Annotated in this window: 58 protein-coding genes and 1 pseudogene (2 of these 59 cut by a window edge); 16 read left to right on the top strand and 43 right to left on the bottom strand. The window is 49.3% G+C overall.

The annotated features are described in order from the left end of the window. The 4 genes from IZU26_RS03790 to IZU26_RS03805 all read right to left on the bottom strand — a co-directional run. A protein-coding gene (locus tag IZU26_RS03790) for an InlB B-repeat-containing protein (protein ID WP_433276896.1) crosses the window boundary here: on the bottom strand, window positions 1–2,088 show its 5' portion. The gene continues 105 nt to the left of window position 1, outside the view; the window shows 2,088 of its 2,193 coding nt (coding positions 1–2,088); the start codon lies at window positions 2,086–2,088; the stop codon falls past the left edge of the window. 415 nt (window positions 2,089–2,503) lie between these two features. After that, a complete protein-coding gene (locus IZU26_RS03795) occupies window positions 2,504–2,737 on the bottom strand; it encodes a hypothetical protein (protein ID WP_433276898.1) in 234 nt (77 codons plus the stop codon). A 6-nt stretch (window positions 2,738–2,743) separates the two neighbouring features. After that, window positions 2,744–2,995, bottom strand: a complete 252-nt coding sequence (locus IZU26_RS03800) for a hypothetical protein (RefSeq protein ID WP_433276900.1) — start codon at window positions 2,993–2,995, stop codon at window positions 2,744–2,746. 6 nt (window positions 2,996–3,001) lie between these two features. Next, complete coding sequence (locus tag IZU26_RS03805; protein ID WP_433276902.1) at window positions 3,002–3,898, bottom strand: Rpn family recombination-promoting nuclease/putative transposase; 897 nt, start codon at window positions 3,896–3,898, stop codon at window positions 3,002–3,004. 200 nt (window positions 3,899–4,098) lie between these two features. On the opposite strand from IZU26_RS03805, the gene IZU26_RS03810 reads away from it, so the two are divergent. Further along, window positions 4,099–4,941 carry an Rpn family recombination-promoting nuclease/putative transposase gene (locus IZU26_RS03810; protein WP_433276904.1) on the top strand — a complete coding sequence of 281 codons (843 nt, stop codon included), beginning with the start codon at window positions 4,099–4,101 and terminating at the stop codon, window positions 4,939–4,941. A gap of 433 nt (window positions 4,942–5,374) precedes the next feature. Here the strand turns inward: IZU26_RS03810 and IZU26_RS03815 are convergent, their stop codons facing one another. The 20 genes from IZU26_RS03815 to IZU26_RS03910 form a co-directional block, all read right to left on the bottom strand. After that, window positions 5,375–6,031 carry a GntR family transcriptional regulator gene (locus IZU26_RS03815; RefSeq protein ID WP_310824910.1) on the bottom strand — a complete coding sequence of 219 codons (657 nt, stop codon included), beginning with the start codon at window positions 6,029–6,031 and terminating at the stop codon, window positions 5,375–5,377. Between the two features lie 11 nt (window positions 6,032–6,042). Further along, window positions 6,043–7,326 (bottom strand): serine dehydratase subunit alpha family protein, encoded by a 1,284-nt coding sequence (locus IZU26_RS03820; protein ID WP_433276906.1) that lies wholly within the window; start codon window positions 7,324–7,326, stop codon window positions 6,043–6,045. 4 nt (window positions 7,327–7,330) lie between these two features. Continuing rightward, the gene (locus IZU26_RS03825; protein WP_433276908.1) at window positions 7,331–7,954 is read right to left on the bottom strand and encodes a dihydroxyacetone kinase subunit L; all 624 of its coding nucleotides are present in this window, start codon (window positions 7,952–7,954) and stop codon (window positions 7,331–7,333) included. A gap of 86 nt (window positions 7,955–8,040) precedes the next feature. Continuing rightward, the gene (locus tag IZU26_RS03830) at window positions 8,041–9,048 is read right to left on the bottom strand and encodes a dihydroxyacetone kinase subunit DhaK (RefSeq protein ID WP_021330181.1); all 1,008 of its coding nucleotides are present in this window, start codon (window positions 9,046–9,048) and stop codon (window positions 8,041–8,043) included. 313 nt (window positions 9,049–9,361) lie between these two features. Then, window positions 9,362–9,673 carry a PG0541 family transporter-associated protein gene (locus IZU26_RS03835; protein WP_021330189.1) on the bottom strand — a complete coding sequence of 104 codons (312 nt, stop codon included), beginning with the start codon at window positions 9,671–9,673 and terminating at the stop codon, window positions 9,362–9,364. Between the two features lie 10 nt (window positions 9,674–9,683). After that, entirely contained in the window at window positions 9,684–12,839 is a 3,156-nt protein-coding gene (locus IZU26_RS03840; RefSeq protein ID WP_433276911.1) for an efflux RND transporter permease subunit, read from the bottom strand. 97 nt (window positions 12,840–12,936) lie between these two features. Beyond that, window positions 12,937–13,866, bottom strand: a complete 930-nt coding sequence (locus IZU26_RS03845) for an efflux RND transporter periplasmic adaptor subunit (protein WP_021330192.1) — start codon at window positions 13,864–13,866, stop codon at window positions 12,937–12,939. After that, complete coding sequence (locus IZU26_RS03850; protein ID WP_433276913.1) at window positions 13,863–15,287, bottom strand: TolC family protein; 1,425 nt, start codon at window positions 15,285–15,287, stop codon at window positions 13,863–13,865. Before IZU26_RS03850 ends, IZU26_RS03845 begins: the two co-directional genes overlap by 4 nt. A 66-nt stretch (window positions 15,288–15,353) precedes the next feature. Continuing rightward, window positions 15,354–16,583 (bottom strand): TetR/AcrR family transcriptional regulator, encoded by a 1,230-nt coding sequence (locus IZU26_RS03855; protein WP_433276915.1) that lies wholly within the window; start codon window positions 16,581–16,583, stop codon window positions 15,354–15,356. Between the two features lie 239 nt (window positions 16,584–16,822). Continuing rightward, window positions 16,823–17,080, bottom strand: coding sequence for a type II toxin-antitoxin system RelE family toxin (locus tag IZU26_RS03860; RefSeq protein WP_021330188.1), 258 nt, complete (start codon window positions 17,078–17,080; stop codon window positions 16,823–16,825). Further along, window positions 17,077–17,307, bottom strand: coding sequence for a hypothetical protein (locus IZU26_RS03865; protein WP_310824891.1), 231 nt, complete (start codon window positions 17,305–17,307; stop codon window positions 17,077–17,079). The genes IZU26_RS03860 and IZU26_RS03865 overlap by 4 nt, the downstream gene beginning before the upstream one ends. Before the next feature lie 418 nt (window positions 17,308–17,725). Further along, window positions 17,726–18,562 carry an Rpn family recombination-promoting nuclease/putative transposase gene (locus IZU26_RS03870; RefSeq protein ID WP_433276918.1) on the bottom strand — a complete coding sequence of 279 codons (837 nt, stop codon included), beginning with the start codon at window positions 18,560–18,562 and terminating at the stop codon, window positions 17,726–17,728. Window positions 18,563–18,760: 198 nt separating this feature from the next. Continuing rightward, a complete protein-coding gene (locus IZU26_RS03875; RefSeq protein WP_433276920.1) occupies window positions 18,761–20,740 on the bottom strand; it encodes an InlB B-repeat-containing protein in 1,980 nt (659 codons plus the stop codon). Between the two features lie 509 nt (window positions 20,741–21,249). Then, window positions 21,250–21,624, bottom strand: a complete 375-nt coding sequence (locus tag IZU26_RS03880) for a heavy-metal-associated domain-containing protein (protein ID WP_433276922.1) — start codon at window positions 21,622–21,624, stop codon at window positions 21,250–21,252. Window positions 21,625–21,904: 280 nt separating this feature from the next. Further along, window positions 21,905–22,321 (bottom strand): flavodoxin, encoded by a 417-nt coding sequence (locus IZU26_RS03885; protein ID WP_021331133.1) that lies wholly within the window; start codon window positions 22,319–22,321, stop codon window positions 21,905–21,907. A 30-nt stretch (window positions 22,322–22,351) separates the two neighbouring features. After that, entirely contained in the window at window positions 22,352–22,924 is a 573-nt protein-coding gene (locus IZU26_RS03890) for a DUF3793 family protein (RefSeq protein WP_433276926.1), read from the bottom strand. A gap of 4 nt (window positions 22,925–22,928) precedes the next feature. Then, window positions 22,929–23,129, bottom strand: coding sequence for a hypothetical protein (locus IZU26_RS03895; RefSeq protein ID WP_021331095.1), 201 nt, complete (start codon window positions 23,127–23,129; stop codon window positions 22,929–22,931). A gap of 176 nt (window positions 23,130–23,305) precedes the next feature. After that, window positions 23,306–25,489 carry a ferrous iron transport protein B gene (gene feoB, locus IZU26_RS03900; RefSeq protein ID WP_433276928.1) on the bottom strand — a complete coding sequence of 728 codons (2,184 nt, stop codon included), beginning with the start codon at window positions 25,487–25,489 and terminating at the stop codon, window positions 23,306–23,308. Between the two features lie 81 nt (window positions 25,490–25,570). Further along, window positions 25,571–25,792, bottom strand: coding sequence for a FeoA family protein (locus tag IZU26_RS03905; protein WP_021331113.1), 222 nt, complete (start codon window positions 25,790–25,792; stop codon window positions 25,571–25,573). Window positions 25,793–25,850: 58 nt separating this feature from the next. Next, a complete protein-coding gene (locus IZU26_RS03910) occupies window positions 25,851–26,063 on the bottom strand; it encodes a FeoA family protein (protein ID WP_021331111.1) in 213 nt (70 codons plus the stop codon). A 155-nt stretch (window positions 26,064–26,218) separates the two neighbouring features. On the opposite strand from IZU26_RS03910, the gene purD reads away from it, so the two are divergent. Continuing rightward, window positions 26,219–27,556 carry a phosphoribosylamine--glycine ligase gene (gene purD / locus IZU26_RS03915; RefSeq protein WP_310824877.1) on the top strand — a complete coding sequence of 446 codons (1,338 nt, stop codon included), beginning with the start codon at window positions 26,219–26,221 and terminating at the stop codon, window positions 27,554–27,556. Between the two features lie 36 nt (window positions 27,557–27,592). Here the strand turns inward: purD and IZU26_RS03920 are convergent, their stop codons facing one another. Both IZU26_RS03920 and IZU26_RS03925 read right to left on the bottom strand, forming a co-directional pair. Continuing rightward, window positions 27,593–28,180 (bottom strand): DeoR/GlpR family DNA-binding transcription regulator, encoded by a 588-nt coding sequence (locus IZU26_RS03920; RefSeq protein WP_433277004.1) that lies wholly within the window; start codon window positions 28,178–28,180, stop codon window positions 27,593–27,595. A 30-nt stretch (window positions 28,181–28,210) separates the two neighbouring features. Beyond that, window positions 28,211–28,396 (bottom strand): annotated as a pseudogene (locus tag IZU26_RS03925) (DeoR family transcriptional regulator); the annotation flags it as partial. Window positions 28,397–28,561: 165 nt separating this feature from the next. On the opposite strand from IZU26_RS03925, the gene IZU26_RS03930 reads away from it, so the two are divergent. The 6 genes from IZU26_RS03930 to IZU26_RS03955 all read left to right on the top strand — a co-directional run bounded on the left by IZU26_RS03930 (window position 28,562) and on the right by IZU26_RS03955 (window position 34,224). Next, window positions 28,562–30,064 carry a sugar ABC transporter ATP-binding protein gene (locus tag IZU26_RS03930; protein WP_433276931.1) on the top strand — a complete coding sequence of 501 codons (1,503 nt, stop codon included), beginning with the start codon at window positions 28,562–28,564 and terminating at the stop codon, window positions 30,062–30,064. Between the two features lies 1 nt (window position 30,065). Further along, window positions 30,066–31,007: an ABC transporter permease gene (locus IZU26_RS03935; protein WP_433276933.1), complete on the top strand. Its 942-nt coding sequence runs from the start codon at window positions 30,066–30,068 to the stop codon at window positions 31,005–31,007. Between the two features lie 49 nt (window positions 31,008–31,056). Continuing rightward, the gene (locus IZU26_RS03940; protein ID WP_433276935.1) at window positions 31,057–32,025 is read left to right on the top strand and encodes a substrate-binding domain-containing protein; all 969 of its coding nucleotides are present in this window, start codon (window positions 31,057–31,059) and stop codon (window positions 32,023–32,025) included. 74 nt (window positions 32,026–32,099) lie between these two features. Then, window positions 32,100–32,789 (top strand): ribulose-phosphate 3-epimerase, encoded by a 690-nt coding sequence (locus IZU26_RS03945; RefSeq protein WP_433276937.1) that lies wholly within the window; start codon window positions 32,100–32,102, stop codon window positions 32,787–32,789. A gap of 9 nt (window positions 32,790–32,798) precedes the next feature. Beyond that, window positions 32,799–33,323 (top strand): AAA family ATPase, encoded by a 525-nt coding sequence (locus tag IZU26_RS03950; protein WP_433276939.1) that lies wholly within the window; start codon window positions 32,799–32,801, stop codon window positions 33,321–33,323. Continuing rightward, complete coding sequence (locus tag IZU26_RS03955; protein ID WP_433276941.1) at window positions 33,307–34,224, top strand: ROK family protein; 918 nt, start codon at window positions 33,307–33,309, stop codon at window positions 34,222–34,224. Before IZU26_RS03950 ends, IZU26_RS03955 begins: the two co-directional genes overlap by 17 nt. Before the next feature lie 99 nt (window positions 34,225–34,323). Here the strand turns inward: IZU26_RS03955 and IZU26_RS03960 are convergent, their stop codons facing one another. From IZU26_RS03960 to IZU26_RS03985, 6 genes are all read right to left on the bottom strand, one after another. Further along, on the bottom strand, window positions 34,324–36,414 hold the full coding sequence (locus tag IZU26_RS03960; protein ID WP_433276943.1) for a glutamine synthetase III: 2,091 nt from the start codon (window positions 36,412–36,414) through the stop codon (window positions 34,324–34,326). Between the two features lie 171 nt (window positions 36,415–36,585). Next, window positions 36,586–37,326 carry a metallophosphoesterase family protein gene (locus IZU26_RS03965; RefSeq protein ID WP_021331117.1) on the bottom strand — a complete coding sequence of 247 codons (741 nt, stop codon included), beginning with the start codon at window positions 37,324–37,326 and terminating at the stop codon, window positions 36,586–36,588. A 65-nt stretch (window positions 37,327–37,391) separates the two neighbouring features. Further along, window positions 37,392–38,027 (bottom strand): CDP-alcohol phosphatidyltransferase family protein, encoded by a 636-nt coding sequence (locus IZU26_RS03970; protein WP_433276945.1) that lies wholly within the window; start codon window positions 38,025–38,027, stop codon window positions 37,392–37,394. A gap of 48 nt (window positions 38,028–38,075) precedes the next feature. Continuing rightward, window positions 38,076–38,900 carry an AAA family ATPase gene (locus tag IZU26_RS03975; RefSeq protein WP_021495446.1) on the bottom strand — a complete coding sequence of 275 codons (825 nt, stop codon included), beginning with the start codon at window positions 38,898–38,900 and terminating at the stop codon, window positions 38,076–38,078. 32 nt (window positions 38,901–38,932) lie between these two features. Then, the gene (locus IZU26_RS03980; RefSeq protein WP_244870184.1) at window positions 38,933–39,196 is read right to left on the bottom strand and encodes a helix-turn-helix transcriptional regulator; all 264 of its coding nucleotides are present in this window, start codon (window positions 39,194–39,196) and stop codon (window positions 38,933–38,935) included. Window positions 39,197–39,251: 55 nt separating this feature from the next. Further along, the gene (locus IZU26_RS03985) at window positions 39,252–39,491 is read right to left on the bottom strand and encodes a hypothetical protein (protein WP_433276948.1); all 240 of its coding nucleotides are present in this window, start codon (window positions 39,489–39,491) and stop codon (window positions 39,252–39,254) included. Between the two features lie 266 nt (window positions 39,492–39,757). Between IZU26_RS03985 and IZU26_RS03990 the strand changes: the two genes are divergently transcribed. Beyond that, window positions 39,758–40,318 (top strand): NUDIX hydrolase, encoded by a 561-nt coding sequence (locus tag IZU26_RS03990; RefSeq protein ID WP_310824861.1) that lies wholly within the window; start codon window positions 39,758–39,760, stop codon window positions 40,316–40,318. A 173-nt stretch (window positions 40,319–40,491) separates the two neighbouring features. On the opposite strand, the gene IZU26_RS03995 is transcribed toward IZU26_RS03990, so the two are convergent. Together IZU26_RS03995 and IZU26_RS04000 are read right to left on the bottom strand one after the other, a co-directional pair. Then, the gene (locus tag IZU26_RS03995) at window positions 40,492–41,190 is read right to left on the bottom strand and encodes a LysM peptidoglycan-binding domain-containing protein (protein WP_433276950.1); all 699 of its coding nucleotides are present in this window, start codon (window positions 41,188–41,190) and stop codon (window positions 40,492–40,494) included. After that, window positions 41,187–42,158, bottom strand: a complete 972-nt coding sequence (locus IZU26_RS04000; RefSeq protein WP_310824857.1) for a hypothetical protein — start codon at window positions 42,156–42,158, stop codon at window positions 41,187–41,189. Before IZU26_RS04000 ends, IZU26_RS03995 begins: the two co-directional genes overlap by 4 nt. 257 nt (window positions 42,159–42,415) lie before the next feature. Here IZU26_RS04000 and IZU26_RS04005 point away from each other — a divergent pair, with 257 nt between their 5' ends. The 4 genes from IZU26_RS04005 (at window position 42,416) to IZU26_RS04020 (ending at window position 45,756) form a co-directional block, all read left to right on the top strand. After that, on the top strand, window positions 42,416–42,643 hold the full coding sequence (locus IZU26_RS04005) for a YdbC family protein (protein WP_433276952.1): 228 nt from the start codon (window positions 42,416–42,418) through the stop codon (window positions 42,641–42,643). A gap of 138 nt (window positions 42,644–42,781) precedes the next feature. Next, complete coding sequence (locus IZU26_RS04010; RefSeq protein ID WP_432898225.1) at window positions 42,782–43,768, top strand: TRAP transporter substrate-binding protein; 987 nt, start codon at window positions 42,782–42,784, stop codon at window positions 43,766–43,768. A 158-nt stretch (window positions 43,769–43,926) separates the two neighbouring features. Beyond that, window positions 43,927–44,424 (top strand): TRAP transporter small permease, encoded by a 498-nt coding sequence (locus IZU26_RS04015; protein WP_021331118.1) that lies wholly within the window; start codon window positions 43,927–43,929, stop codon window positions 44,422–44,424. Then, entirely contained in the window at window positions 44,425–45,756 is a 1,332-nt protein-coding gene (locus IZU26_RS04020) for a TRAP transporter large permease (RefSeq protein ID WP_021331107.1), read from the top strand. A gap of 220 nt (window positions 45,757–45,976) precedes the next feature. Here the strand turns inward: IZU26_RS04020 and radA are convergent, their stop codons facing one another. Both radA and IZU26_RS04030 read right to left on the bottom strand, forming a co-directional pair. Then, window positions 45,977–47,338, bottom strand: a complete 1,362-nt coding sequence (gene radA / locus IZU26_RS04025; protein WP_433276955.1) for a DNA repair protein RadA — start codon at window positions 47,336–47,338, stop codon at window positions 45,977–45,979. A gap of 110 nt (window positions 47,339–47,448) precedes the next feature. Beyond that, a complete protein-coding gene (locus IZU26_RS04030) occupies window positions 47,449–48,765 on the bottom strand; it encodes a DUF1015 domain-containing protein (protein ID WP_433276957.1) in 1,317 nt (438 codons plus the stop codon). A 45-nt stretch (window positions 48,766–48,810) separates the two neighbouring features. Here IZU26_RS04030 and rpoN point away from each other — a divergent pair, with 45 nt between their 5' ends. Beyond that, on the top strand, window positions 48,811–50,277 hold the full coding sequence (rpoN, locus tag IZU26_RS04035; protein WP_433276959.1) for an RNA polymerase factor sigma-54: 1,467 nt from the start codon (window positions 48,811–48,813) through the stop codon (window positions 50,275–50,277). Between the two features lie 338 nt (window positions 50,278–50,615). After that, window positions 50,616–50,909: an HPF/RaiA family ribosome-associated protein gene (locus tag IZU26_RS04040; RefSeq protein WP_021331096.1), complete on the top strand. Its 294-nt coding sequence runs from the start codon at window positions 50,616–50,618 to the stop codon at window positions 50,907–50,909. A gap of 265 nt (window positions 50,910–51,174) precedes the next feature. Here the strand turns inward: IZU26_RS04040 and IZU26_RS04045 are convergent, their stop codons facing one another. The 7 genes from IZU26_RS04045 to IZU26_RS04075 form a co-directional block, all read right to left on the bottom strand. After that, window positions 51,175–52,437: a beta-ketoacyl-ACP synthase gene (locus IZU26_RS04045; RefSeq protein WP_021331093.1), complete on the bottom strand. Its 1,263-nt coding sequence runs from the start codon at window positions 52,435–52,437 to the stop codon at window positions 51,175–51,177. Between the two features lie 62 nt (window positions 52,438–52,499). After that, the gene (gene fabG / locus IZU26_RS04050; protein WP_310824846.1) at window positions 52,500–53,240 is read right to left on the bottom strand and encodes a 3-oxoacyl-ACP reductase FabG; all 741 of its coding nucleotides are present in this window, start codon (window positions 53,238–53,240) and stop codon (window positions 52,500–52,502) included. Between the two features lie 51 nt (window positions 53,241–53,291). Further along, window positions 53,292–53,795 (bottom strand): 3-hydroxylacyl-ACP dehydratase, encoded by a 504-nt coding sequence (locus IZU26_RS04055; protein WP_431725228.1) that lies wholly within the window; start codon window positions 53,793–53,795, stop codon window positions 53,292–53,294. Between the two features lie 61 nt (window positions 53,796–53,856). Next, entirely contained in the window at window positions 53,857–55,065 is a 1,209-nt protein-coding gene (locus IZU26_RS04060) for a beta-ketoacyl synthase N-terminal-like domain-containing protein (protein ID WP_433276962.1), read from the bottom strand. Next, a complete protein-coding gene (locus tag IZU26_RS04065; protein ID WP_433276964.1) occupies window positions 55,062–55,688 on the bottom strand; it encodes a DUF3261 domain-containing protein in 627 nt (208 codons plus the stop codon). Before IZU26_RS04065 ends, IZU26_RS04060 begins: the two co-directional genes overlap by 4 nt. 149 nt (window positions 55,689–55,837) lie before the next feature. Further along, entirely contained in the window at window positions 55,838–56,677 is an 840-nt protein-coding gene (murI, locus tag IZU26_RS04070; protein WP_433276966.1) for a glutamate racemase, read from the bottom strand. Next, the gene (locus tag IZU26_RS04075) at window positions 56,674–56,958 is read right to left on the bottom strand and encodes a hypothetical protein (protein ID WP_433276968.1); all 285 of its coding nucleotides are present in this window, start codon (window positions 56,956–56,958) and stop codon (window positions 56,674–56,676) included. Before IZU26_RS04075 ends, murI begins: the two co-directional genes overlap by 4 nt. Window positions 56,959–57,011: 53 nt before the next feature. Between IZU26_RS04075 and IZU26_RS04080 the strand changes: the two genes are divergently transcribed. After that, on the top strand, window positions 57,012–57,154 hold the 5' end (the start) of the coding sequence (locus IZU26_RS04080) for a pentapeptide repeat-containing protein (protein WP_433276971.1). Its footprint extends 523 nt past the window's final position; 143 of the gene's 666 nt are visible here — the first part of the coding sequence; it begins with the start codon at window positions 57,012–57,014; its stop codon lies beyond the right edge, outside the window.

Below are 57,154 nucleotides of genomic sequence, written 5' to 3' on the forward strand. Positions count from 1 at the left end.
ATCAAATACGTGCTTGCCAGATGTAATGACCGGCGGAGTTGCCGCTTTGCACGTTACCGTCTTCAGTTTAGGATCGTCCGCAAAGGCATACGGCGGTATTTGGGTAAGCGTTGAGGGGAGCTCGACCGACGTCAATTCGGGACATCTGGCAAGAAAGTAGCCATTAAGAACCGTTATGTTTTCCGGCACAACCATCGAACTCACTTTTATGCTGCACAGCGAAGAGAAACCGATAGATTCCAGCGAAGACGGCAGGTTAAGCGTTGTAAGGTTGGGACAGCCGTCAAACACATAACTATCGATAGTCTTTAAGCCGTTTGGCAGCGTAACGGAAGTCAGTGCGGCAACTTCTCTAAAAGAATTCCATTCCAATTTTGTTACGCTTGCAGGAACGGTGTAAGAAGCGCCCTGTTTGCCTTTCGGATACCAGAGGAGTACGGTTTTATCTTTGGTAAAGATAACGCCGTTTTGGGAAGAAAGGAATGCGTTATCGGATGCGACCGTTACGCTTTGCAGCGTATCGCCCCAAAGGTCTGGGCGCTCTATGTCCGTTACCGTGTAGGTTACGCCGGCATGGGTAACTTCTTTGGGTATGGTAAGCGATGTTCCCGTATACGGCACGTAAGGTCCATGACTTGTACTTGCGGTTACGCTGACATGTCGGGCATCTTTGTCCGTTACATGGTAGCGTACGCCGCCTTCTTCAAAGTAGTCTTCGTTTACTTTAACGGTGATGAGCCCCGAAAAAGCTGTTTGTCCGCTTAGCGTGTCGGTTATCTTTATGCGCGTTGACCCGACTTGTTCGCACCGTATCTCAATTTTACCCTGATTGTTCAGGTTAGCTGTATCCAGCCAGATGATGTTCAGCGTTTCAGCTTCCGCCGTGTAGCTGCCGGAACCCGCCGTTACAAACCGGTGTGTAAAGAAATCTCCTGCCGTTTTGGTAAATGCCGTTGTATCCACCGTGAGCGCAGGACCGGCATATTTAAACTTTACCTTGATGTTTGCCGCTGCCGTTACGGTGTGGTTGTAGGTTATGTTTGCTCCTCCCGAGATGACCGTTCCGTTGTTTGTCCATTGTTCGACCATATAACTCGAATATGCCGGCGTTGCCTTAAAGACGACGGTTTTGCCGTGTTCCACCATATCGCCCGAACTGATTTCGCTGCCGTCAACTTTTGCTGTAAGCGTGCCGTTTCCGCCGTCCACGCCGAAATCGATTTTGAACTGTACCTGCTTAAAGGTTACGGTTACGGTAACGTCATTGCTTACTCTCAGCGTTGCCGTGCTGCTGCCGGCATTACCTCCTGCTGCCAGATCGCCTTCGGGTGTAACCGACCATGTGTCCACCGCATAGCCTTCATCCGGCACTGCCGTAAGGATAATTGTGCTGCCTTCGGGCACTTGGTTATCGGACGGAATTTCGGGCATGGACCTTACCCTGCCGTGCTGCGGCGGTGTGATTGTTACTGAGCGCATACTGAGCGGCTCGCTATTCCGTTTAAAGGATACCTTAACCTGTGCGTTTGCCGTAACTCTGAGCGTGTAGGTAGGCTTCGTGCCGTTTACCGCCGTGCCGTTAAGCTCCCACTTTTCAAGATCGTAGCCTTGAAGCGGTTCTGCCGTAAAGGTAAGCTCGGTGTTTTCGGCTACCATGCCGTTTTCGCTCAGTGCAGGCGTTACCGCAACATTGCCGCCTATAGTGTGGTCAAGCTCTACCTTGTACGTTTGCACGGGCGGTACGGTTTTAAGTTTGAACTTTACCGTTACGGTTACCGGCTGCACTACCTTTATCTTTGCGATCGTGCTCTCACTTGCTCCCGTTCCCGCTTCAAAGGTACCTGTGTCTACCGACCAAAAGTCCACGTTGTACTGTGCGGGATTGTCCGGCATTGCGGTAAACTCGACGATTTTGCCCTGTTCGACCGTATCGCCCGAATTGATTTCGGTACCGCCGACCGTCGCTTTGATCGTACCGTTGCCGCCGTCTACGCCGAAGGTTACGGCGAACGACGTGGGCGGAGTGCCGCCTCCCGAATCGCTGCCGTTGGAGCAGCTTGTAAAAACGAGCGCTGCGGCAAAAAGCAAAATGCCCGCTGTAATCGGTACTTTTTTTAAAAGGGTTTTACCGAGCTCCCCCCCCCCTATACAGATGTACAGGGTTCATCTTGTTTACAGTCATCATAAACCTCCTCTGAAAACTTTTGCAGGATGTTGCAACATCCGCTATTGCCGAATGCTTCCGCTATCCTATGATTATTATAACATATTCCGCTGCTTTTCACAATATTTATTAATTATTTATCGAGGACACGTGATATTTTCGTTTTATTAATTATTGGAACCTCTAAAAACTGCAGTTTTTAGAGGTAACTTTGAAAATGCGATGTTTTCAGGGCAGGCGCGCCGGAAATGTATACACGGAAAAGCTTATAAATGAAAAAAGGCAAAACGTGAGGCAGTCGAAGATGTGACGAATTGCTGCCGCGCGAGACGGCTCTGTTTACAACTGTTCGATTTCCCTTTCGGTGAGACCGGTCGCTCTCGCTATGTTTTCGATCGAAAGACCCAACTCAAGTAAATTCTTTGCTGTTTCAAGTTTCGCTTGATATGAACCTTCGGAAATGCCCTCCTGTTTTCCCTGTGCGATGCCTTCTTTGAGCGCAATTTCTCTTTCTTCTTCCCGCTGCACGGCTATGTCCACATCGTAATCGTATTCGGCTATGAGCATGTTCATTCCTACTCACTCTGAAAGATTTTCAATTTCTTCAGCAGAAAGGCCGGTCATCGTACAGATTTCGGCAATCGGATAGTTGTGCGTTCGCATGAGCTTCGCCGTTTCAAGCGCTTTTTGATATGAGCCTTCGGAAAAACCCTTCGCTTCGCCTTGTGCGATGCCCAGCGAAAAACCTTTCGCTTCGCCTTCTTGTAACGCTTCCTCCCGCTGCACGGCTATGTCGACATCATAATCATATTCGGCAATTAACATATTCATTCCTACTCATTCTGAAAGATTTTCAACTTCTTCAGCAGAAAGACCTGTCATTTGCGTAATAAAATCAAGTTTGCAATGTACCTGCTTCATCAACTTTGCCGTTTCCAGTGCTTTTTGATGTAAGCCTTCGGAAAGACCTTTCGCTTCGCCTTGTGCGATGCCTTCTTTGAGCGCAATTTCTCTTTCTTCTTCCCGCTGCACGGCTATGTCCACATCGTAATCGTATTCGGCAATCAACATATTCATCACCTCCTTTGACTTCCGCTGTAAGTATTCCCGTAAGATGTCGTTTTGTATGCACTCTTTGATCGCGTTCCGAAAGCCGTTTTCACTATCGAGCTTCGTGTGTTTCCGTACGGTTTCAACGAACAGCGTGTACTCTTTCAGCGTTTTGCACGTATGTAAGATTTCACTTCCCTTATTATAATTGATATTCGTCACGCTGACAACGACTTCGAGAGAGGGTTTTTCAGGCATCGTCATAAAGGCATCGGAGAGGCGGAGTGTCGTATTTTCAGGGTAATCTTCTTCGCCGTTGTAGAACACGTAGAACTCCGGCGTCGGAATCTTTTTCAACCTGCGGAGATAGCGGTCACGCGGGTTTTCGATGCGCTCGTAGAGACGGGCTGCGTATTGCAAAAAGCGCAACGGCATGTTCGCGTTGACAGTCGATTGGTGTTCGACCAATACGATGATCTTTCCGTCGACGAGGCAGGCGACATCATTGCGGAATGCCATATACATCACCTGTTCGAGCCGCAGCGGTTCGAGTTCCGTCGATGCGTCAAGCTCTGTCCCATGCAATGCGTTGTAGAGAGCGAGAAAGTTCGCCTTTGCGTTTTTGTCTTCGCCGAAAAAATCGACAAAGACCGAATCCTTATACCGCCGATTATGCTTTGCCATAAAATACCTCCGTTATATATATCGCAGAGATGTTGCGATTTCGGAGTTTTTTGAGGCAATTTTGGAAAAGGAGCTACGGAACCGCCGTTTGGAATATTTCCGTATATTTTTCATAAAAACCGCGTAATTTGTTAATTTACGGGCGATATATAGGTCAGCGGCTTCCTTGCCGCATTATCTCAACAACTGAGGATATCCCTATGGAATATACCCATAAACCCGTCGACGAACTCTCCTTTACCGACGACTTTATGTTCGGCACGATTATGAAAAACAAAGCGATTTGTAAGGGCGTCATCGAACGGCTTTTGCATATCAAAGTCGGCAAAATCGAATATCCCTCCCTGCAAAAAACGATAGCACCGTTTTACGAAAGCAAAGGTATACGTCTCGACGTCTATGTCTTCGATTCCGACCGCGTATTTGATATCGAAATTCAAACGTCGATTCCGCCCTCTCTTCCCAAACGTACGCGCTATTACCAAAGCCTCATGGATGTCGATAACCTCTTGAGAGGACAAAGCTACGCCGACCTGAAAGAGAACTATGTCATCTTTATCTGTACGCAGGATTCCTTCGGCAAAGGCTTACCCGTGTATACATTCCGCAGTGTGTGCAGTGAGAATGGCAGTATTCTTCTTGATGACAAATCGTATAAAGTATTTTATAATGTAGGTGCCTACGATAAAGAGAGAGAACCTGAATTGAGCGCCTTGTTGGAGTATCTTTGCGAGAGGCGGGCGACGAGCGGTTTTACGCAGCGGATTGATGCGCTTGTCGAAAAAGCGAAACGGAACGAAAAGTTCAGGAGCTGGTATATGTCGTTGAATATTTGGAAAGATGATTTACTAAGAGAGGGTTCACAGCTGGGCGAAAAGATCGGCTTTGAGCGAGGAATACGCAAAGGCCGCCGCGACGGCATTGCTGCGGGAGCTTATCAAGCAAAGCGAGAGACGGCGAAAATTTTATCGGGTATGCAGATGAGTCTTGAAGCGATAGCAAAAGCGACCGGCCTCTCGGAAGCGGAAATCAAAAAACTGTAAGAGCACGCGATTGCGAGCAGTGCACAGCAATCACGTGCGTCTCCTATCACACAGCGCGCCGTAAACGTCGTACTGTGTGTCCTCATAAGGAATTGCAGTCGGCTTTTATACCTTTTATTACATCCGAAAGGATGAGGTATAAAAGCCTCCGCACGGATGAGAGAAAAACGCTGTAGGCGTTTTTCGCCTCTCGACCTAAAAGAGCAAATCCGAGCAGTGCGCGACTTGCAACGAGCACGAAGTGCGAAGTTCCCCGCGCGACTTGCAACGAGCACGGAGTGCGAAGTTCCCCGCACAGGATTTGTGAGCGTCTCCTATCACACGGTGCGACGCACAACGTCACTCCGTGTGTCCTCACAAGGAATCGCAGTCGGCTTTCATACCTTTTATTCCGAAAGGATGAAGTTTCCACTGCGGCAGCCTTAACGCCGTTTTAATTTCCGGGCGTGAAAAATTCTACGATGTCTTTTCGTAAACATTCGACGGCAGCCTGCTTATTTCCGTCCGTCAAATAATTAATAAGCTGTTTGTGATAATTTGCGCCGCTCTGTACCCGCGTAAGGTGCAAGGTTTTCCAATACGAACGCACATAGGCAATGCCGAGCGCACGCATAACTGCGGCAAGCTGTTCGTATGAAAAAGCGCTGTTCGAAAACGAAAAAAGCGTCAGGTGAAACGTGCAATTTTTTTCCCAGTGTTCGAGCGCCTCCCGCTGCTCCGGCTTACTGTAATCCTTATACACCAATTCTTGCAGCTGCACTATCCGCTCATCCGTTATCGCATCCCAATTCCGATCGAGATATCCGCATTCCAATACGACACGGTAATCGAGCATCTCCGAAACCGTCCTATCGGAAATCGATGATACTTCATATCCGAAGCGCGGTATACTTTTTAATAATTTTTCATTGCACAGCGAAATAAGCGCTTCACGAATCGGCGATTTGCTTACGTCGAATTCGTCGACAAGAGATTTTTCCGTGATGATGTCACCGGATTTATATTCATCGCGGATAATACGCTGAAGGATAATATCGTAATACACATCTTTCAGCGTATTGTTCGAATATTTTTCTCTCGTCGCTGCCATGCTCGGAAACCTTATTTTTCCAACATGATATGCAGTATTTCGGTATCGGTGGAACGCATGCCTTCGCGACCCATGCGTCCGAAGCTTCGTATCGTATCTTCCGCCGATTCTTTTACGAGACCTTCACCGCTTTTAAATGCGACGCCTTCGTGCGAGCCGAGTTCAAATCCCAATATGGCGGCATCTACAGCCGATGCGATTTTTGCCGCGCACGACGGTTTTGCTCCGTCACACACGATACCGCCTACATCGGCAAGCGTATTCGTAATCGTACGCGCAACGGCATCTTCATCACCTCCGTGCAAATACGTGATGCCGCATCCCGCTCCGGTCGCAGCGCACACCGCCCCGCAAAACGCACTCAAACTGCCGATATACCGCTTTTGCAAAAGCGCAATCAAATTTGCCAAAACGAGGGCGCGGATCAATTTGTCGTGCGGGACATTCCATTCTTTCGCATATTCGATCACCGGCAGCGATACCGTCATCCCCTGATTGCCGCTGCCGCTGTTTATGACGACGGGCAGCGGACATCCGCTCATACGCGCATCGCTTCCCGCCGCGGCGGCAGCCCGCGCGCGCACACGTACGTCGTTTTTATCGTACAGCTTTTCGAGCGTGCGTCCGATCTTCGCTCCGTATTCGCGTGCAAGCCCTTCTTTCGATATGGCGGTATTGTATTCGATCTGCCGTTCGATAACGGCGCGCACATCGTCGATGTTCACTTCATCCGCAAAGCGGATGATATCCCGTACCGAAAGCAGCGATTTGTTCGCTTCGTTTCCCGCATCGTTTTTTACACCGGACGCTTTTTTATCGACTATGATTTCACCGTTCTTTTCGATATAGGTAATATTCGTATGCTTTTCCGAAACGACGACAACAGCCGTATCTTCTCCGCTCTTTGCCGTCACGCGGATATACAGGTTGTCTTTGCCGTCGACAAGGCTGCACGTACAAAAACCGGAATCCACAAGTTGTTTCGCTTTTTTAATTTGCTCTTCGGTGATTTTGGAAAGCGCTTCCAAACCGATTTCAGCATCGCCGCCGACCGCACCGAGCGTCGCTGCGACATCGATCCCTTTTAGACCGCCGGAGTTCGGAACGGTTACGCCCTGTACGTTTTTGACGATATTGCCGCTCGCTTCGACCCGTATCGTTTCGGGAAAACTCCCGAGCACGTCGCGCGCTTTCGCCGCCGCAAACGCGATGGCAATCGGCTCGGTACACCCCAGCGCAGGAACGAGTTCGGTTTTGAGAATCGCTACGTATGCATCGTATATCTTTTTGTCCATATAATTATTTTCCTTGACAATACGTATTTATCGCTTCAAACAAGAGTTTGCCGACGACCGATCCGCCGTCGAGCACTCCGATGCTTTTTTCCGCGTAGTATGCCGCACGTCCGTGTACCGCTTTCATGTTCTTCGTATTTTCCGAACCCTTTGCAGCGGCGGCGGCGGCAGCTTCGAACGCTTCTTTTTCACCGTCGGCGCTGTGCTTTTCAAGTTCGTCGACTGCGGGAATAAAGGCGTCCATGATCGTTTTTTCTCCGGCTTTCGAACCGCATTTTTCACTGATCGCTTCGATCCCCGCTTTAAATGCGGCACTCGTTTCCGCCAAATCGATATCCGTTTTGCCGCGCATCGCTTTCGCCATACCCATAATGCCGATCGACGTAATCGTTCCGAGCGACGACGGTGCCTTTTCGTTAAACGTCATCCCCATCTTCATAAATAATTTTCCCAAGTCCGTTTCATCGGAGGTATCGAGAAAATCGCTCACCGCTTTATAACCTTCGCTCATGGAAATGCCCAAATCGCCGTCACCGTTTTGCTGATCAAGCCGAATGAGATAATCTTTGTTTTTCGTCATGACATCGCTTATAATTTTACATGCACCTTTTACATCCTGTGCATTCATACGAAGCCTCCATAAAATTAATAATCGGGAACAAGGCTGTCGAAAAAGCAAGCGCTTTCGAAACAGCCCCTCAGTTCTTAGATATACTATTTATTTTCATTCGTATAGAACGGAGTCGATGCCGGGGCGCGGAGCAATTCTTCAAGCTGCGAATCGAGTTTGAATACGGTAATCGACAGGCCGGCCATCTCCATAGATGTGGCGAATTCTCCGATGTGCGGCATAAAAACGCTTACGTTTTTAGCGGCAAGCATCTTTGCAATCGAACGATAGACGATGAGCTGCTCTTCAAGCGGCGTCGCACCGAGTCCGTTTACCATAACGGAAACTTTGTCGCCGGAAGCGAGCGGCATATCGGCAAGGATTTTATCGAGGATAACCTTTGCGACTTCATCGGCCGTCATCATTTTGCGCACTTCGATTCCCGGTTCGCCGTGAATGCCCATGCCAACTTCGATTTCATCGTCGTTGATGGAGAACGTCGGCTTTCCGACTTCCGGAACGATGCACGGGGAAAGCGCGACACCCATCGTTCTGATATTTGCAAGCGCCTTTTCCGCAACGGAAGCGACTTCATCGAGCGACATCATTTTATCGGCGGCCGCACCGGCAACTTTAAACGCATACACCATACCCGCAACACCGCGGCGCTTTGCCGCCGTTTCTTTTGCGCTCGAAGCGACATCGTCGCACACGAGTACGGTTTTCGTTTTAATATCGTCCATGTCGACCATTTCGCAAGCCATGTCGAAATTCATTTTATCGCCGCCGTAGTTTCCGTAGAGGCACAAAACGCCGCTGCCGCGGTCGCACGCTTTAATCATATTCGCCATCTTCTGCGATGACGGAGAAGCGAACACATTGCCGATCGCGCAGCCGTCGAGCATACCGCTTCCGACATAGCCCAAAAACACCGGCAAGTGACCGCTGCCTCCGGCCGTCACGATGCCGACTTTGCCGTCTTTTACGGGATAGCCCGAAACGAGCACGCGGCAGTCACCGTCGAGAAAATGCACTCTGTCGCCGTATGCGAGTTCGATACCTTCCATCATTTCGTTTACAAAATCTTCCGGTTTGTTAATAATCTTTTTCATACGTACCCCCATATTGATTTAATAATTTATATTGCGGACAATCGATTATGACGCTGTCATCCGCCCAAATACGCTTTGATCACCTGCGGATCGAAAAGCAATTCTTTTCCGGTTCCCTCCATGATTACTTCGATGGGTTCGCGGCAATCTATAATATATCAGTAATATCTTACGAAGTACCTATCATAGTATAAGGCCACTTTTCAAATAACGCAAGTTTTTTTTACAATTTTTTTCGAGAATTTTTAGCGCTCGAGCAGTCCGCATCATAACAAACGCTCTCCGCGCTACGCCGACAAAATCTCGCGCGGCGCTAAAACTCTTCCGCTTCGCTTATAAAACAGCCGACACATTCGGTCGGGTATTTTTCACGCAGCTTTTTAATAATCGATTTCAATTCAGCTTCTTCGTCGCGGTCACAGTAGATGATGTACATCGCATTGAGCTGCGGCCACACCGAGTCTCCGAGCCGCGGATTACCGTAACCGGCGCCCATCACCGAAGGAATTTTCGTAAAGTGCAATCCGACTTTGCGTTCGGCAAATTCCTGCTGAAAATCTTCTTCCAGCGCCTGCGAAAATATGATCTCCATTCGAACGCGCCGTATTCCGTTTATTTCGTTCATAGTAACTCCGTTACGCTTCGCGAGTGCGAAGCAGTTTTCGCTCAAGCTTCCGCTGCCGTCTCGAATTGACGATATAATATACGGTCGGCATTACAAAGAGCGTCATCAAAGAACCGAAGGTCATGCCGCCGAACACCGTCAAACTTATCGGCTGCATACTTGCCGAGCCCTCGCCGGGAAAAAACGCCATCGGCATGAGCGAAATGACGGTCGTAAGCGTACTCATCAAAATGGGGCGCAGGCGGTTTCGCGCAGCTTCGACGCACGCGTCTTCGAGAGCAAGGCCGCGCTTACGCAGCAGATTCGTGTAGTCGACGAGGACGATACCGTTGTTGACGATCGTACCGACGAGAACGAGTACGCCCATAACGGTGACGACGCTCAAACGCGAACCGTTGAGCGCGTAGATCGCGATGACGCCGATAAAGGACAGCGGTATCGTAAACAAAACGATAAACGGATCCATAAAGGATTCGAATTGACTCGCCATGACGATAAACACGAGGATCGACGCCATCATGATAATCAAACCGAAATTTCTCACGGCTTTCATCATATCTTCATAGTCGCCGGAAAATCCGATGCGCACGTTTTCGTCTTTCGGGATATTCGCATTTATAAGCTTTTGTATTTTATCCTGCACTTTATCAAGCGAAAGTCCCGCCACGGGCTTAGCCGTGATGTGAATGACGCGCGCCTGATTTTCGCGTAAAATCGTCACGGGAGAAGTCGTCTCTTTATAGTGCGCGAAATTCGAAAGCGGGATGCGTTCTCCCGACGCGTTTACGATCGAAAGCAAATCCAAATCGGCAAGCTTCGTTTTATCTTTTTTCGAAAGCCGCACGATGACGTCGATGTCGTCGCCGTTGTCGGTATAACGGCTCGCGATCGTACCGTTGATGAGCGCCGCCACTTCGCTTCCGACCGTATATACGTTTACTCCCAGTTCGTACATACGCTCGCGTTCGAATACCAATTCTACCTGCGGCAGCCCGTCTTCCAAATCGCTTGAAACTTCGGTGACGACATCCTGCGCCTGCTCTCTTAAAAGCTCTTCAAGCTGAGCACCGGTCGCACGGAGCTTATTCAGATCGTCGCACTTGACATTGATGCTCATACCGCCGGTGGACATACCGTTTTGATTTTGCGCGAAGCTCAGTTTGACACCCTGTATTTTATTAAAATATTTTCGAAGCTTCGCCTTTGCCGACTTTTCGTTGTCCCAGCCGGCCTCTCGCTCCTCAGCAGGGTACAGCGTAAACGTCACGGTTCCGGTATTCGTTCCCGACGTCGATGAAAATATATCCGTTCCGCCGACCGTCGTCGATGAATATTTGACACCTTTTAATTCCTGCGTCGCCGTCGTTTCAAAGCCCCGAAGCGTATCGTCGGTGACTTCGAGCCGAGTTCCTTTCGGCAATTCGAATTTGACGGAAACGGTATTCGATGCTGGTTCCGGCATAAAAATAAAACCGATGAATTTGACGGCCGCAACGGACAACACCAACAAGCCTATGAGTGAAAAAATACACAGTTTCCGACGGTGCAATACGAATTTCACGCCGCGCGCGTAGACATCGTCGAGGCGCGAAAAAAAGTGCGTAAACCGGCGGTTGATTTCGAACCGCACCCCTTCTCCCCTGTCCGCAAGTTTATCGATGCGGAGATACTTCGAGCTCAGCACGGGTACGAGAACGATCGCGACGACGAGCGAACACAAAAGCGAAAAGATTATCGTCATTGCGAGATCGTTGAATATCTGTCCCATCATACCGAGCTGACCTTTGAACATGAGCATCGGAAGAAAAATACATACCGACGTAAACGTACTCGCGCTGATCGAAAGGATCATCTCCTGAGAGCCGAGCACTGCGGCAACGCGCGGCTTCGCGTCTTTTTGCCGGTACGCGTAGATATTTTCGAGGACGACGATCGAGTTGTCGACGAGCATACCGATGCCGAGCAGCAAACCCGCCATAGAGATCATGTTGATCGAAATCTTCGTAAAGTACATGAGAAAGAGCGTGATGAAAACCGACACGGGGATCGCGAGTCCGATGATGACCGTGCTCTTAATCGAACGCAAAAAGATAAACAGCACGATGACTGCGAGCAGCGCGCCTTGGATGACGGACTTTACGACTTCCGCAATCGTCTGCTCGATGATATCCGTATCGTTCGACGATTCGATAATATCGACGTCGGACGGCAATTCGACTTTTATAGCCTTGATCGCCTTGCGCACGGCGTGCGCCGCGTTTACGGAATTTTTTCCGCTCTGTTTTTGGATGTTCAGTATAACGCAGGGCGTTCCGTTCAGGTAAGCGAGCGTGTTTTCGTCTTTGTAACCTTCGTACACGTCGGCGACGTCGCGCAGGCGGATCGTTGTAATGCGAGGCCTCGCCGAGCCCGGAGCGGCCGACGCTTTATACGAAATGACGGTATTTTTCAAATCTTCGACGCTCGTGTACTTACCGCTCGTTTTTATCGTGTAATTGATATCGCCGCTCGTAATCGTACCGCCGGAACTCTGTACGTTTTGCGAACCAATCATCTGCGCGACGGAAGTGATGGAAAGGCCGTACGCTTCGAGCCGGTCGCGCGGTATGTCGACGTTGATCGATTTTTCGCGGCCGCCGACGATCCGTGCAGATGCAACGCCGTCGATCTGTTCGAGGCGCGGCTGTACGATATCTTTCGCGTATCGGCGGAGTTCTTCGGGCGTTCTGTTCCCCTGCAGCGCGAGCGCCATGATCGGCATGAGCGACGGATCGGCTCTGATCGTCGTAGGCGAAGATGCACCCGTCGGCAGATAGCTCCGCACCAAATCGATTTTATCGCGTATTTCGGCGACCGCCGCATCGAGATTCGTGTTAAAATTGAATTCCATAAAGATCAGACTTAAACCGGACGACGACTGTGATTGCATTTTTTTCAAACCGGTCGCACCGGAAAGCCCGTTTTCCAATATGCGCGTCAAACTCTGCTCGACTTCTTCCGGCCCCGCATTTTTGTATTCGGTATAGACGAGCATATAGGGCAGCTTCATATTGGGATACATATCGACCGGCAGCTGCGTTGTACAGAAAATACCGAGCCCGATGAGCGCGATAAATACGAGCAGCACGGTAACGGGTTTATTGACGGAGTATTCCGATAATGTCATTTACGACTTCCTTAATAATTAATAAATTGAATATCGATGTTCAAAACGCTTGGAAAATTTCGAATTTTGGAAAACTCGAAATTGACCTAATCTTACTTCAGTTTGCGGCACCGATGATGTTTACCTTTGCGCCGTCGTTTAAGAGCGTCTGCCCTTTTACGACGATTTCATCGCCTGCGGAAAGCCCGCTCGTAATTTCCGTGCGGTTGTCGACGGAAATACCTTCCGTTACCGCCAGCATTTTTACGACGGCAGCTTTATCGTTTTGCGCCTGAGACGCAATTGCAAATATGTACGGCTTACCCGCCCGCGTGATGACAGATCCCGACGGAACGACGATCGCGTTTTGTATACTGTCGGTGATGAGGCGGACGCTTCCGTACATGCCGACTTTAATGCGTTCATCGGGCGGAGAAAGATGCAGCTTTACCGCCATCGTCCGCGTCGTCGTATCGAGGACGGGAGACACTTCGACGACCTTTGCCGTAAACTCGATGCCGGGATAGGCTGCAAACTGCGCGGTCGCCGACTGGCCGCGTTGAATGCGGCTCACAAAGCGTTCGGGAATATTGACGCGAATTTCCAAATCGTCCGTGCTGCCGATCTGCACGACGGGCATCGTCTGAGAAACCGTCGCACCGACCGACGGCATCGAGGTGATGATCCTTCCGCTTACCGGAGCGCGCACGGGACTTTCGCTGTACGACATGCCGGGACGGCTCGCGTCGACGTATGCGATCACTTGATTTTTTGCAACCGTATCGCCGATGTTCGAAAGCACGCGCGAAATTTTTCCGCTCATATCCGGCAGTACGTCGACCGCCGAAACCGATGCGACGTCTCCTCCGAATTCGAGATATTGATCGAGGTTGCCCTTTTCGATTTTATACGTATTGACGGCATAAACGATATCGTCTCCTTCACCGCCGGCGGCAGCCGTATTTTTTTTGCAGCCCGCGATCGAAGCGATTATTAAAACGAGCGATAAGATGCGGGCGATTTGTATAAAGCGATTCGAATATTTCATCGAGTTCCTCCGTTTGTCGTTGCTGCGGCGCTCTTTACCGTCAAATCCGTATTCAACGTTTCTTCGAGATTGAGCAATGCCGTAATATATTGATAGCGCTGATTCGCCAAACCGAGCCGCGCTTGATTGAGCTGACGTTCCGCATCGCGGAGGTCGAGCAGTTCGGTCGTACCGTTTTGATACGAACGCAGCGTCATCGCATACGAGCGCTGCGCGAGTTCGACGTTGCGCTGCATCGAAGCGATCTGGCGTTTTGCCTGATCGAGCGTATTGATCGCAGTGCGCACTTCGAGCTTTTGATTTTCAGTAAGCTGTTCGCGCGAAATTTTAAGCTTTTCGAGATTCGCGCGAAGGTCTTTCGCTTTTTGGCGGTTCGACGAAAACGGCAGCATATTCGTGACGTTCCACGCGAGCGTCGCACTGAACGCGCCGTTATCGTTCCAATTATCTCTATCGAACCAATTCGAATCGAGGGCATCGCGCAGCATCGGCTGATAATTCCAATTCAAAGACAGTGCCGGCGAAAAACTTGCAAAGTCGAGCGACGAAAGATTGTGCTCGAGCGTTTCGATATTGTTGTCGAGGGAGCGCAGAGCAAGCGACGAGTTCCCGTACGTCGCGATCAAATCGTCGGCATCGACATCGATAAGAGCTGGATCGATCGAACCCGCAAGTTCGATCTTCGTGCCGGAAGGCATACCGAGCAAAAACACGAACATATCGAGCTGCTGCGCGAGAGAAGTTTCCGCCTGCTCCGTTTCGGGAATTTGATTTTCATACTGCACTTGCGCCTGCAAAAGCTGCAGTTCGGGAATCCTTCCGTTTCGATAATTCACCGCCGTCTGCACGCTCCGCCGCCGTGCGTTTTCGAGCGTTTCCCGCTGAATCGCGAGGTTGTCCCGCTGCAGCAAAAGACCGAAAAACAGCTTTTTAATATTGGTAATCGTTTTTCGCTCCGTTTGCTCCCGCGTGATTTTGCCGCCTTCGTAGCCTGCCTTTGCCGCACGTATTTGACCGATGTACGCAAGGCTCAAATTCAGTCCCGCGCTCAAGTTTCCGACAGCCGCCCAGTGCATACTTTCCGTTTCCGAAATCGGCGTATACGGCGTCCCGAAAACCGCAGCCCCTATCGCACCGAGTGCATTTGCCTGCTCGATCGATGAACTGATATCCGTCGTACGATTGAGCGTTCCCGTCGCCCGCACGTCGGGTAAAAATACGTTCCACGCATTGTCGGATGCTCGCTTGGCCATTTCCAAATCGATATCCGCACTTTTGAGCGTGCGGCTGTGGGCACGCGCATAGGCAACCGCTTCATCGATCGTCAGCGTTACCGTCTCGCCGCTTTGGGCAAACGAGCGCAGCACGGAGATTAAAAAAATTAATAATATCGCTTTGTATTTTTTATTGTATATATTCATCTTAGCTCCTAAGTTCATACAAATTATTAAGTGCGCACGAAACACCGAACGGTATCACCGCGATCGTCAGCTTCCGCCCCTCTTATGAACGGCAGTGTTGCCGATTCCCGATTCCGTCATCGCGTATAATCTTTTCAATGCGGCAAACATACGCTTGTCCGAAAAACCGAGCCTCCGGCAATGGATAAACATCGTAACGACGATCGCGAAAAACCAGCCGAGAACGCGTTGAGAGGTCGGGGGTATACCGACATTGGGAAGCGAAGCGATAAAACGCTTCCAATAAACCGAATCGTATATCGTATCGACAAAATCCGGCGCTTCGGCACGATCGACAAAATCGTTGATGCCGATGAGACTCGAACAGATATCGACTGTCTCGGGATACTTTATAAAATACAGCAGTTCCGTTCGGAGGACGGCGTACGTACATTCTTCATCCGTCGTCAAACCGTCCATATTTTCGGCGATCATACCGTGCATCCGAATCACTTCGTTTTTTATAAGCGATTCGACCATTTCGTTTTTACTTTTATAGCGCGAATAGAGCGAGCTTTTAGCGAGGCGTAATTTTTTTGCCAAGCGTTCGATCGTAATGCCGGCCGCTCCGTATTCGGACACGACGGAAGCGAGTGCAAGAAGTTCGTCGGTAAGCGGCGCTTTCTTTGGCATTGCGGATTTAAAACGCGCATCGAGCTGTGCGAGCCGCTTTCTTTCGGGAATATTTTTTCCGATACCGTTTTCAATCAGGGCTGCAAGTTTATCCGCAAAGTCGGCGGAGTCCGCAAGGTTCGGAGTATTCGTATCGAGCGCGTCGAAACGGATCAGCGTAAAAATAAAAATCGTCGTACCGACGTAGATGCTCGTCACATAAAGATCCGTATCTTTAATCGAACCGTCCCTTGCAAAAAGCGAATCGAATACCCGTATGCTGCGCTTCCGCAATTCCCGTACAAAGGCTCCTTCGTCCACGATACATTGCTGCGATTGAAAATACATGACGTATTCGCGGTGATTGACGAGAAAATCGACCGCCTCGGACATCGCTTCGATGCGCTTGCCGTTTTGATAGCATTCGAGCATCCTCCGCACGACTTCTGCGATGCCGTCGAACATGCGCGCATTCATCGCTTGCCTGATCGACGCTTTGTGCGGAAAAAGCTTAAAGATGGCCGCTTTACTGATGCCGACTTTTTGCGCGATCTGCGACAGCGAAATATTCGTAAATACCGGCTTGCGATAAAACGAAAATGCTGCGTCGATTATTTTGTCCCGCGTTGAAACGCCTTCCTTCATACAATTCCCAAGCAATTACGGATGAAAAAGGTTACCGATTGTTCGGTAACCTACGGAACTATAGCGAATTGTTGCAATTTTGTCCAGCAGCCCGCATAAAAAAACCGCCCCAAAGCCGAAGTTTCCCTCGGCTTGAGAGCGGCCAGTTATTTTAGTTTGTAATTATCGAAACCAATTATCAATTAATTAATCGCTTCCACTTCTTCTTGGGTGAGACCGGTATCATCGTTATCCTCCGTTCATCGATACACCGTTGCGCGGTGTCCGATTTCGATGACGGTGATAATCAATCTATCGTCACGAATGCGGCATAAAATGCGGTAATCGCCGACACGGTACCGCCATAGCCCTGAAAGATTTGAAGTAAGCGCTTTCCCGCGGGAACGCGGATTATCAAGAAGCTCAATTTGTTCAAGGTAATCCAAAACACGCTTTGAGATTGCCGCGTCCAACTTTTTTAGTTGCTTTTTAAATGTTTCCGTCAAGACGACTTTCATAGACCTAACTCGTGTCGCACTTCGGCGATGGTGTATGTTTTTTTTCCGCTTTTTTCAAAGTCATTCCACGCTTTTTCGGCACACACTGCGTCTTCGGCATCTTCCTGCAATTCGGCAAGGTAGCGGCTTAAAGCATTTTCCAAGATGGTATCTTTTGCCGCTCCGGTCATTCGGGCTGCCTGTTCCAATTCTTGATACAGTTTATTTGTCATGGTCATTGTAGGCATAGCATACCTCCTAAAAAAGGCAATGAGGACATTTGAACTTCCGAATTGCCTTTTTTCGCCGTTTTGTAAGGCTTTAGCCTGAAAAACGGCATACAATAAACGATGTTTCATCAGGCGACAGCCTGATGAAAACTCGAAGTTGAAGCGAGCGGCACTATTTGAGCCGTGAGCTTCAACCGTCCTCCTGTCTTTTATTATATCACAGGCTAAAGGATTTTAAAAGAGATAGCTATAACTATTAAAGTAATGACGCCCGCATAAAAAAAACGCCCCGAAGCCGAAGTTTTGTCCGGCTTGAGAGCGGCCGGTTTCTTTCCCGGCACGCGATGTTTGTGCAAAAAACTCGCGGCTCAAAATCTGATTGCGGATAATGGGGAATTATCCGTTATCAATGACCAATTTTAAAAAAAGCTGATTCTTATAGAGCTTTTATCTCTTCAACAGAAAGACCTGTTCCTTCGGCTATTTTAGCAATATCAAAGCCAAGCTGCTTAAAAGCCTTCGCCGTTTCAAGAGCTTTTTGACGGGAACCTTCAGCAAGACCGAGCGATTTACCTTGTTGTATTCCTTGCCGCAAACCTTGTTGTATACCCTGTTGTATGCCCTCTTCCCGTGCATCCATCTCAAACCCCGACATAAAGCGGTATTCCTGCCGCGCCTGTTCGTTCTGTTTTACTGCCTGTATCATCGTTTCTATCCTCCCGGTATACTCCGTATTCACCGTTCCGGTTTTGACGTACTCCAAAAAGCCTTTGAGTTCCTTATTCTCGGCTTTACTGAATGCTTCCGTGTTTATTATAACCTTTTTTGTTCCGTCGCGTAAGGGCGTTTGTCCGTCTTCGATACAAATATTTTCAAACGTGTAAAGCGGCTTGCCTTTTCCTATCGCGTCAAACAAGCACACGAAAATGATATAGCTGTCGTTTAATGCTTTGTAGTGCTCGCCCTTGTCCAAGAATGCGATGTCGATTGCCGCCTGATAATACCTCATGCGTTTCGGAAGATTATACTCATTGCTTACCTGCATCTCGATGTCGTAAGATTTCCCCGCCTCGTCTTTTACGAGCAAATCAAGGCGTACCGATTTTGCTTCGATGCCGGCTGCGACGCTGTTTTGCGGCGCCAGGTAGGCGATTTTCCCGATTTGCCCTGCCAAAATCATTTCAAGAAATTGCTTGCAAATGCCTTCGTCCTGCATAATTTTACAAAACATAAAGTCATCGGCGATGGTTAAGTCGTCAAAACTTTTTCTCATACGTACCTCCGTACCTAATTATAGGCGCAGACGGTACAAAAACAGGAACAAAAGGGAAAAGTTTTTGCAATTATTGTTCAGACAGCGCCGGCAAAAGCTGTATATGGACACCCGCACACAAAAAAACCGCCCTCAGAGCCGGAGTTTCCTCCGAGTTGAGAGCGGTCGGATTAGTTTAATTCCCGCACAGGAGGGCGCTTATGGCAGCGTCAAAAACGGCTTTTTAAAGTCCTTCCACACGTCGGCACCTTCGTATGCGCTGACCGAGGCGGCGGGCACTTTTAATGTTACGCCGGCTAAGATTACGTTCTCAAAAGCATTGCTTTCCAGATCAGGCGGAGTTGCCGCCTTACAGGTAACGCTTTGCAGTGCCGTACAGCCAGTACAGAGATTACCCGGTGTAGTAAGGCTTGCAGGCAGTTCAAGCGTTTTTAGCTCCCAGCAGTTGTCAAGGAACTGGTAGCCTAATTCGGTAACGCCTTCGGGAATCTTGACATCTTCAACCTCGCTGGCGGCAAGGAAGTGGCTCCCTATGGAAGTAAGCGATGAAGGAATGTAGACCGTTTTTAATTTCTGGCAAGCGTACAAAGCCAAATCTTCTACCGTTGTAAGACCGTCCGGTAAAATAAGGGAAGTAAGCTTGCGACTGCCGGAAAAAGATCTTTTCCCCAATACTTTGACGGAGGAAGGCACCGTATACGGGGCGCCGGCTTTATTGAGCGGATAGCGAATCAGCTTTGTTTTATGCTTATCGAATAAAACCCCGCCTTCTACGCTGAAAAAGTTACTCGGACCGCTTAACGCAAACGCTTCTAAGTACATCAAATCGTTGAAGCTGATTATGAAACCGGTGAGGGTATATGTAATACCCGAATATTCGGGCTTTACATTGACGGTATAGACAGTGCCGTCAGCATCGCTTTCCCGCTTTGTCATTATTACATGCCTTTGCGCCTTGTCGACTACTTTATACTCTGCACCGTTCGAGAGCGTAAAAGTATCGGGATTCGTTACGGAAAATATAAAGGATACCCGTATATCCGCCGGCTGTGTTACGGTGTGCTCGTAGGTGTTTGAGGTATTGCCCGGAACGGCCGTGCCGTTTACCGTCCATTTTTCCACCTTGTAGCCCGCAGCAGGAGAGGCCGTAAAGACGAGTGCAGTGTTTTCGGCAACCGCAGTGCCGGAAGTAAAGGCTGCTCCGCCCGTCTTATATTTTGCGCTTATGCTTCCGTTCGGCGGTGTGCCTTCTACGCCGAAGATTACGGCATAGGTGGAAGGCGGTATTAGCTTAAAGGAGACGGCAACCGTTATCGGCTCGGTTATTTTTACCATAGCCGTCGTATTTTCAGGATTTCCGCCTGCAAGAAGCTGCCCGCCTGTAATCGTCCACGTGTCTACCATGTAGCCTGCATGAGGAGAGGCGGTAAAGACAATCGTTTTATCCTCTTCCACTTGCGCAGGCGAATGGATTTCGGCGCCGTCAACTTCCGCCTTGAGCGTGCCGTGTCCGCCGTCTACGCCGAAGATTACGTTGCCGAAGGTAACCGTTACGGTAACGTCTTCGGTGATTTTAAGCGTCGCGCTCGTGCTTCCCGGACTGCCGCCTAGTAAAAATGAGCCCGCCGAAACCGTCCACTTATTCACCGCATAGCCTGCATCCGGTACTGCCTTAAAGGTAATTTCGCTGCCATAGGGCACATTGGGCGGGTTTGGAAGCTCGGGAACGGTCGTTACTCTGCCGTGTACCGGCGGGGTAAGCGTAACCGTGTGCAGGACAGGAAACGGCCCGGCCTTCCGTTTAAAGAATACCTTAACCTGCGCATTTGCCGTAACTTTGAGCGTGTAGGTAAGCTCCGTGCCGTTTACTGCCGTGCCGTTAAGTTCCCACTTTTCAAGAATGTAGCCTCCGAGCGGCGTTGCCGTAAAGGTGAGCTCGGTGTTTTCGGCTGCCATGCCGTTTTCGCTCAGTGCGGGCGTTACTTTTACATTGCCGCCTATAGTGTGGTCAAGCTCTATCTTGTACATTTGCACGGGCGGCGGTGTGGGCGGGGTGCCTCCGCCTGAATCGCTGCCGTTCGAGCAGCTTATCGCCAGACCTGTAAGCAAAACTGCGGCTGTGACGAGCGCCGCGGAGCCTCTAAAGGCATGCGCCTTTTTCTTACTGCTTGTTTTCATAAACAACTCCTTTCAGTAAAAATCGGTGAAAAAATAAAAAAACGCACGAGGGACAGTGCGCCCTTCGTGCGTATTGTGCGGAGAGTATAATATGCGCCGCTTATGCGTAGGCGATCAATGTACAGCGGACGGGCGGAATCCGCCCTTAGCAGAGAAGCAGAGAAGCAGAGAAGCAGAGAAGCAGAGAAGCAGAGAAGCAGAGAAGCAGAGAAGCAGAGAAGCAGAGAAGCAGAGAAGCAGAGAAGCAGAGAAGCAGAGAAGTTTGCCGCACCCGCGTAAGCGTGTCAAGTACCCTGTCGCGAAACACCCTGCAGCGAATTTTTTACAAGCGGGCACTCGTGTGCACGGCGCGGAAGCGGAGAAAAGATGCGGTATGCGCTCTCTCATGGCTTTAGTATACGACAGATAATAATGATTGACAAGGGGAAGTTCGCGCTCCATCCGTATGCCGAGAACGATCGGCGTCGACATATAATCGAGATAAAAATACCGCAGCTTTTGCGCTTCGATCACACGGTCGAAATGCGCACGTCTTTCATCGTGTAGCCGGCTTTTGAAACCGCTTCAGTCAGCGCCGCTTCGCCGCCGTTTTGTTTCAATAAAATCGATACCGAATTTTTTTTGAGATTTACGGCTGCCCATACGCCGTCGAGGCTGTTGAGCGCATTCGTGACGCGCTCGGCGCAGTTTTTGCACGTCATACCTTCTACCGTTGCTTCCGCGCGGTACGGATAATGCGAACGGTCGTTATCGGACGGCCCTATCTTAACGACAGAGTCGCCGCCGGAGCAGCAGCTTTTGCCTGCGGCGCTTCGCACAACCGAACGTACACCGAACACGATTCCGACTGCGATTATTAAAATGATGATTACGTTTACCGCCATAGCAAACCGCCTTATTAATTTTTATGATGGGTTTTCAAAAAACCAGGGCCTGTGCGCTTGTGGCGTACGCAGCAGACCCTGTGAAAAGCTGGAAACTTTTACTATGTAGCTATGTCCCGTGCAAAAGAATTGACAACCCCTTTGCACGCAGAAGAACCGATATTAAAAAACTCTCTCCGATTCCGTCCGTTTCCATTCCGCCTGCTGCAAAGCATGCAGACAAGCGGAAGTGTATTTTTGGGAGCTTCTAAAAACTTGAGTTTTTAGCGGTACCCTTTCGTTATGCGCTCGCGCCGAGCTCTTCGCACGCTTTGATTGCGTCCGCATCCGGCTCGAGGTGAGCCATGAGGCCTTCGCCGTTTACCATCGTCGCGCCCGCATTTTTAACACGGTCGGCCCAATCGCGCAGCCACTGTCCGTCGCCCCAGTCGTAGGAACCGAAAAGCGCGACTTTTTTTCCGCTCAAGCTGCCTTCGATCGACGCAAAAAAGGATTCCATGCTGTCTTCGAGGACTTCCGCACCCATCGCGGGGCTGCCGAGAATGAGCACATCGGCTTTTAAGATATCCGCCGCGGACGCTTCATCCGCTTTTTTCATTATGACGGTCGCTCCCGAACTCTTCGCGCCTTTTTCAATCGCTTGAGCCATCGCTTCCGTATTTCCGGTCGTACTCGCATATACGATTGCTTTTGTCATTGCATGCCTCCATTCGATAATTGTTATGTATTAACGCACCGCCCGAGCGTATTTTTTTGCCGCAAGCGGTACGGATAATCCTCTTTTTAATAATTCGCGGCAGCTCGCGCTGCACGTTCTGTATTGTTCCATCCGCTTTCGAGCGGCATACACGTCTCCGTACACTTTCCAAAAACCCGCATATCGGTAGTTCCCGCCCGCCCTTTTTTCAAACTGCACGACATCCTCAAGCGGATAACCGAGGAAAACGCCGACCTCGTGGGGAAACTCTTTTTCTCCCGCAAGACGATGGAGCAGCTCGGAAAGCATCGCATAAAACCCCGATTCGACGGGATACGCTTTTTCTTTCAGATACTGCCGTATGCAGCAATCGCCGCACTGCCGTTCGAGCAGGTTTTTGTCGTATACGAAAAACAATACCTGCGCATTTCGGCGCGGAAGTGCAACGATATACTTTCCCTCTCCGGCAAAAGCGTTGTGCCATTCCCGCATTTTACTTTTGCACGCGTCGTACACTTCTCTCCGTATCGAAAAAAGGCACGACGGTTTAATGCCGCACAGCGCGGGCGCCCCGCACTGTATGACGGCTTCTTCAAAGCTCATAGGTCTATTTCTTTGCGTGTTCCGTCAAAAATTTTTCCACATTCGAAAATTCGTGACAGCCGCCTTTTGACGAACACCAACCGGTACATCCGAGACAGCCCGGATTGCCGGTAACCTTCGCTTCGTGATGGGTTTTTACGACGGCACGCACCGCAAAAAATCCCCATACGCCGATACACAGCACTGCAATAATATTTGCAATCATACCAACCTCCGTAAACCGCCGACAAAAACTCGCGTACGCTTACCGGCGAAGATGCCGCTCAGTGCAAAATCGTCCGCCGTAACGAGGCTGTCTCAAAAGTCGATTACTTTTTCGACAGCCCGTCAAGTTTAAAATTAAGCCGGTGTATCGCAGACTTAATTTTAAACATCGCACTCTTATGCGGCGACCGCACGGCCGCGCATCATGCGTTCCTGCTTTTTATACGGATCCGGGCGGAACAGCATAACGAGGATCGCAATCGTAAAGAGGATCGCGAACACCGTTCCGATTCCGAACGCACCGGCGGTAAACAGCATACCGTACTGGTATACGCACAGCGCGATGACGTACGCGAATATGTTTTGGAATAAAACCGCGAACCAAAACCATTTCCGGCTCTGCAGGTTTTGCGCCATCGTCGAAATGGCCGCAATACACGGAGAGTCGAGCAGGTTGAACACCAAGTACGAAATAGCTGCGGGAAGCGTCGGGAACCATGTTGCGACTGCGCTTGCAACCGCATCCGCTTCTTCAACGCTTTCTTCAGCGACGTTCGCGAGAACGCCCATCGTACTGACAATGCCCTCTTTTGCAACAAAACCGGAAATCGCGGAAGCAGCCGCCTGCCAGCCGCCGACCTCGCCTCCGAAGCCGAGCGGCACGAATATCCAGCGGAGCACGTTGCCGACCGCCGCAAGCATGGACTCTGCAGGATCGACAAGGCCGAAGCCGTCTTCGCCGAAACCGTAGCTCGACAGGAACCACATGACCAAGCACATGAGGAAAAGCACGGTTCCCGCTTTAATCATAAAGCCTTTCAAACGTTCCCACGTATGGAGCAGCACCGTCTTTGCCTGCGGAATATGATATTGCGGCAGTTCCATAACAAAGGGGGCCGCCTCTCCGTGGAAGGGCTTTGTCTTTTTCAGCATAATAGCCGCGATGAGTACGCACGCAACGCCCGTCGCATACATAGCCGGTGCAAGCCACGCGGAACTCATACCCGATACGTGCTGCACCATAACCGCACCCATGAGCGCGATAACGGGAAGCTTTGCACCGCAGGGCACCCACGTCGTCGTTATAATCGTCAAGCGGCGATCGTTTTCGTTTTCGATCGTCTTCGACGCCATAATGCCGGGAACACCGCAGCCCGAAGAGATAAGCAGCGGAATAAAGCTTTTTCCCGAAAGTCCGAAGTGTCTGAACACGCGGTCCATAACGAAGGCGATGCGCACCATATAGCCGATATCTTCGATGATTGAAAGCAACAAAAACAAAACAGCCATCTGCGGCACAAAGCCGAGGATCGTACCGACACCGCCGATCAAACCGTTGACGACGCAGTCGGTGAGCACTTCGTTTGCGCCTGCATTTTCCATCCAGCCGGAAACGATGTCTTGAATACCTGCGACAAACGAATCGTTCGTCCAGTCCGTCATCCACGTACCGACCGTCGTCACCGAAATGTAATAGATAACCCACATGATGGCAAGGAAAATCGGAATACCGAGCCATCGGTTCGTTACGATTTTATCGACTTTGTCCGATGTCGTCAGTTTACTGCCGGATTTTTTTACGCAGCTTTTCAGCATCTTTGTGATGTATTCGTAGCGTTCGTTCGTAATGAGCGATTCGGAATCGTCGTTGTAATCGGATTCAAGCGCTTTCGTGATCTCTTCCGCCTTTGCGGCATCTTCCGCCGAAAGATGCAGACGTTCCAGCACAACGCTATCGCGCTCGATCAGCTTGATCGCATACCAGCGTTTGAGTTCTGCAGAAATATCTGCCGGAACAAGCGCTTCCATTTTTGAAATCGCCTGTTCGACATTTGCGGAAAAACACTGTTTGGGCATAACCGTTTTCGAGTTGCGCGCCGCTTCCGCTGCAGCGCGGGCGGCTTCTTTGACGCCCGTGCCTTTTAAGGCGGACGTTTCGATTATCTTACAGCCGAGCGCTTCACTGAGTTTTTCCGTATCGATTTTATCGCCCGATTTTTTCAGCACGTCGATCATATTCAGCGCAATGACGACGGGCTTACCGAGCTCGAGAATTTGCGTCGTTAAGTATAAGTTTCGTTCGATGTTCGTCGAATCGACAAGGTTTAAAACCGCCGCAGGATCGTTTCCCGCAAGGTAATCGCGGCTTACGACTTCTTCCGGCGTATACGGAGAAAGCGAATAGATACCGGGTAAGTCCGTAACGATAATATCGCTTTCGCCTTTCATGCGGCCTTCTTTTTTTTCTACCGTTACTCCCGGCCAGTTGCCGACATACTGGTTCGCCCCCGTCAGCGAATTGAACATAGTCGTTTTACCGCAGTTCGGGTTTCCTGCAAGCGCAATCTTAATTGTTGCCATAGTTCCTCCACAAGCTACAAAAGTTTTCCGTCGTTTTCAATACAAGACATGTGCGATTCGTACATAACCGCTTGAAAGCGCTCATTCCACTTCGATACAATCCGCATCGTCTTTGCGGACGCTCAACTCGTATCCCCTGATCGTCACTTCGACCGGATCGCCGAGCGGCGCGACTTTACGGATATACACGCTGCATCCGTTGGTAAAACCCATATCCATGAGGCGGCGTTTCAATGCACCTTCCCCATCCAACCTTTTGACCGTTACCGTTTCACCGACGGTAACATCCCGCAATGTTTTCATTATGATCTCCTTGACCGCTTAACGGCCTTAATAAATCACACCGTAAAAAGATCCGCGCTCACACCATGATACGGTTAGCCATCGCACGGTTTAATGCAATTCGAGATTCTTTTACCTGCACGATAATATTTCCGTCCGTCGTAGAAATGACGGTAACCGCAGTACCGACATTGAAGCCGATTTCGTTGAGTCGCTGCTTCACTTCCGCCGTACCGCCGACTTTTTTTACCGTGCATTCGTCACCGATTGCACACATCGATAAAGGCATCATAATTCACCTGCTCAGTGGCACACCCCGAGATAAGCGTATACCTACTTAGTTAATATACGCTAACCGGCTGAAACTGTCAATAGCCGATGCTAACTTTACACGGTTTTTATGCCGTACGTATTGTAACTCGCGTTTTTTTATTCTATTATTTGAGAATGAATATTATCCTCGTCGGCTCGGGCGGCCGTGAGCACGCAATCGCACGGTGCCTTGCGCAAAGCCCGCTTGTACAAAAAATCGTCGTCATTCCCGGAAACGGCGGTACGGCTGTGGAACCCAAGTGTAAAAACATCGATAAAGCGGCATGCGATTATATTGAAGATAACGGCGTGCCCGCGTACATACAGATTGCACAACGTGAAGAATGCATTATGGCGGTCGTCGGACCGGAAAATCCGCTCGCGGAAGGCATTGCGGACGATTTTTGGAAAGCCGATATTCCGTGTATCGGGCCGAAAAAAGCGGCGGCCGAGCTCGAAGCGAGCAAAGATTTTGCAAAACGCTTTATGCGCACTTACGGCGTCGCGTGCGCAAAAAGCGAAACGTTTGACGACAGCGAACAAGCGAAAGTATACGTCCGGCAGCACGGCGCGCCGGTCGTCATCAAAGCGGACGGGCTTGCAGCGGGAAAAGGCGTTGTCGTCGCGGCCACCGTCGAAGAAGCCCTTTCAGCGATCGGCGATATCATGGATTCGGGCAGCGTCGGAGAGGCCGGAAAAAAAATCGTCATAGAAGAATACCTCGAAGGCGTTGAGATTTCAGTGCTCGCGGCAGTTTCGGTAACACCTGAAGCTGCAAAAAAACAAAGAGCGAACATCGTGCCCTTTTTACCGGCGCGCGATCACAAACGCCTGCTCGACGGAGCGAAGGGGCCGAATACCGGCGGCATGGGTGCCGTATGCCCGCTCGCCGACATAACCGACGAAACGATGGAACGTTTTCGACGCGACATCCTTTTGCCGACGCTCAAGGGGCTCGTCGCCGAAGGATTCGATTACCGCGGGTTTATCTTTTTCGGTGCCATGCTCACAAAAGACGGACCGAAACTCCTCGAATACAACGTGCGGCTCGGAGATCCCGAAACGCAGGCGGTACTCCCGCTCGCCGATTTCGACTTTGCCGCGATGTGCTGTTCGATCGTCAACTGTTCGCTTGACAATTTTGCATTCAAATGGAAAACGGGATGCGTCGTCGCTCCGGTTGTCGTTTCGGGCGGGTACCCCGGCACATACGAAAAGGGTAAAGAAATTACGATCGATGAAAAGCGCATACAAGCGGCCGGCGCGCAATTGTTCATCGCAGGGGCAAAACGCACGGCGAACGGAAAACTCGTAACCGACGGAGGACGCGTACTTGCATGCAGCGCACACGGCGCAAACTTCGACGATGCGCGAAGGAAAGCATACGACGCGATCGGCGCGGTGCGCTTCGAAGGTGCGTTTTACCGGAAAGATATCGGACAGCCGGGAGCGGCGGAATCGAAAAAGCCGTAAAACGCACCGCGATCCGCATATCGACAAGAATGCGTATTACGCTTCGCTCGGCGTTTCGGCGACCAAAGTTACCGGAAGCCCGGCCGCCTCTATCGCCGCTATGTGCGTTTTATCGGCGGACGATGTAGTGACAAGCTGCTGTATAGTTTCGATAGGGAATATTTCTTTCAATTTTACTCGCCCGATTTTCGAACCGTCCACCACACAAATCGTTTTTTTTGCATTTTCAGCCATCTTCGCTTTGATAGCCACTTCTTCCGGAGCGCCTATCGTAACGCCTTTTTTTACGTCAATACCGTCGCACGATAAGAGATAGAGGTCGGAGCTCATCGTTGAAATAAAATCGATTGAATTTTGATCGATAAAAGCTTCTTTTATGTGATTCAATCTTCCTCCGGCAAGATAAAGATCGATATTGGCGGTTCGGCTCAACACTTCCGCCACCGCAAACGACGACGTAATAACCGTAAGCTCCAGCGATGACGCCAGTATCTTTTTTGCAATGGCAACCATAGTCGTACCGCTGTCCAGCGTAATCGTCGAATTATTTACCAGAATATGCTCGACGATATATTGTGCCAGCGCTTCTTTTTCCGCTATGTGCATTTCATATCTGACATTCATCGAAATATTATATCGGGTGTTTTCATTCAATACGGCCCCGCCGTACGTACGGGTGATCAGCCCGTTTTCATTCATATATTTTAAATCATTTCTTATCGTCGATTCACTGCAATTGAGCAAACTGCAAAAAGAGCCTATAGAGACAACATTATTCGTCAACAGCAATTTTTTGATTTGCTGTCTTCTTTCTTCCGTTTTCGATTTTTCACGTACCATAATTCGATATAAATAATAGTATATACGTATATATCTGTTAATATTATTGACTTCAGTAATAAATTATAGTTATTTTTATCGAAATCAGTAAAAAATATGTTGACTTATACTATTTCAGGCCGTATAATGTACATCACATCGATAAATACGTAAGGGAATTTGCACATGGACAATTTTATTTTGGAATTGAAACATATCGTAAAAAAGTTTCCCGGAACGCTCGCCTTAGACAACGTAAATCTCCAAATCCTTCCGGGCGAAGTACACGCACTGGTAGGTGAAAACGGTGCGGGAAAATCGACTTTAATGAAAATCATCACCGGTATACACAAGCCGACCGCCGGGGAAATACGGTTTTGCGGAAAAAAATACAGCTTTATGACGCCCGCAAAAGCTTTAGAGATCGGCATCAGCATGATTCCGCAAGAACTAAACCCTATTTTAAATATGACCATTGCAGAAAATATCTTTCTGCATCGAGAAGCGATGAAATATCGATTCTTTACCGATACGGCGGCTCAAGAAAGAAAAACGAGTGAAATTCTCCAAAAATTCAACCTTCCGTTTATACCTTCGGCAAAGATGAAAGAGCTCTCCATCGCACAGATGCAAATGGTAGAAATCGCAAAGGCCGTATCCTATGACTCCCGCATCGTCATCATGGATGAACCTACTTCTTCTCTGGATGCGGGAGAAACGCAACACCTTTTTGAAATAATTAAAGACTTAAAACGAAAAAATATCAGCGTCATATACATATCGCACAGATTGGAAGAAATAGGGGAAATTTGCGATCGATTAACGGTATTCCGTGACGGCAAATATATCGGAACAAGACCGGTAAAAGATATTGCACGCGAAGAAATTATTAAAATGATGGTCGGGCGTACGATTGAACATAACCGAAAATCGTCCGGTACAGTCCTCGGTGCGGAAGTGCTGTCCGTACGGAATCTATCGAAAAAGGGAATTTTTAGCGATATTTCTTTTTCTGTCCGCGAGGGAGAAATAGTAGGATTTTCCGGTTTGGTAGGCGCAGGCCGCAGCGAAATTATGAAAACGATCTTCGGTTTGGACAAATCCGACAGCGGATCCGTCTTTCTCTACGGAGAAAAAATCGACGTGAAAAATCCTCGCGAAGCCATCGCTAAAGGGATAGCGATGGTTACCGAAGACAGAAGGAAATACGGTTTGGTACTTTGCCGCAGCATACTTGAAAATATGAGTCTTCCCACTTTATGGAAAGGCCGAAACCCTTTCCTTGCGCTGCAAAAAGAGAAAAACGATATCGAAAAAAGGGCAAAACAATTTTCAATTAAAGCGCCTTCGATTAAAACGCTGACACAAAATCTGAGCGGCGGGAATCAACAAAAAGTCATTTTGGCAAAATGGTTAATGTCGGCACCGAAGTTGCTTATTCTCGATGAACCGACGCGAGGCATCGATGTCGGCGCACGAGATGAAATATATAATTTAATCTTCCAATTTACAAAACTGGGGATGGCTATAATTTTAATTTCATCCGACCTACCTGAAATCATGTGGCTGAGCGATCGAATATTGGTCATGCACGAAGGAAAACTCATGGGCGAGTATAGCCGCGAAGCTATAAAGGCGGGAAAGATAACACAGGAAGATATTCTTAATAAATCGTTTGGAGGCTGTTAGAATGAAACTCAGATTTACCGGGCACTCTCGGCAAAAAGGAATTATTATCATTTTATTAGCGATGATTTTATTTCTATTTATTATTAGCCCGACGTTTAGAACTTTCCAAAATACGATAAACGTCCTGAATCAAATCAGTATCAACGGCATCATCGCGATGGGTATGACGTTCGTCATCATTTGCGCAGGGATCGACATCTCGGTCGGCTCTATCATCGCTTTGGCTTCCGTCGTTGTAGGCGCCGTTTTGACAAATCAGGGCAATAGCCTGACCGCAGTTACGGCGGCTATCATTGCATGTGCACTTGTCGGATTATTCAACGGTTTTTTTGTCGCAAAGTTCGGTATGTTCCCCTTTGTCGTAACAATAGCCAGCCAATTGATTATCAGAGGTTTGGCCTATGTAATCAGCAACGGAAAATCGTACGTTCTCACCAATGAAAGCTTTAAACAGCTCGGCCAGGGACGCTTGTTCGGAAAAATACCGTATTCTATTTTCGTATTTTTGGGCGTAACGCTGATCTGCCACATATTATTAACCCGCATGAAATACGGCAGATACCTGTACGCAACGGGAGGAAACGAACAAGCGGCTATCGCCTCCGGCGTCAATGTTTTTATGGTTAAAATAATGACATACGTATGCATGGGAATCTGCACCGGAATAGCCGGCGTTTTGCTTACGGCACGGGTAAACGCAGGACAGCCGGCCATGGGAGTCGGCTATGAAACGGACGCTATCGCCGCTTCGGTTATCGGAGGCGTCAGTTTTATCGGAGGCATCGGTTCCATCGGAGGAACCGCTATCGGCGTTCTGATCATAGGTTTGATAAACAACGGCATGAATCTCATGGGTATATCGTCGTTTTACCAGCAGATCGTAAAAGGATTTATTATTTTATTGACCGTAATCATGGATATGCAAATTTCAAAAAAGAAATAACGATGTATATAGCGGTGTATGCTGCTTACACTATATTCAGGAGGCATATATGAAAAAAGCGTTGTGGATTTTCTGTCTTGCATCTTTGGCGTTAGCCGTTCCCGTATTCGCAAACGGTACGCCGGAAACAACAGGCGGAAAAGGTATTCGGATCGGTATCCTGCAAAAGAGCAGATCCGATCAATACCAAATTATCTTAAATACGGCACAGGAGACCGTATTAAGATCTCTGAAAAAAGACGGAAAAATTTCCGACTATTATCAATTCGATGCCGATGTTGACGTGCAAAAACAGCTGAATCAAGCGGATGATCTCATCGCAATGAAAGTCAACGTGATCGTCATGAGCACGACGGATGCGTACGGTTGTGCGCCGATTGTCACAAAATGCAAAGAAGCGGGAATCCCGCTCGTCATCGTCAATGCGCAAACGGTCAATGCCGACGAAGCTGCGGCCATAGTCGCATCGGACGACGTATATGCAGGCGAGATAATGGGTAATTACATCATCAATCGTCTCGGCGGCAAGGGAAAAGCAAGAGGCAACGTTTTACAGCTGGAAGGCGATATCGGCAATACTTCACAAATGGGGCGCGATACCGGTCTAAAAAATACCGTCTATAAAGAACCGGGTCTCAAAGTTTTGGAATCGCTAACCGCCAAATGGAACAGAGACGAAGCGATGAGGATCACTGAAGATTGGCTGCAAAAATATCCGAATATCAGCGCAATCGCCGCAGAAAATGACAATATGGCGATGGGCGCTCTGAATGCGGTTATCAACGCAGGCAGAAAAGGCTCGATCATCAGTATCGGCGTCGATGCAATTGAAGATGCACTGTTGAGCATAAAAAACGGAGAACTGGATGCCACCGTATTTCAAAACGGAAAAGCACAGGGGCAAACCAGTATCGAAGTGGCGTATGCGATCGCTACGGGGCAGCCGTATGAAAAGAGGACGATGATACCGTTCGAACTTATCACAAAGGACAACGTCGCCGATTTTTTGAAAAAATAAGAGATAACATTTTATAATCTTTATCCGACAGACGGCCTGAAAGCGCATCTGTCGGATAATCGAAGGATTTGACTATGACAATCGAATATTTACGCACATTGAAAAAAAAGCGCTTATTGCTTGACGTATCGTTATGGTCCGGAGATTTATTAAACATGGATGCGAGCATCGACAAAACGGAACAGATTTCGGATTGCTATCATTTGGATGTCGCCGATGCACACTTCGTTCACGGATTGTTATTTTTCCCGGATCTGATTCAAGCGATCAATAATAAAACGCATATACTTTTACATTCTCACTTGATGATGGACAATCCTATGGATCACCTTGACGACTTTATCGAAGCCGGTTCCGATATCATCACGACGCATGTCGAATTGGGAACTGAAAAAGTGAAATCGATTCTAAACTATTTAAATCAAAAAAAAATAGGAGCGGGCCTTGCGATCTGCGTCAATTCCGACGTAAATATTTTGAAACCGTACCTTGAACAAATAGACCTCATTCTAGTCATGGGTACTCAAATAGGTATTAAAGGCGTTGAAATGGATCCCGCAACACCCAAGCGTATCGAAGCGATTAAAACGATGCTTGACGAAAACGGACTCGGTAATCGCATAATCGTTTCCGTTGATGGAGGAATCAGAACACATACCGTACCTTTAATTCGTGCTGCCAGAGCCGATATGATTACTCCCGGTTCTTTGATCTTTAAAAGCGAGGATATTGCCAAAACGGTGTCGTGGTTGTATTCTCTGTAAAGGAACAATATGATTATTGCGTTCGCAGGATTGCCGGGTTCGGGAAAAAGTTATTTCGCTCATATACTCACCGACCGATATAAACAGTTTGTCGTACTCGATAAAGATATCATACGTTCCGTTTTATTTCCAGGAATTCTAACGGAATACAGCAGTACGCAAGACGATTTTTGTATCGATGTTATTTTACAATCGGCGGGCATGATCATAAAACGTAATCCCGAAATGCACATTGTAATCGACGGGAGAACGTTTTCAAAACGCAATCAAGTAGCCCAAGTCTGCCATGCAGCAGAGCACATGGGTATCGCATATAAATTTGTGCAATTCATATGCGACGACGAAACGATAAAAAAACGGCTGGCGCTCCAGGCAAACACGCATTTAGCTAAAAACAGAGATTACACATTATACCGACGTTTGAAGGAAGAAGCAGAGCCTCTTTTAATTCCACACCTTACGCTTTATTCCGATGAAGCGCAAGAAGAAAAAATACGTAAATTTTTGGAATATATCGATGGAAAAACCTGTTGACCGCTCGCTTATTGTGATCGATATCGGCGGAACAAACATTCGAATCAATCATGTCGATTGTATAACAAAAACGGCGGATAATAAAACCGAAATCTTCCCTTCGTCGTCCTTAGTACCGACGGCTCCGGTCGACGCATTGATACATTTAATAAACGCATATATCGAAAAACACCGCATCACGCCGGAAGCTGTCGTCATCGGGCTTCCCGCATCTTTTGATGCAAACATGGATGAAGTTATCAGATGCACCAATCTTCCGTTTTTGCAGCATTGTAAATTGGCAACGGCTTTACGGACTCATTTTCACGTACCGGTATTTTTAGAACACGATACGCTGCTGCTTTTGCTCGGAGAAAGCGCAGAGCTTGATATACGCGAAAGCTTTTCGACTTTGGGTGTTTTTTTCGGAACAGGAATCGGAGCGGACGTTCTTTTGGGCGATAAACCCTTCCGGCTTCCAAACGGCAGTTTTGAACTCGGTCATATTCCTCTGCACCATCACGGCAGACGCTGCGTCTGCGGAAAATACGGCTGCATCGAAGCATACAGCAACGGACATCTTTTTTTTGAACTCGCACAAAACAACAACATACCTATAAAAAAAATATTTCAATTGTGGAATTCAACAGATAAAGTCGGCCGGGCGCTGAAAACAATGATACATATCCAAGCTTTGGCCGTCAGCACCGCTGCAATGCTTTTTATGCCCGAGCATATCATCATCGGGGGCGGCATCGTTGCCATGCAAGGCTACCCCAAACACTATCTCGAAGAACAAATAAAATGCAATGCGCTGTTTCCCGACTTGAAACCCTATTTTTCAATAAAATGGGCCAACCTCGGCGAAGCGGCCTTTTTATACGGCGGGATAAAAATTTGGGAAAATGCCGTGCGGCATTAATTGCTGTCGGCTTTTCAGACGATACAATGCGTGATTTTACGCCGGCCGCACTGCCGCAAAGAGCTGTCGAAAAAATAACCGACTTTTGAGACAGCCCTCTCAAACGCTGAACAGCAAATCTTCATACGACGGAAACGGCTTGTACGCTTCGGCAAGCAACGGCTCTATCGCATCGGTTACCGCGCGCACTTTTTCCATCGCGGGGATCACACTGTCGGCGTATGCTTTTGCACGGAGCATATAATCGCCGTTTGCGATCGCCGCCGCGTGCTTTTCAAAAAGCGAAGCCGTCTCTGCCGAAAGAGAATCGGCAAGCGCGTCGAGTTTTTTGAGCAGCAAAATTCCCGCATCGCATTTTGCAAGCGGGACGGCATTTTTTACCGACACGACCGTCTCCGCGATCGAATCCATATATCCGAGCACTGCCGGCATGATATTTTTATTAACCATTTCAAGCATCGTGCCGACTTCGATATTGAGCACTTGGCAGTATTTTTCGAGCTTTACTTCATAGTGGCTTTTCATCTCCGCTTCAGTGTAGATGCCCGTTTCGGTATACAACTTGACGTTTTTCGGCTTGAGGTATTCGGCGACCGCTTCCGGAAGATTGCGCAAGTTCAAGAGTCCGCGCTTTTTCGCTTCCGAAACCCAATCGTCTCCGTAGCCGTTGCCATTGAAGATGATTTTCCAGTGATCCGTAATTTCTTTTTTAATAAGTTCCTGCAGCGCTTGATTGAAGTCTTTCGCGCCTTCGAGTCTGTCGGCATATTCTTTCAAAACGTCTGCGACGATTGCGTTGAGCGTCGTCATCGGCCCCGAAATCGACAGAGAAGAACCGACCGAGCGGAATTCGAATTTATTTACGGTAAACGCAAAAGGAGACGTGCGGTTGCGGTCGGTCGTATCTTTCGGGATGGGCGGCAAAACGTCGGCACCGATTTTTATCTTTTGTTTCGATTTCGCGCTGTACGGCGTTCCGTCTTTTATCGATTTCAATACGGCTTCGAGCTCGTCACCGACGAATATCGACATGATTGCAGGCGGCGCTTCGTTCGCTCCGAGCCGGTGATCGTTTCCCGCGCTCGCAACCGAAATGCGCAGCAAATCCTGATTGTCATCGACGGCGCGGATCACCGCGGTGAGGAAAAGCAAAAAACGCGCGTTTTCCCTCGGCGTGTCGCCCGGCTTCAAAAGCCCCTCGCCCGCATCGGTTTCGATCGACCAGTTGTTGTGCTTGCCGCTGCCGTTGATGCCGGCAAAAGGCTTTTCGTGCAGCAGGCACACAAGCCCGTGACGACGCGCAACCTTTTTCATAATCTCCATCGTCAGCTGATTTTGATCGGCCGCCAAATTCGTCGTCGAAAAAATCGGCGCCATTTCGTGCTGGGCGGGAGCCGTTTCATTGTGTTCCGTCTTTGCAAAGATGCCGAGCTTCCACAACTCTTCGTTCAGGTCTTCCATATATTCACTAACGCGCGGCGTGATCGCGGTAAAATACTGGTCGTCCATCTCCTGACCCTTTGCGGGCTTTGCACCGAAAAGCGTCCGCCCCGTCATCTGGAGATCTCTGCGCTTTTCATAGAGTTTTTCATCGACCAAAAAATATTCCTGTTCGGCACCGACACAGGAAATCACGTGTTCGACGTCTTTTTCGCCGAAGAGCCGAAGCACACGAAGGGCCTGTTTGCTGAGCGCTTCGATGGAACGAAGGAGCGGCGTTTTTTTGTCGAGGGCTTCTCCCGTGTACGAACAGAACGCCGTCGGAATGCACAGCGAATGATCTTTTACGAACGCATACGCAGTCGGATCCCACACCGTGTACCCGCGCGCTTCAAAAGTGGCGCGGCTTCCGCCCGACGGAAACGACGACGCATCGCTTTCGCCTTTGACAAGCTCTTTGCCGCCGAACTCCATAATGACGCCGCCGTTTTTGTCGGGAGCGATAAAACTTTCGTGCTTTTCCGCCGTAATGCCGGTGAGCGGCTGGAACCAATGCGTGTAGTGCGTCGCGCCTTTCGAAATAGCCCACTCCTTCATCGCGTACGCCACTTGATTCGCAATTTCAAGTTCGAGCGGCGTGCCGTCGTCGAGCGTTTTTTTGAGCGCTTTAAATGTGTCTTTCGGCAAAAGCTCCTGCATCACCCTTTGATTAAAAACCATGCTTCCGAACAATTCCTGCACATTCGGCATACAGTCCTCCGGCGTTTATCCCGCACTTTAAAAATAAAAAAACGATGCAAACCCCTTTTGCACAAAAGCGTTTACATCGCCTGCAGTTTTCATATTCACGTTATAGCCTTTGTCGGCAAAAAAATCAAGCGATTTACCGGTCGCTGCCGCTATGCTTCCCACATAAAAGCGTTACGTCGCAGCGTTTCCTCCATTAAAAAAATATTCTTCGATTGCATCTTTATCGGGCATATTCCTGCTTTCAATTTCATTAATAACCGTTTTTGTATTCCATTCCAATTCGATCGGCTTTATCGTATATGCGTTTTTATCGATTTCTATAATATCGGCCGATTTTCCTTTTGAATATTTTCCGTCGCAGCCCGCAGATCCTACGCTTATATATGTATTTATTTTCTCCGTTAGGAATGCTTTATGTAAGTGTCCGAAAAAAATCACATTATTTTCCTTCGGTTCGATTCCGAATACGCGATCGAGATCAAGTCCGTCAATACCGTACTCGAATACATTATATTCGGAAATTATTCCGTTTTCCAAAAAGAAATGCTGAAAATACAGATTATATTTTCCGATTTCGATATGATATTTGTAGGGGAGCTTTTCAATATAACGTACGTTATCGATGCCGATTTGCTCTTTTGTCCATCGATAGTGTTCGGCTTCCGATTTTCCTATGCTCTTTTTCAATTCGGGTCCGAGCCCTATCGAACAGTTATATTCTTCGTGATTGCCTTTCAGATAAACCGTTTTTTCTCTCTTAATAAATTCCAGCGTTTCTTTCGGCCACGGCCCCAAATCAACGGCATCTCCCAGCGTTATGTGCAAATCGCATTTTTCGCGCGCATATATTTTTGCCAACGCTTCGCATGCCAATATGTTTGCATGTATGTCAGAACTTATCAATATCCGCATTTTTTTACTCCGCGGAAACGCGAATCCGACGTCCGTTTTCCCGTAAAAACGATTTCGCCGGTCCCTCACATATCTTTTAAAACCGACTTAAAGTGCACGAGGTAATCGACAAACGAAATATAGCACAGCGCAAGGCTCGCGACAAACATACCGAGCGCGGCGTTTTTCCAAGCTCCCGTATGCCGCACGACGGATAAAACGATACCGCCGACAGATCCCCCTTTCGCCGCATAAAAGCGCAGCGCACATTCGGGAACGAGACAGACGAACCCCGATGCGACGTAAAATACGGTTTTGAGTTTTCCGCCCTTTCGCGCGGCGATCGCCGTACCTTGCTTCGCCGCGACCATGCGCAAAAAATTTTGCGAAAACTCGCGGTACAAAATCAATACGAAAATCCATACCGGAAGATAGCTTTTAACGGACGTGCCGAACGAATACATAAAACACGTAAACGTCGTCAAATGCACGATGACGTCCGCAAAGGGATCGAACATCTTTCCGAAGTCGCTCACTTCACGGTTTTTACGCGCAAAAAATCCGTCTAGAAAATCGGTAAATTCCATACACGCCAGAAGAGGAATCATAAGGGCTGCCGAAAGACCGGCAAATCGCCCCGTCCAAATCGGTATAAAATAGATAAGAAAAAATACCGGCGCAAAGACAACGCGTACCGACGTAAATGCGTTTGCGAGTTTCATATTGCCAGTATGTTTTTAAAGGCGCATAGTGTCAAGACACCGCCCGAATCATTTCGGATGCGCTTTAAAATCCTGAACGATACTCACACAAGATTTTACATCGTATCCGGGCATTTCTTTTTTTGAAAGCGCAACGGCTTGTTCAACGACGGCTGAAGAATCCGCAACGCCCTGCAGCACAATCGTTTTGCCGTCGATAACGGCATGCAAAAATTCGATATTGACCTTATGTGTAAATACGAGCGTATTGACGAGGCGTTGTGCGGCAAGTAAGGTTTTTATTTTTTCCGCTCCGAGCGCATCACGTTCGGACGAAATATGAGATTTAACAAAATCGGCGATAAACGCTCCGCCTTCATCTGCGCCGATAAGTCCCGTATTCAGCACAAAATGAAAATACGTCGAATCGGCTATATCGACGTCGAAAAAACTTTTATGAAAACCGCTTCTGTTTTTATCGCTTTCATCGAGCTTTTGCTGTGCCTGTTTTTTCGTACACGCGAATTCGTTTTCGAGCCGCTCCAGCCTGACGGAATCTTTTGCAACGAGACGGAACGAAACGACGTTCGGAACGTCTTCCAATATGATATACGAACCGCGCCCGATGAGCACGCAGTTGTTTTCGCTCGCCGCTTCGAGAACCGCCGTCTGCAGATAGTGCAGGTATTCGTCGCGGTCTTTGACAAGCGCCGCAAAAAATCCCGGTTTTTTTTCATCGTACTTGCCGAGTTTTTCGGCGGGAAAACCGTGCTGTACGATGCGTTTTTCAAGTTCGTCCCTGCGGATAAATACGTACCCGAGTTTTTCCGCCGCGATCGCAGCGATTTCATCGCCGAGCGCCGCAATCTGCCGGGAAATTGCAACAATAGCCATACCCACCTCCCATTTCTGCCGTGATCATAAAACTATAAAAAATTTTGATACTTTGTCTTGAATATTTCTCCGAGTTTTCGCGCCATACGAGGACTTATCGTTCTGTGCCCCGTTTCCATTCCTGAGATATGTTGTGCAGGAATCCCCAATTTTTTTGCCAAAGCCGCTTGTGTCAGATTATCGCGATAGCGAAACAACTTCAACGTCTTTTGCGGTGTTCGATCCTTTACAATATTTTTATACCATTCGGTTTCAGTTATTTCGACATACGTTTCATCATCGTCTTCTTCAACCATAGCGTGCGGATAGCGTGTTTTAACAAAGGTGAGCAAGTCCGGCGGTATATCACCTTCAATTTTTATAGGGGGCGTTTTCACGACTACCTGCATAATATACCTCCAGTTCAATTCCTTTTACCGTTTCTCTCCAACAGGCAACCCAATGATATGATAAATGACAGCGATATTTATTTTTTCCGAGCGCACTGAAATTGGGCCAGCCTTTTTGTATCGGTCCGGTTTCCTGCAGATCTTCCAATAAATATGAAAACAATTCTTGCTCTTTTTCCGGCATTTTCAAAATCGTTTTCAATATTTTCTTCTTTTGTATTACCCGATACATTATCCGCCTATTCGATATTATAACCATATATTGGTTGTATCGTCAAGTTTTTTATCCGAACGCGATTTCATATTTTTTCTCTTCGCACATCGATACTGCAAACCGGTCGGATAAGTGCAGTCTTTTCTTTTTCGACAAGCGCGCATACACGCTTTTATAATTTCCGTAAATACAGTATAACTCAAGATAACCGAAAAATAAAGAACCTTATACATCAATGTTACGGGAGCAACTCTATGGATGCTGACGACAGCGCGCTTATTTGGCAGGAAAACGGAAAACGCGTATTATTAAAAACACCGGTGTTTACGGTAACCGAAACGGACAGCGTTGCATCCGACGGACAAAGAGGGAACTATATGGTCATCGAGCCGGGACACGATTGGGCGATCGTCGTACCGGTACACGGCAGCAAGTTTTTGATGGTAAAACAGTGGCGGCACGCAGAATGCGTCTTGAGCATCGAATTTCCCGGCGGCGTTATGGACGAAGGAGAAACGCCCGAACAAGCGGCCGCACGGGAGCTGCGCGAAGAAACGGGACACACGGCAGGCAGGCTCATTTATCTCGGAACGATGAGTCCGAACCCTGCGCTCATGTCGAATCACGTGCATTTTTTTGCCGCGGAAGATTTGACGAATAGCCACGAACAGCATTTGGATAAAGACGAATACGTCCATTACCTCGAACTCGATCAGGATGAAGTAATCGACGGTCTCGGCACGAAAAAAGAATATTCGCATGCGCTCATGGCGGCGGCCGTCGCACTCTATCTGCGCCGGAAGCGAAAAGCGTAAAGGGCAAGCGAACATTTTAACAATACACCGTAAGCACCGTAAGGCAATTTTCAAAAGCTGAAATATTGAACGGTTTTATTTCCGCATTATTAAACACAATAAAAAAATCCGACCGGTGCACAGACGCACACCGACCGGATTACATTTAAAGACTATAGCCGTTGAATGCGAAATCAGCGCGCAACGTTGTACGGATCGTAAGCTTTCGCAGGATCGTATACGCCGTCGCGGATTTCACCGCTCAAACTCGGAATCTGCATTTTCATGCCGGGCAAAATCAAATTCGGGTCTTCGGGACGCGGAATCTTCGTTTTATTCGCTTGATACAGATTTTCCCACAACAGCGGATTGTTGTAGATATACGGGCGCCCCGAAATATTCCAAAAGCAGTCCTTCGTATCCGCCCACGGACGGACAACATAGAATTCGGGAAGCGGCGTCACTTCATGCACGCCGTCGAGAGCGGCGACCGATTCCCGCGCGTAATTCGCAGCGGCCTTATAGTCTTCGCCGCCGTAGGATTTTTCGGCGCTGGAATATTTATTTTGCGCAGCGGTAAATGCCATCGGAAAATTCTTGTCCGCATTGATACCTTTCGCCCACGCGATTTTATTTTGTGCGATCTTCATCTCATCGTCGGCCGATTTTTTTGCAAGCATCATATCGATGTATGCACGGGAAAGAGCTGCGTTCTCTTCGGCTTTTTTCGAAAGCTCGATCGATTCATCGTAGCGGCCGGCATTGAGCGCAGCCTGCGCTTGACGCGTATACTCGTCGGCAAGCTTTTGATACGTATTGTTTTTATAGCTTGCGGCAAACACAACCGTTCCGATCAGAGCAAGCGACGCGATAATAATTGATAATTTTTTCATTTTGCAGCCTCCGTATCGCTGATCGTTTCAGGTACCGCTTGCGCGGCCTTTGTAGGATCATCGTAGGTTTCCGCCTTAAGCAAAACCGCGTTTTCGTCTTCGATACCTTTGATATTGCTGCCCGAAAGCGGGGCGTTTTTGTCCGCCTGCACCGCGTATTCCGAAGTTTCGGCAACTTTCGCTTTCGCTTTTTCAATCGCTTCCTGCGCAGCCGCACGCTTTTCGGAAATATCAGCATAGAGTTTTTCAAACGTTTTACGCGCATCACCGTAGTGCTTCAACGCATTTTCGGCATCCTGCTGCGCATAGCTCGTGTCTCCGCTGCGGAAATCCGCAACGCCGCCGTCGTACGCTTTCTTTTGCGCGACCGCTGCATAAACGCTGTCGGCATTGCGCTTTGCATTGAATGCCGCCGTCCGCTCTTCGCGCGCGCGCGTTTTAAATGCATTCTGCAGCGCCGTATTGAGCGAAGCATAGGCCGTATGCGCCTGTTCATAGAGCTGCGCACCCGTCGACGATTTGTCCGCCGAAAGTTTTTGTGCCGCACTCAGCGCATTCGCACCCTTGTTGTAGTTCGTCTTATCGTAGGATTGAAAGCCGAGTTCATCGATGCGATTTTTAAGCGCAGCCGCTTTCGTGTACTCTTCAAGCGCACGGTATCGCGCCGTCACATCCGCGAGTTCGACCGTTACGTTTTCGCCCGCTTTGCTCCGCTTGACAAGAGCGTTATAGCGCGCATCCGTATCGTTGAATTGATCGGGTGCCGCTTTATCCGCGCCGGCCTTTACGGCAGCGCGTCGGGCAGTCTCCGCAGCATTGAGCGCAGCGGAATTGTCGGTTGCAACCGGTACGTTTGTCGTCGGTTGTTCTACGGTCGGCGTATCCGGCTTTGTGTTTTGCTTCGTGGATTTACACGACATAAACCCGAATGCCAGCACAGCGCCGAAAAAAATTATATACTTTTTCACGTTCTGCCTCCATAAGGTTGTTGTTAAATTGCCGATTATCGACAATACATTAGCGATAGTATACCGTATTTGCGCCGGTTCCGCAACGGCATTTTTTACAACGGTATTTTTTACAATATTTTTACGCAACCTGACATACGTTTCATTACAGGCGACGAGAAATGTAAAATGTGCTACTATGTCGAAAGTACGCCGATTCATCCGAATACGGAACGATCGGCACGCATTGAAATACCTTATGTACGGAGGATACAATTATGGCGGATGATTTTACTTTTGAAATTACGAAAAACATCGGCGTCATCTCCGAAGGAAAAGGCGGATGGAAGATGGAGCTCAACCTCGTATCATGGGGAGGCCGCCCCGCAAAATACGATATCAGAAGCTGGTCGCCCGACCATCAAAAAATGGGCAAGGGTTTGACGCTGACGCAAGAAGAACTCACGTCTCTCGGAAAACTCATCGCCTCTCTTCCGGCGGAGTGATTGTCGAAAACACGCCTGTTTGTCACGCCTGTTTGTCACGCCTGTTTGTCACGCCTGTTTGTTTGCCTGTTTGTTTGCTTGACAAATACAAATTCGGCGGTATAATTTATATTTACATCAAGTAAAGAGGAGTTTTTTATGAGAAGAAACGGATTTTTCTTAACCGCATTATCGCTTATGTTTTTGTGCGGTACACTTGCCGCAGCACCGACAAAAGGCCGCGTTATAAAAGTCGGTCATACCGGCACCAAAGATCACTATTATCAAATGTATTTGGAAAAGTGGACAAAAGCGGTAACGGAACGTACCAATGGTCGTTATACTTTTGAGATTTATCCGTCCGATCTGTACGGTAAGCCCAACCAATTGATAGAAGGTTGTCAGTTAGGTACTTCCGATATGGTACTGGCTACGGGTTCGTTGTTATCGTCTTACAGCAAAATTGTCGGCGTACTGGATTTGCCCTTTTTATTTGCAAACGAAAAACAAGCAAGTTATGTTCTTAACGGTCCGATAGGAGACGAATTGGCCGACAGTCTGGCTGCGAAAAATCTTATCGTTTTGGCTTGGTGGGAAAACGGTATGCGCCATTTATTTCCGCCTCGTCCGGTTAATAAACCTTCCGATCTGAAAGGGTTGAAATTGCGCGTTGTCAATTCCAAACCGATGATTGAAACGATTAACGCCATGGGAGCTATTGCAGTTCCGATGGCTTTTAATGACGTTTATTCCGCTTGGCAGATGAAAACGATTGACGGCTGCGAAGGAACCATTACGCATATGCTTACCCAAAAGTACTATGAACTTACAAAAACGGGTGCTTTGCTGTGGTATATGCACGTGCCGAATCCGCTTATCATTTCCAAAAAGCTTTGGAATCGTATTTCCGAAGCGGACAAAAAAATCTTTATCGAAGAAGCGAAGAAAATAAGTGTGTTTTCTTTTGATTTTCAAGCTAAAGCCGACCAAGACGATATAAAAAAATGCGAATCGCTCGGTGTTGTATTTACCCGCCCCGACCGCGCTCCGTTTATTGAGCTGTGTAAGCCCGTATATGAAAAATTCCGTCCCGATTACGGCGACATGATAGAACGTATTATTGCCGAAGCCGCAAAAGCAAAATAAAAACACGCGCTGTCGGAATATACGATACCCATACATATTAAGGGAAGCCTCTAAAAATTTTTGTTTTTAGAGGTCCCCGTATGTAATTTTCACGGAACGGAAAAATATTTTCTCTGTTCCGTGATTTTATTCTTTTTACCATCAGCCGGAGGTCGCTTATGCTTAAAGCACTTAAAATTATCAACGATCTTATTACAAAAATTACCCAAGCTGCCCTTGTTTTTTTTATGTCGGGAATGGTACTGTTGATTTTTGTACAGGTCATCTATCGCTATATTATTAAAGAACCGCTTTCGTGGTCGGAGGAATTGGCAACATATTTTTTCTCAGGCATTATCTTTTTCGGCGCCGTGTTTCTTTATCGTGAAGAAAAGCATATTAACATGTCTATGGCTCTTGATGCGATAAAAAACGGTGCGCTGAAAAAAGGTATTAAAATTGCAGCGGATATACTGATTATTCTGTTTCTCTGTGTTATGACCTTTTATACCTATCCGCTTGCCCGTGATATTCTTGCACTCGGCGGTGTGTCGCCTTCGATGGGGTGGCTGAAGCTCGGATGGATTTTTATGATCGTTCCCGTCGGCAGTGCACTTTCGCTTTTAATGATGATTGAAGTACTTTTAAAAGCGATTACGACAAAGGGAGAAAAGTAAATGGGCTTATATCTTGCTTTATTTTTTATTATTTTTTTGCTTATGGGAATCCCTATCGCGGTGTCGCTGGGATTGACCTGTGTCTTTGCTTCTCTTATGGGGCCGCTTTCGGAATTTTTTGCCGGCGTTTTATCCGCATCTGATTTGTATTGGGATTGCTCGGATATCATCAGCGAATTGATGCAAAAGACTTTTAACTCGTCCAACGGTTCGGCACTCATGGCCATACCGTTTTTTATTCTTGCCGGCAATATTATGGCGTCGGGTGGAGTGTCGAAGCGCTTGGTCGGTTTGGCTGAAGCTTTTCTCGGTCACGTTACCGGCGGCTTGGCGCTTGTCGCAACCGTGGCTTCCACTTTTTTCGGGGCGGTTTCCGGTTCGGCACCTGCAACTACGGCGGCTATCGGCGGCGTTATGATCAAACAAATGGAAGAAAGCGGCTATGATCCTGCATTTGCAGGTGCGGTTGTAGCGGCTTCGGGGACAATCGGTTTGATAATTCCGCCCAGTTTAACTATGGTCCTTTACGGCGTCAGTACGGGGGTTTCCATCGGCGATTTATTTATTGCCGGTATCGTTCCCGGTATTATCATTTGTCTGGTATTGATTATACCGGAATATGTTATTTCAAAAAAGCGCGGATACAAAAGCGCGCGGAAATTTACCGGAGCCGAACGCTGGAAATCTTTTAAAGATGCCTTCTTTGCTCTTATGATGCCTATTATTATCCTCGGCGGTATTTATTGCGGTATTTTTACGCCTACCGAATCGGCCGCTGTTGCAGTTATATACGGCATTATAGTTGGTATTTTTATTCATAAAGAATTGCATTGGCGCGATATATATAAACTTGTTCTTAAATCTGCGCGGTCAACTGCAGTTATTATGTATTTAATGATAACCGCCGATATACTCAGCTATATCCTTGTCAGCTATCAGATTCCTCAAAATCTTGCAGCATCTATTTTAACCGTTTCGACCAATCAGATTATCGTTCAAATGTTCATGATTTTAATTTTGCTTGTTGTCGGAACTTTTTTAAATAATTCTGCAGCGATGGTACTCCTTGCGCCTATCTTTTATCCGATTTTGATCAGTTTGAATATAGATCCGCTTTTCTTCGGCATCATTATGGTTATTTCGCTTGCTATCGGTCATAACACACCTCCGGTCGGTTTGTGTTTGTTTGTTGCTTGCGATATAGGCGGTGTTAAATTGGAGCGTTTGGTAAAAGAAGTGGCACCTCTTGTACTTGTAATGATCCTTGCCGTTTTTGTGATGAACTGCTTCCCACAGCTTATTTTGTTTTTGCCGAATCTGCTGCGCCGATAGTAAAAAAACGGTGATATACCGAAATTAAAAGCGCCACGCTATTTCAGTGGCGCTTTTAAACCTTAATTTTCGGACAGCTTTTTGTTAATTACCGATTATCGCATTATCAATTAGATCGAATTCGAAAGTATCGTGAGTACGGTTTTTTCGCTCTTTCCGGCGGAGTGATTCCGTACCGGCAGTTTTACAGTACGGCCGCCCCGCGCAATCGGCTCTTTCGTTATGTTCCGAACAGGAGCGTTACGAGCTCTTTTACGTCGCGCGCCTGAGAGACGCCCTTGCTTTTTTCCGGCGCGATAACCGTCGAAAAGCCCATATTCTGCGCCGTCTTTGCGCGCTGCGTCAATCGCGGCACGGGGCGAATTTCTCCGGCAAGGCTCAGCTCACCGATCACCGCCGTTTCGGCTGCGAGCGCGATGTCTGTGCGTGCCGAATACAGTGCCGCCGCAAGTGCCGCATCGATCGCGCCTTCCGTCAAGCGCATACCGCCTGCCACATTGATGTATAAATCCTGATCGGAAAAGTGCAAGCCCGTCCGTTTTTCGAGAACTGCCGCCACGCGTGCAACGCGCGCCGAATCGATTTTATCGCTGTAGACGCGGGAAAGAGACGCCTTTGCCGGCACGACGAGCGCCTGTATTTCAACGATAAACACGCGGCTGCCTTCGAACACGGCGGTACATGCAACGCCCGCGGGCTGCTTGCCGTCGCGCCTCGTGATAAAGAGCACCGACGGATCGGCGACTTCGGTCAAGCCTTTTTCCGTCATTTCAAAGATGCCGATTTCATCGACCGAACCGAACCTGTTTTTCGCCGCGCGCAAAAAGCGGTATTCGTCGTTGCTGCGTTCGAATGAAACCACCGTGTCGACCATGTGCTCGAGCGATTTCGGGCCGGCGATCAACCCTTCTTTCGTCACGTGCGCGGCCATTATTAAAACGGCGTCGCGTTCTTTGACCCAGCTTATCAATTCGTTCGCGCAGTATTTCAATTGATTGACCGTTCCCGGAATCAAACCGGCCTGCACCGAATACGTCGTTTGAATCGAGTCGACGATCACGAGTACGGGATTTTGCGCATCGAGCGCGGCGAGCATATCTTCGAGACGCATCGTACACAAAAGCTCGATGCCGGCGGCAGCGAGGCCGAGCCGTTCGCTCCGCTCTTTTATCTGCGCGGCGGACTCTTCGCCCGACACGTAGAGTACGCGCATCGCATTGCCGTTCGCTTTCGCCGCGAGAGAAGCCGTCTGCAAAAGCAGCGTCGATTTTCCGATGCCCGGCTCTCCGCCGATAAGAACAGCGGAACGCATCGCAGCTCCGCCGCCGAGCACGCGGTCGAATTCCGCGATGCCGGTCGCAAGGCGCATACCGGCCTTTGCGTCCACGTGCGAAAGCGGCACGGGCTTTGCGCGCTCGGAAACGGAGAGACCGACACCGGCAGGGCTTACGACGTTCGTGTCGAGGATGCATTCTTCGAGCGTGTTCCATTCGCCGCACTGCGGACAGCGGCCGAGCCAGCGCGGCTGCGAATAACCGCAGGATGAGCACTTGTACACGATCGTACCGGATTTTTTCGCCATCGCAATTCCCGTAAATATAATTTTAACAATTATTAATTTTTATACGTTTCGATCCCGCGCGATCCGGCCGAGCACAAGCGCACTATTCCGTCCGAACGCGGCGATTCCCGCTAAAACAGTTTTCGGCATTCGAGGTAAAAGCGCTTTTCATCGGCTTCGCCCATCGAAAAACTTTTTCGCGGGAGCGGCCCGTTTTTTTCGATCGTCGCAAAAAAGCTCGTCTTGTCGATCGGCGGAAGGAGAATGCCCGTCGTGCCTTCCTCTGCGCCGAGCCGCATCGTTTCCGCGTCCCCGTGAATATAATCGATCGTTATGTCGATTCCGGCTTTCGCTTTTTCGGCTATATAATCGTCGACGACCGGCTGAAAAGCGGAAACCGCGAGCGAAGAAATATTCGTTTTTAAAAGCGTGTACGACGTCTTTCCGCCGGATGTGCTCGCAAAGCCGAACGATGCCCTCGATTTTTTTACGGCAGTTTCGAGCTCTTCGCCCGATCGGCACTGCACGACCTCTCCGCCGAATTGAGAAGTCAGGCGCAAAATCAATTCCGCCGCATCCGCTCCGAACAGCACGCGGTGGATCGGCTCGAACGTAAGACCCTCATCGTATATGTTGACGATTTCGACGAGCGCATAACGCACGCGGCTCGTCTTCCGCTCATCTTCGCCGAGCGTTTGTTTGTATTCGTCCCACACGGCTTTTGCGGTTGCAAGCGAATGATTTCCGTCGCCGACGGCAAACATAAACACGCTGCCGTCGCTTTCGGTGTTCGCCTTTGCGATTTTTTCAAGCGACGCGAGTATCGCGCCTTCCGAAGATTCCGGCACGAGCCGGCCTTCTATGCTTCCGCCTTTCATCATGAGATGTCCGGAATAAAGAGGAACGGTTCCGGACGCTTTGACGGCGGCTCCCGCACCTCCGACAAGGGAATCCGACGCATCGTTTACGAGGAGCATAATGTGCGGTGCTTCGAGCGGGGCGCCGCTCCTGATCGCTTTGCGAGGCGGAATGCGCGAAGGGATCGTCGCTTCGGTTGCACGGATGAGCGCTTTTGAAAAAGGCTTCCACTCGTAGCCGTCCAAATCGATTGCCCCTACAAGACCGCGCCGCATACGGCCGAACGCCGTCGTGCGCTCGACGTAGACGAAGCCGTGTTTTTCTTCAAACAGGCCGTCATCGATGTAGCGTTTCATCGCCGCCTGTATGCCTGCAATACGCGATTCTTTATCGCCGTCGCCGAGATAGACTTCCGGCAAAATGAGGTTCAACGCGCTCGGTTTTCCGCTCGCCGCTTTTTCCGCCTCTTTCCAATAATTTCTGTCCTGCGTATATTGATCGCACGCGATGCACGACCAGCTCGCCGTGTCGATGTTTTTCGGCAGCAAAATGTCGGGCACGGAAAGGGCAAAATCCGAAAATGTGTTCATGCGGAAAGTATACCGCCAAGTATTTTTTTGTGCTATACTTAAGCTATGCCCGATCTTTTTTACGGACAAGTGCAGCAGACTTCGCAAGTACAGCGGCAAGTACTGTCGCAAAAACAGATTCAGTCGCTGAAACTGCTCGCGATGAGCGGTGAAGATTTGAACGCCGAAATCCGCAAAGCGGTAAACGAAAATCCCGCACTCGAAATCGTACGCGATGATGCGGCGGCAACGGCCGCACCGCGCAGTTCATTTCCGTACGAAAACACGCGCACTTCCTACGCGTCCGCAGCGGGCAACGAAGCGGCACAAAAATTTCAGGATGCATACGAAAACGCCGCCGATACGCGGGAAACGCTGCAGGAACACCTTTTGTTTCAGCTGAACGTAATGAAACTTTCGCCCGACGAAAAATCGCTCGGAAAAGCGCTCATCGAAAACCTGAACGAAAACGGCCGGCACATCCTCGCTCCCGCGTCACTGCTCGACAAGTCGCGCCCGGCACAGAATACGGCTATGCTCGATAAAATGCTGCACATCATCCGGTGCATGGATCCCGAAGGCACGTGCTGCAACGACATGGAAGAGAGCCTCTACGTGCAGGCGCAAATCGCAGGCGACGCCCCGCCGCTCGCGCTTTTTATACTCGACGGACACATCGACGTGCTGTATTCGAACGACGCGACACCCGATATAGAGCGCATCAAACGAAAAATTATTAAATTGCAGGAAGCGTCGAAGCGCGAATCTTTCGGCGGCGAGAGAGCGATCGATTCGCTTGAGGTAAGTTCGGATGATGTGCAAAAAGCGATCGCGTTTATCTCGCGCTTGAATCCGTATCCCGCGCAGGGCTACGGCAAAGCGCCGACGCACTACATTTCGCCCGACATTTCGGTGACCGAAGCCGAGGGAGAAGTGCCGAACACGTCCGATGAAAATGAAATGTTCGTGGAAAATACGCACGAAAAGTATTTCCGCATAACGCTCGCAAAAGGCGCTATTCCCTCCGTTCGAATCGTTCCGGGTTTCAACGCGCAGCGCCATAAAGAGCTTAAAAAAAATCTAAAAGCCGCAGAGCAATTTTTGGACAGCCTTGCATACCGCAAATCGCTCCTTTTGCAGTCGTGCGAAATCATCGTCAAAACGCAGATCGGTTTTTTTTCATCGCACGGAAAAGGCTACCTCGAAGAGCTTACGCAGAGCGAAACGGCGCGCATACTCGGCGTCAACGAATCGACGGTGTCGCGTATGGCAAACGAAAAATTCATGCAGACGCCGTGGGGACAGCTTTTTCCGCTGAAATATTTTTTTACGAATTCGCAGGACAAAGTAAAATTCGCACTGCGCCAGCTTATCGAAAACCGCGCAAGCGGCAAAAAACCGCTGTCTGACAGAGAGCTCGTCGAAAAACTCGCCAGACAGGGCATACACGTCGCGCGCCGCACCGTCGCAAAATACCGCGCACAGCTTGCGATCGGCTCGTCATACACACGCGGAAAAGCGCCGAAAAAATAGCGGTGCCGATCAAAAGGGGTGCACAGGCAGCCGGTACCGTTTTCATATATTCGAATGTTTTCAAAATTCGGTTTTCAGCGACTTCCTGTCGTATACGGTACGATCGACCTACGCCCGCGTGGAGTACCGCGAAGCGTCCGCGCCGGAGCGCGGATGAGGGTTACCGAAGTACGGAAGGCGGGTTCTTCCGATCCGCGTCGTCCGAAAGCATCGGCGAATACGTATGCTGCCGTTATTTTTATTTTGCTTTTTCGCATATTCCGTTGTATACTATAAGCGGCGGTACAAATGCCGCAGCCTGTGTTTCAGGCTTCAATACATACTGACAGGAGCGTTGCATGACAAAAAACGTATCGGCAGTCGGTTTCGATTTTGAAAAAAAACAGTCCGACATGATTGAAACAAAGTTGAAGCGCATCGCGTATGCCGAAGATCTGATCGTCGATTTTACCATGCGGGTAAAATACGACAAAGAGTATTCGTTCGACGCGACGTTCAATTTCCGCTGGGGCACGCAGGGACATGTAACGAGCAGAGATTACAGTTTCGATGCAGGCCTCAACAAACTTATGGACACCCTCGATACGAAGATAAAAAAAGAAAAAGACAAGATTCAGGATCACACGAAATAATAATCGGAGAAACAGGGAGCTGTCGCAAAAATTATTATCGTGTTTACGACAGCCCCCATCTCAGTACGGCGAATACGGCAAGCTTCTTACGCTTCCTTAAAATGCGGCATTGCAGGAAGTGTCAACTTTCGAAAATGCCGCATTGGTGCGCGAGCCTCGCAACGAGCGCGTAAGCGCGAAGTTTCAAGCGGCGCGCACGTATATCCGCGAGTTTTCGAAGAAAACTCGAAGTTAAATTGAACGGCGCTATTTCAGACATTCAGTTTTAACCTTCGATCTTTTTGAATACGAGCGACGTGTTCACGCCGCCGAACGCGAAGTTGTTCGACATAACACAGTCGCACGAGATTTCACGCCCCGCACCTTTGATGTAGTCGAGCGGCGCACATTCGGGATCGTCGTTTGTAAGATTGCAGTTCGGATGGAACCAGCCTTCGTTCATCATATTGATCGTAAGCCACGCTTCCACGCAGCCGCACGCGCCGAGCGTATGGCCGATAAAGCTCTTTGTCGAAGAGATCGGCACTGCACGGTTGAACACCGAATACACCGCCTGCGATTCCGATATGTCGCCGTGACTCGTCGCCGTGCCGTGCGCGTTGATATAAGCGATTTTACTTTCGTCGATACCCGCGTCTTCAAGCGCCATCGAAAGCGCAAGCGCCTGCGTCGCAGCGTTCGGACTCGTGATGTGCGTGCCGTCCGCGTTTGTCGCAAAGCCCGCGACTTCAGCATACATTTTCGCACCGCGCTTTACGGCGTGTTCCATATCTTCCAAAATCAGCGTACCCGCTCCTTCACCGATAACAAGGCCGTCTCTGTCTTTGTCAAAGGGTTTCGGCGTCGCTTCGGGCGTTTTGTTGAGGATGCTCGTAGCGCCGAGCGTATCGAAAATCGCCGCATCGGGAGGGGAAAGTTCTTCCGCACCGCCTGCAATCATGATTTCCGCCCTGCCGTCTTCGATCGCTTCATAGGCATAACCGATCGCCTGACTTCCCGACGTACACGCGGTATCGGTTACGATGATGCGCCCGCGTATTTGATAGTAGACGCTCAAATTGCACGCGTTCGTCTGCGGCATCGCTTTGATATAGGTTTGCGAATCGAGCTTCGACGTGTCGCCCGTTTCCATCATGTCGGCGATATCCATAATCGCGTCCATGCTTCCCATGCATGTGCCGTACGAAATGCCGGTGCGGCCGCTTTTCAATTCATCGATGACGTCTCCGTCGTCTTTTAACAATCCCGCCATTTTGAGTGCGTCTTCCGTCGAAACAAGCGAAAGCAGCGCGACGCGTCCCATACCGCGGATCTTTTTCCGCGGAAACGACGGAAGCGCTTCTTCATACGGGCACGCAAGGCGCGTGTTCATTTTTTCGTAGCGTTCCCAATCGCTCATATATTTGATGCAGTTTTTACCGGACTGCAGCTTTGCAAAAGCCGTCTGCCAGTCGCGGCCGAGAGCGGTCAGCATACCGCCGCCCGTTACGACGACCCGCCGCTTTCCGTTCGGTTTTGTATACGTCATATTGTCTCCTACGCAATATCGCGCCGCGTTTTCCCTGCGGCGAGATATTATTAATTAATAATTCAGTGGATGCCGCCGTCGACGGCGATCACTTGCCGCGTGATATACGATGCGCTTTCCGACAGCAAAAACACCGCGAGAGACGCGACTTCTTCGGGCTTTCCCGCCCTCGCCATCGGAATGGTCTGCATGATGATCTTTTTCGCTTCTTCGTTGATCGCGGCCGTCATATCCGTTTCGATAACGCCGGGAGCGATCGTGTTTACGGTAATGTGGCGGCTCGCAAGTTCGACGGCAAGCGCCTTTGCCGCTCCGATGATCCCCGCCTTCGACGCGCTGTAATTCGTCTGTCCGCGGTTTCCCATGATGCCGCTCACCGACGACACGGCTATGATGCGACCCTTCTTTTTGCGCGCCATCGGCATGACAAGAGGCTGAATCACGTTGAAAAAGCTGTCGAGATTCGTGCGGATAACCGCGTCCCAATCCTCTCCGGTCAATCCGACGAAAGTGTTGTCCCGCGTGATGCCCGCATTGCTCACGACGCCCCACAGCGCTCCGTGTTTTTCAGTGAGCGCATCGAGCTTCGCTTTGCAGTCCGCTCTGTCGGCGACGTTGAACTGTATGAGCTCACCTTCTCCGCCGGAAGCCGTAATCAGAGAAAGGGTTTCTTCCGCCTTTTCTTTTCCATGATTGTAGTGGCAAATAACATAGTAGCCGGCTTTCGCCGCTTCAACTGCGATCGCGCGGCCGATCCCGCCCGACGCTCCGGTAACGATTATTTTTTTCGCTTCATCCGCCATAAAAACTCCTCGTGATTTTCACCGCACCGCTTGCGGCAAATCGTTTATCGGTTATTCGTCTTTAAACAAATTCATAATATCTTCCGTTTCCATAACGGTGATCGTCGATGAAACGGCAGGCTCTCTGTCCGACGCCGATGCAAAAAGTTCGCAGTTATAGCTGTACGTCATTTCGGCGCGGTAGTCTTCTTTTATCTTCATCACGATCGTCGTGCCACTTTTCAGATACGGAACGGCCGCTTTGAATTTGCTGACGCTTAAAATAAAACCGGGACGAGGATAACGGCCGAGCGCTTTATTCGTGATGCCCGTCAGCGCCGAAATGCCCTGCGCCATAAATTCGAAGCCCGCCCACGTCGGCACGCCGTCGGACGCAGCTTCGTAAAAGATGCACTCCGGCGTAATATCGTATTCGCTCGTAATCGTATGCGCTTCCGTGTCGTGCTGCGTTACGCGGCTGAGCAAAAACATCTTTCCCTTGTGCGGCAAGAGATCGATCAGCGCGTCGCGCTCGATGCGCTGCGGCAAATTTTCACGTATCGTTTCGCTTTCCATAGTTCTCCTGTTTTTCTATCCGTACACGCTGCACTGCGCGATCGCGGTTCACCGGACACAATCACGTCAAACCCAGCACTAAGCTCGCATTCGCACCGCCGAACGCAAAGGAATTCGACATACAGATTTTTACACGCCCGGTCTGCTTTGCACCGACGGCACCCGCAATATTCAAAGGCGGCAGATCCGGATCGTACTCGCCGTCCCATACGTGTTTCGGCAGTGCGATATCGTCTCCGGTTTTTTCCGCGTTTTGAACCAATGCAGTATAGCATATTGCAGCTTCCAATGCACCCGCCGCACCGAGCGTATGCCCCGTAAGCGGTTTCGTAGAACCGACGGAAACGGAGTGACCGGCAAACACTTCGGCGACGGCTTTCGCTTCCATCGCGTCGTTGAATTTCGTACCCGTTCCGTGCAGATTGATATAGTCGATTTGATCGGGCATGAGTTTCGCACGGGCGAGCGCCGCTTTCATTGCACGCGCGGCTCCCGCACCGGAAGGATCGGGGGACGTCATGTGATAGGCGTCCGCGCTTTCTCCCCAGCCGAAAAGCCGCACAAGTGCGCCCTCTTTCGGAGCATCCCTCGTCATAACGAAAAACGCCGCCCCTTCTCCGAGCGTGATGCCTTTCCGGTTTGCGCTGAGCGGATTTGTTATCTCCGGCGAAACGGCTTCGAGCGAATCGAAACCGAGAAGCACCGTATCGGATGCGACATCGACACCGCCTGCAATCACCGCGTCCGCAAGTCCGCTTTTTAACAATTCCGCAGCTTTGATAATCGCGCCGGCGCTCGACGAACACGCAGTGCTGAATGCGAGCGAGGGTCCGCATATGCCGTACTTTTCCGACACGTAAGTCGCCGCGTAATCCGCGCCCTGCACTTCAAGCGTATACCCTGCGGGAAAGGCTCCGTCCGCGATAAAAGCCGCGTGAGCGGGAAGCGAAAGCTCCGTACCGTTGTCGCACGAGCCGACACAGACGGCGACGCGAGAAGCGCCGTACGCCGAAAGCGCGCCCAATATTTCCCGCTCGATTTGTACGAGCGCCGCATCTTCGAGACGGATACATCGCATATCGAAGCGTGCCGCCGTTTTGCGCAAGACCCCGTCGTCCGCCCGACCGACAAAAAATTCTTTGCCGGAAAGAGCGCGTAGTTTTTTTATGCCCGATCGATCGCCTGCAACACACGAGCGCCACAATTCATCGACCGAAGAACCCGCCGCACACACGACGCCGGGCTTTGAAAGATACACCGGATCCGTCACAACGCCTCCGTGAGATGATATTCATAGCCGCGGAGATGGTTGATGATGCTCACCGAAGAAGATGTAATCGATATCTCTTCGATGCATTTTTTGCCGCTCATAATCCTGCGCAATTCCATGCCGTCGTCCTTCGTAACGATAAAATCGAGCCCCGCACGGCGCAGCGATTCGGCGACCGCGCCCGCATCGTAATAGGCGAATTGAATATCCGCAACGATATACTGCGCTTTGAGAGAGGCCGGCAGCACCGACGACGCAAGCGAAAGTTCATTGCCCGTATACGTAAGCGTGCCCATATCCGAACCGAAATCATTCAGCAGATTAATAAAAATGCCGCCTTCGTTCGCCTGTATAAACGCCTGCATATAAAAGGATGAAGTGCCGAAACTCGCGGTAAACATATACAGAGCGTCGATCGGAAAAGCGATATCTCGGGGCAAAAGAAGATCGACGACGCGCGTATTCGTCACGTGCACCGGATAACGCAAGGAGCGCGTTGTCACCGAAACGCAGGAAGCGAAAACGATAATCATCGAACTCAAAACCGCAGCACACATTGCCTTTTCGGCCGTGTGCATACCTAAACGCGATTTTCCCGCCGCGCGCATTTTTTGCGTAATCATGTTCGCTATTGTAAATTGTATGGCGTGCTTTGTCAAACTCATTCGGACACTCATAAAACACCGTCTTGAATCGAAAAAAACTTCGGCGCGGTATCGTGGAAACTGTCGATTTTTTAATACATCGGTACGCGGATACAAACGGTGCCGCTTCAGGCAAGTATGCCGCCGAAGGGTATCGAAAGCATTTTGCAAAACGCCTGATAATACGCTTTCGCTTTATCGTCCGAAACGCCGGTAACGAAAAACGATTCGTCCGGCACATCCGAAAGAAAATCGGCGGCAGCAGTGAGAATATTTCCGCTTTTTTCTTTTTTCGAATTAATAAAATCGCCGTGCACTTCGATCGCATGGCGCGCAACGCCGTCGCGAGAATCGACGACGCTTACGTTTTTTCCCGCAGCCTTTTGCATGATATCCGCAAGATGCGTAAAATGCGTGCAGCCGAGCACAATCGTGTCGCAGCCCTTTTCCGCAAAATAGCCGACCGCGGGCATAACCGCCTCAATCTTTTCGTGTTCGTCGGCGGTAACAAACTTCCGTTCGATAAACGAAACGAGAGCTGCATCTCCGCGCGAATAGATCGTACAGCCGGATGCGAAACCTTTTTCAAGCTCGCGTATGTATGCGTCGCGCACGGTCGCATTCGTCGCAAGCAAGCCTATTTTTTTATTTTTCGTCACCGAGGCGGCGAGCTTTATCGCAGGCACCGTACCGATAAACGGAACGAAGGGAAAGCGTTCGCGAAGTGAAGCGAGAGCCGACACGGAAATGGTATTGCATGCGACGACGATCGTTTCCGGCCGCCACACATCGATGATGCGCGAAACGGCGGCAGTCGCGTATGCGATTATTTCGGGAACGGTTTTTTCCCCGTACGGAAAATGCACGGTATCGGCAAGGTAGGCGCAGGTTGCGTCGGGGGCGAGCCGTTTGAGTCGGAGCATATACGGAATACCGCCGGTACCCGAATCCAAAAATGCAAAATTCATAATACGATACCGCCGAATAAACTGTTGAACGCGGCGCGCGCTTTTGCCGCTTTGTCGTCGCCGGATACAAAATCGGCGCGCGGTGAAAACGCTGCACAAAAGTTCGCCTTCTCTTTGTCGGCGACAAGCTCTTCCACGTTTTCTCGGCAATCGTAATGCGCGCCCGGCGAATAAAACGTACAGTTGCGGCAGACATGCAAATCGGCTCCGCAAAATTCACATACCGACGTTCTGAATATTTTTTCGGAACTGCATATCGTGCGCTTGCACTTCCAACACATGTAATCGATTGTAATCGTTTGACTAAACAAACGCAATAGCGTACGATAAAATCATGTTTACGCTGAACAAGTGTCTCGTTCACTCGTGCAAAAATCTTTCGCTTTCCGTTTTCGATGAAACGAACGGCATGACTGAAAAGCGGGGATACTGTCTCAATCATACGCCGGATCCCGGACGCACAAAAGAAGCGATTTA

The organism is Treponema sp. SP13, assembly GCF_050938355.1.
Lineage (GTDB): Bacteria > Spirochaetota > Spirochaetia > Treponematales > Treponemataceae > Treponema_D > Treponema_D socranskii.

Bases quoted from the DNA above. Each gene is read 5' to 3' on its own strand.
- IZU26_RS03795 (WP_433276898.1), bottom strand. From the start codon at position 2,737: ATGAACATGCTCATAGCCGAATACGATTACGATGTGGACATAGCCGTG.
- IZU26_RS03800 (WP_433276900.1), bottom strand. From the start codon at position 2,995: ATGAATATGTTAATTGCCGAATATGATTATGATGTCGACATAGCCGTG.
- IZU26_RS03805 (WP_433276902.1), bottom strand. From the start codon at position 3,898: ATGGCAAAGCATAATCGGCGGTATAAGGATTCGGTCTTTGTCGATTTT.
- IZU26_RS03810 (WP_433276904.1), top strand. From the start codon at position 4,099: ATGGAATATACCCATAAACCCGTCGACGAACTCTCCTTTACCGACGAC.
- IZU26_RS03815 (WP_310824910.1), bottom strand. From the start codon at position 6,031: ATGGCAGCGACGAGAGAAAAATATTCGAACAATACGCTGAAAGATGTG.
- IZU26_RS03820 (WP_433276906.1), bottom strand. From the start codon at position 7,326: ATGGACAAAAAGATATACGATGCATACGTAGCGATTCTCAAAACCGAA.
- IZU26_RS03825 (WP_433276908.1), bottom strand. From the start codon at position 7,954: ATGAATGCACAGGATGTAAAAGGTGCATGTAAAATTATAAGCGATGTC.
- IZU26_RS03830 (WP_021330181.1), bottom strand. From the start codon at position 9,048: ATGAAAAAGATTATTAACAAACCGGAAGATTTTGTAAACGAAATGATG.
- IZU26_RS03835 (WP_021330189.1), bottom strand. From the start codon at position 9,673: ATGAACGAAATAAACGGAATACGGCGCGTTCGAATGGAGATCATATTT.
- IZU26_RS03840 (WP_433276911.1), bottom strand. From the start codon at position 12,839: ATGACATTATCGGAATACTCCGTCAATAAACCCGTTACCGTGCTGCTC.
- IZU26_RS03845 (WP_021330192.1), bottom strand. From the start codon at position 13,866: ATGAAATATTCGAATCGCTTTATACAAATCGCCCGCATCTTATCGCTC.
- IZU26_RS03850 (WP_433276913.1), bottom strand. From the start codon at position 15,287: ATGAATATATACAATAAAAAATACAAAGCGATATTATTAATTTTTTTA.
- IZU26_RS03855 (WP_433276915.1), bottom strand. From the start codon at position 16,583: ATGAAGGAAGGCGTTTCAACGCGGGACAAAATAATCGACGCAGCATTT.
- IZU26_RS03860 (WP_021330188.1), bottom strand. From the start codon at position 17,080: ATGAAAGTCGTCTTGACGGAAACATTTAAAAAGCAACTAAAAAAGTTG.
- IZU26_RS03865 (WP_310824891.1), bottom strand. From the start codon at position 17,307: ATGCCTACAATGACCATGACAAATAAACTGTATCAAGAATTGGAACAG.
- IZU26_RS03870 (WP_433276918.1), bottom strand. From the start codon at position 18,562: ATGAGAAAAAGTTTTGACGACTTAACCATCGCCGATGACTTTATGTTT.
- IZU26_RS03875 (WP_433276920.1), bottom strand. From the start codon at position 20,740: ATGAAAACAAGCAGTAAGAAAAAGGCGCATGCCTTTAGAGGCTCCGCG.
- IZU26_RS03880 (WP_433276922.1), bottom strand. From the start codon at position 21,624: ATGGCGGTAAACGTAATCATCATTTTAATAATCGCAGTCGGAATCGTG.
- IZU26_RS03885 (WP_021331133.1), bottom strand. From the start codon at position 22,321: ATGACAAAAGCAATCGTATATGCGAGTACGACCGGAAATACGGAAGCG.
- IZU26_RS03890 (WP_433276926.1), bottom strand. From the start codon at position 22,924: ATGAGCTTTGAAGAAGCCGTCATACAGTGCGGGGCGCCCGCGCTGTGC.
- IZU26_RS03895 (WP_021331095.1), bottom strand. From the start codon at position 23,129: ATGATTGCAAATATTATTGCAGTGCTGTGTATCGGCGTATGGGGATTT.
- feoB (WP_433276928.1), bottom strand. From the start codon at position 25,489: ATGGCAACAATTAAGATTGCGCTTGCAGGAAACCCGAACTGCGGTAAA.
- IZU26_RS03905 (WP_021331113.1), bottom strand. From the start codon at position 25,792: ATGAAAACATTGCGGGATGTTACCGTCGGTGAAACGGTAACGGTCAAA.
- IZU26_RS03910 (WP_021331111.1), bottom strand. From the start codon at position 26,063: ATGATGCCTTTATCGATGTGTGCAATCGGTGACGAATGCACGGTAAAA.
- purD (WP_310824877.1), top strand. From the start codon at position 26,219: ATGAATATTATCCTCGTCGGCTCGGGCGGCCGTGAGCACGCAATCGCA.
- IZU26_RS03920 (WP_433277004.1), bottom strand. From the start codon at position 28,180: ATGAATGTCAGATATGAAATGCACATAGCGGAAAAAGAAGCGCTGGCA.
- IZU26_RS03930 (WP_433276931.1), top strand. From the start codon at position 28,562: ATGGACAATTTTATTTTGGAATTGAAACATATCGTAAAAAAGTTTCCC.
- IZU26_RS03935 (WP_433276933.1), top strand. From the start codon at position 30,066: ATGAAACTCAGATTTACCGGGCACTCTCGGCAAAAAGGAATTATTATC.
- IZU26_RS03940 (WP_433276935.1), top strand. From the start codon at position 31,057: ATGAAAAAAGCGTTGTGGATTTTCTGTCTTGCATCTTTGGCGTTAGCC.
- IZU26_RS03945 (WP_433276937.1), top strand. From the start codon at position 32,100: ATGACAATCGAATATTTACGCACATTGAAAAAAAAGCGCTTATTGCTT.
- IZU26_RS03950 (WP_433276939.1), top strand. From the start codon at position 32,799: ATGATTATTGCGTTCGCAGGATTGCCGGGTTCGGGAAAAAGTTATTTC.
- IZU26_RS03955 (WP_433276941.1), top strand. From the start codon at position 33,307: ATGGAAAAACCTGTTGACCGCTCGCTTATTGTGATCGATATCGGCGGA.
- IZU26_RS03960 (WP_433276943.1), bottom strand. From the start codon at position 36,414: ATGCCGAATGTGCAGGAATTGTTCGGAAGCATGGTTTTTAATCAAAGG.
- IZU26_RS03965 (WP_021331117.1), bottom strand. From the start codon at position 37,326: ATGCGGATATTGATAAGTTCTGACATACATGCAAACATATTGGCATGC.
- IZU26_RS03970 (WP_433276945.1), bottom strand. From the start codon at position 38,027: ATGAAACTCGCAAACGCATTTACGTCGGTACGCGTTGTCTTTGCGCCG.
- IZU26_RS03975 (WP_021495446.1), bottom strand. From the start codon at position 38,900: ATGGCTATTGTTGCAATTTCCCGGCAGATTGCGGCGCTCGGCGATGAA.
- IZU26_RS03980 (WP_244870184.1), bottom strand. From the start codon at position 39,196: ATGGTTGAAGAAGACGATGATGAAACGTATGTCGAAATAACTGAAACC.
- IZU26_RS03990 (WP_310824861.1), top strand. From the start codon at position 39,758: ATGGATGCTGACGACAGCGCGCTTATTTGGCAGGAAAACGGAAAACGC.
- IZU26_RS03995 (WP_433276950.1), bottom strand. From the start codon at position 41,190: ATGAAAAAATTATCAATTATTATCGCGTCGCTTGCTCTGATCGGAACG.
- IZU26_RS04005 (WP_433276952.1), top strand. From the start codon at position 42,416: ATGGCGGATGATTTTACTTTTGAAATTACGAAAAACATCGGCGTCATC.
- IZU26_RS04010 (WP_432898225.1), top strand. From the start codon at position 42,782: ATGAGAAGAAACGGATTTTTCTTAACCGCATTATCGCTTATGTTTTTG.
- IZU26_RS04015 (WP_021331118.1), top strand. From the start codon at position 43,927: ATGCTTAAAGCACTTAAAATTATCAACGATCTTATTACAAAAATTACC.
- IZU26_RS04020 (WP_021331107.1), top strand. From the start codon at position 44,425: ATGGGCTTATATCTTGCTTTATTTTTTATTATTTTTTTGCTTATGGGA.
- radA (WP_433276955.1), bottom strand. From the start codon at position 47,338: ATGGCGAAAAAATCCGGTACGATCGTGTACAAGTGCTCATCCTGCGGT.
- IZU26_RS04030 (WP_433276957.1), bottom strand. From the start codon at position 48,765: ATGAACACATTTTCGGATTTTGCCCTTTCCGTGCCCGACATTTTGCTG.
- rpoN (WP_433276959.1), top strand. From the start codon at position 48,811: ATGCCCGATCTTTTTTACGGACAAGTGCAGCAGACTTCGCAAGTACAG.
- IZU26_RS04040 (WP_021331096.1), top strand. From the start codon at position 50,616: ATGACAAAAAACGTATCGGCAGTCGGTTTCGATTTTGAAAAAAAACAG.
- IZU26_RS04045 (WP_021331093.1), bottom strand. From the start codon at position 52,437: ATGACGTATACAAAACCGAACGGAAAGCGGCGGGTCGTCGTAACGGGC.
- fabG (WP_310824846.1), bottom strand. From the start codon at position 53,240: ATGGCGGATGAAGCGAAAAAAATAATCGTTACCGGAGCGTCGGGCGGG.
- IZU26_RS04055 (WP_431725228.1), bottom strand. From the start codon at position 53,795: ATGGAAAGCGAAACGATACGTGAAAATTTGCCGCAGCGCATCGAGCGC.
- IZU26_RS04065 (WP_433276964.1), bottom strand. From the start codon at position 55,688: ATGATTACGCAAAAAATGCGCGCGGCGGGAAAATCGCGTTTAGGTATG.
- murI (WP_433276966.1), bottom strand. From the start codon at position 56,677: ATGAATTTTGCATTTTTGGATTCGGGTACCGGCGGTATTCCGTATATG.
- IZU26_RS04075 (WP_433276968.1), bottom strand. From the start codon at position 56,958: ATGTGTTGGAAGTGCAAGCGCACGATATGCAGTTCCGAAAAAATATTC.